Here is a 52,068-nt window from a genome sequence, read left to right as displayed (position 1 = left end):
GCGAAAACGGTACCACTGGCATAGCGGGAAAAGGTGGTCAGCGGCGCGCCATGGCGCAGCGCCAGATATTTGGCGAATACATCCAGCACGCACATCGCGCCGATGCCGGCCAACACCAGCAGGATCGCCGACAGGCGGGAAGGGTGGCTGGCCGACATGCGCCGTCCTTAGCCGCCGCTGTGCGCAGCGTCTACCGGCCCAGTTCGCGGATCAGCCGGGCAGCAAGATAGAGCCGGCGCGGAATGGCATCGATCAGCACATATTCATCCGCACTGCTGTGATAGCCATAGCCCGGCAGGCCCAGCGCTTCCAGCACCGGCACGCCGGCGCGGGCGGCAAAGGCGGCATCCGTGCCACCGCCCGAGCGCGGCAACACGAACAGATCCGGCCCGCCGGCTTCTTGGTAGATGGCGCGCGCTTGGCTGATGAGTTTCAACCCGGCGGCATCGGCGGTAAAGGCCGGCCGGTTGATCCGCACTGTCACCTCCACCTTGGCGCCAGGCAGGGAAGGCGTGGCCACCCGCTGCTTCAGTTCGGCCTCGAAGGCGCGCACCCGCTCGTCACTGGTTTCGCGCAGATCGCCGATCAGCGTCACATCATCGGGGATCATGTTGCGGGCATCGCCTTCCTGTTTCACCTGGGTCCAGTTGAAGCGGCGCTTGCCCTGGCCCTGATCGAGATCCTTGGTGACGGCGATCACATTCGCCGCTTCCACAAGGGCGTTGATGCCCTGTTCGGGTGCATTGCCGGCATGGGCGGCGCGGCCGGTGATGCGCGCCGTCACCGTGTTGGTGCCCGATGTGCCGGCGATCAACCCTTCCATCGGCACGGCACTGGTCGGCTCGAAGCTGAGCACCGCGGTCTGTCCGCGCGCCAGTTCGGTGATGAGATCACCCGATCCCAGCGAGCCGATTTCCTCATCCGTGTTGAAGGCGACGGTGATCTGGCCATAATCAGCCGGCTTCAGCAACTTGAGCGCCGAAAGAATGACGGCAAGGCCGCCCTTGTCGTCAGCAATGCCGGGGCCATAGGCCTTGCCGTTCTCCACCCGCCACGGTGTTTCGGCCAGTTGGCCACGCGTGTAGACCGTGTCCATGTGGGAGAGCAGCAGCAGCTTGCCCTTGCCGGTGCCGGTGAAGCGGCCAACGATGATGTCGCCGCGCGTGCCGGGCTTGCCCTTCATGCGCTCGACACTGGCGCCGCGCGCCTTGAGTTCATCGGCTAGGAGATTGCCGAGCGCCATCAGCCCCTCGGTATCATAACTGCCGCTCTCGATCTTCACGATCCGCTCAAGCGTGGCGAGCGCAGCCGGGGCTTCGGCGGTGGCCGCCTTCAGCAGCGCGGCGTCGGGCTTGGCAACCTTCACGGGCGGCTGCTTCGGCAAGGCGGGAAGCTGAGCCAGGGCGGGCGTTGCGCTGGCCAGCAGCAGGGCGGAAATCAACGACTTCATCATGGGTTCCCCTTTTGACTGTCCATGTTACCGCCAACCGCCGATGCCGTCACCGCCAGATCTTCAGCCCGGTTGACGTTGGCCAGCGGCCCGAGATCGATGGCGCGCGCCCCTGTGCCGGCCACCCAGTGCTGCACCCGGCGCTGGCCGCTACCCAGAAACGCCGCCAGCCCGGCTGCCAGCGCCACCGGCCACATCCCGATCAGTGGTTGCCCCATGTCATGCGCCGGGCCGTCATCCAGTTGCGCCAGCCAGTTGCCGGGCAGGCCGGGGCAATCGACCGGTACGCTGGCGACATGCGTGAAGCCCTGATCAGTCGCGTGATGCAGCGCCGCGTTCAGGCCGCCCAATGGCCCCATATCAGGGCCAGGCCGATCTGGCAGAGCGTGCACGCCGGGCCATTCCCGCCCGGCCACCACAACCGCCTCGCATCCGGAAAGCGCGGCCAGCGCATGATCGATCAGCGGCCGGCCATCGAGCAATGCCAGGGCCTTGTCACTGCCGAAGCGGCGCGACTGGCCGCCGGCGAGGACGACGCCCAGCAGCCTCACTTAGTCTCTTCGAACAATTCCCGGCCGATCAGGTAACGGCGGATTTCCGAGGTGCCGGCGCCGATTTCATAGAGCTTGGCATCGCGCAGCAGGCGCCCAGTGGGATATTCGTTGATATAGCCGTTGCCGCCCAGGCACTGGATCGCCTCCAGCGCCATCCAGGTTGCCTTTTCAGCGCTGTAGAGGATGCAGCCGGCGCTGTCCTTGCGGGTGGTCTCACCGCGGTCACAGGCTTGCGCGACGGCATAAGTATAGGCCTGGGCGGTGGACAGCGCGACATACATGTCGGCCAGCTTGCCCTGCATCAGCTGGAACTGGCCAATGGGCTGGCCGAACTGCTGGCGATCGTGAACATAAGGCACCACCACGTCCATGCAGGCCTGCATGATGCCGAGCGGTCCGCCCGAAAGCACCACACGTTCATAATCCAGGCCGGACATCAGCACGCGGGCGCCATTGCCGACGCCGCCCAGCACATTTTCGGCCGGCACGCTGCAATCCTCGAACACCAGTTCGCAGGTGTCGCTGCCACGCATGCCCAGCTTGTCGAGCTTCTGGGCGGTGGAAAAACCCTTCATGCCCTTTTCGATCAGGAACGCCGTCACCCCGCGCGGTCCGGCAGCGGGATCAGTCTTGCCATAGACCACCAGTGTTTCGGCATGCGGACCGTTGGTGATCCACATCTTGTTACCGTTCAGCACATAATTACCGTTGCCTTGGATATCGGCGCGCAGCTTCATGCCGATCACGTCGCTGCCCGCACCCGGTTCCGACATGGCAAGGCTGCCGACATGCGCCCCGGAAATCAGGTCAGGCAGATATTTTGCTTTCTGTTCGGCTGAGCCCCAGCGGGCAATCTGGTTGATGCACAAATTGGTGTGGGCGCCATAAGAAAGCCCAACACTGGCCGAGGCGCGGGAAAGTTCCTCCACCACCACCACATGCGCCAGATAACCCAGGCCTATTCCGCCATCGGCTTCCGGCACGGTGATGCCGTGCAGGCCAAGTTCACCCATCTTCGGCCACAAATCGCGCGGGAATGTGTTGGTGGCGTCGATCTCGGCGGCGCGCGGCGCGATTTCGGCGGCCGCGAAGGCGCGCACCGTGTCGCGCAACATGTCGATGGTCTCGCCGTGGGCGAAGTTCAGCTGGCTCAGCATCCCAAGGGGTTCCTTATGTCTGTTGTCGCCGTTCTAGTCCGGCTTGGCAGAGGCGGGAAGGGGGCGCTCACAAAACTGTGTTGACGCATCGATACGTTGTTTATACGAAATGATTCGTGATGATGGACAACGAAGCCTCAACGCTGCACAACCGCCTCGCGCTGTTTCGCGCCGAAGCCGGGCTGTCGCGCAAGGATCTGGCCGAACGGGTGGGCGTCAATCCGCAGACCATCGGTTTCCTGGAGCGCGGGCAGTATGGTCCCAGTCTGGAACTGGGCCTGAAGCTCGCCCGCGTGTTCGGCGTGTCGGTGGAGACGTTGTTCAGCCTCGAAGCGTTTGCCCCCTTGGCCCAGCAATTGGCCGCAACCAAGTGAGCTGCATGATGGAGCGTGCAATGAACCCGCCACTGAAACTCTCGCTGCGCACCGCGCGCATGTTGTCGCTGCTGGTGCTGGGCGGCATCGGCATCGGCTATCTGGGCGGCGCTATATTTGCTGAATCCGATGGCAGCGCGCCGATCGGTTTCACGCTGGTGCGCCTTGTTGGCCTGATCAGCGCCGTGATGCTTTTCATCGAAGGCCGCGGGCAGTTGACCCAGGCCAGCGATGCCATGCTGGATGAACGCGAACGGGCGCTGCGCGACAAATCCTATGTCGCCACCCACCAGATCATGGTGCTGGCGCTGTTCGGCTTCTTCCTCTGGTCGATCGTTGCGAAATTCATCGATGGCTGGATGCCGGGGCAGGAGCAGGCGCTTGATCTGCTGTCGGGCTTTGCCATCACCTCGATGGCGCTGCCGGGGATCATCTTGGCCTGGCGCGAAGAGCCGCACGACGACGCGGAGGACGCGGCATGACCCAATTGACACGTTGCGCAGCAGATTTAACAGGCTTCCCGGCCGGAAGGGCCCGGGCCGACAAGGAGCCCCGTCGGCCCGGGCCACAACCGGTTGCAGCCACGGCTTCCCTGCTGCGTCTGCTGTGCTAGCATGATTCGGGCATGGTGGCGGGGAGAGCGTCGATGAGCGAAGCGCTGAGGCGATTTGTGGCCCAATTGGGCCCTGCAGCGCAATTGGCCACCGCATCAGCCCGATCGCCAAGCGCGCAGGCAGGCACCTATCCCGACTGGTCGACGACGCCCGATCGGTGGTGCAATGGCAAGCGCTGGTAACCGCCAGCGCACCTTTGGGTGTCATCACCCTTGCCGCCGATGGGCATTTGCAGATCGATCTTGATGACAGCCCTGGCTGGCATCCGTTCATCGCCATGGCGGGCGAGGCCAGCGGCAGACAGTTCCGGGTCAGCGCACGCTATCGCTGGGATGGCGGCCCGGTTGAAGACAGTGAAATGGCCACGTTCGACAGCACGCTTGGCCGTTATGTCCGGCTTGCCACGGTTTCCGATGGCTCACTGGCCTCCAATGGCTTGCGCTCCCGCTTGGTGGTGGTTGCGCTTGATGGCCAGCCATGGACATTGAACGATGCCTGGGTGGGATGGGTGCAGAGCGGCTGATAGCCCTCAGCCGATTTCCACCAGCATCATGCCATCGGCAACCTGATCACCCACCGCAACATGCACGGTCTGCACGGTGCCGGACACGCGGGCGGTCAGGCGATGCTCCATCTTCATGGCTTCCAGCACCAACAGGCGATCGCCTTCGGCCACGGCCTGGCCCGGCGTCACGTCGACGGCCAGCACGCGGCCGGGCATCGGAGCGATCATATGGGCATGACCGCCGCCGGCATCTTTTGTGCGGGGCGGGCGGGTGCCCAGCGTCCAGCTCTGGCCGGCCATGCGAACGTCCACGCTACCATCCCCTGCAACCACCGTGGCCGGCATCAATTGCCCGCCCAGATCGATCGACAGGCCGTACGCGCCGGTACGGGTGACAGCGACCTCGCCCACGCCGGCCAGCCCGCCGATCCGCCAGCGCGGCCCCCCGGCAGCGCGCAGCGTCAGCGCATGGCGTTCATCGCCCCACCACAAGCGGACATGGGTTTCGGCCGCAACGTTCATGCGGAAATTCAGTGTGCCAAACAGCGTGTTGCGGAGCTCATCCTGCGGCAGTCCCAGCCCCAGCGCGGCGGCGAGTAGTACCGGCGCCGGGCACAGGCCGGGTGGGGCCAATTCTGCGGCATGGCGTGCGATGAAGCCGGTATCGACCTCGCCGGCGCGGAAGGCCTTGGTGTCGGCCAGGCGGGCGAGGAACGCACGGTTGCATTTCAGGCCCGTCACGATGGTGGCATCCAGCGCGCCGACCAACCGATCGATGGCCTGCTCACGTGTCGCACCATGCGCGATCACTTTGGCGATCATCGGATCATAATCCAGCCCGATGCGGCTGCCGGTTTCAACGCCAGTATCGATGCGAACCCCGGGGCCGGCGCCGAATTGGAGGGTTGAAATGGTGCCGGTGGCGGGCAGGAAACCGCTGTCCGGATCTTCGGCATAGAGCCGGGCTTCCATCGCCCAACCGTTGACGCTGAGCTCGTCCTGTTTTCTCGGCAGCGGCTCACCGCGAGCAACGCGGATCTGCCATTCGACCAGATCCTCACCGGTGATGCACTCGGTTACCGGGTGCTCCACCTGCAGGCGGGTGTTCATTTCCATGAAGTAAAAGGCGGGGTCGCCCGACAGATCAACGGTGTCGAGATCGAGGATGAACTCCACCGTGCCGGCGCCCTGGTAGCCGATGGCATGAGCGGCGGTGACGGCGGCAACCCCCAGTGTGTGGCGCAACTGGTCAGAGAGGCCGGGGGCGGGGGCTTCTTCGATCACTTTCTGGTGGCGGCGTTGCAGCGAACAATCGCGCTCGAACAGGTGAACGGCATTGCCGTGACTGTCGGCGAACAATTGCACTTCAACGTGGCGCGGGCGCTGGATCAGTTTCTCCAGCATCACGCCGGCATTGCCGAAGGCAGTTTCGCCCTCGCGCTGGGCGGCCATCAGGGCTTCCTGGAATTCGTCTGCCGAATGCACGGCGCGCATACCCTTGCCGCCACCGCCGGCCACCGCCTTGATCAGCAGCGGGAAACCGACACCTTCGGCGGTCTTCTGCAGCCGCATTAGGCTCTGGTCCGTGCCCTGATAGCCAGGCGTGATCGGCACGCCGGCTTTCTTCATCGCGGCCTTGGCGGTGTCCTTCAGCGCCATCACCCGCATGGCGCTTTCCGGCGGGCCGATGAAGATGATCCCGGCCTTTTTCAGCGCCTTGGCGAAATCGGCATTCTCGGAAAGAAAGCCATAGCCGGGGTGAATGGCATCGGCGCCGGTGCGCTTGGCCGCTGCGATGATGGCATCCATGTCGAGATAGGCGCGGTCCCCCGCCAGCGGCACGGCCTGGCCGGCTTCGCGCACGAACGGCGCGTGCGCGTCGGCGGCCGAATGGACGGCAACCGTGGCAATGCCCATGCGATGCGCAGTGCGGATGATGCGGCGGGCAATTTCCCCGCGATTGGCGATCAGGATTTTCTGCATGTCTCTCACTTCGGCGGGCAGCCCTTCGGGTCGGCCGTCCAGCCGAACGTCGTCAGCAGCCATTTGCCGTCGATCTTGCTCCAGCCGACACTGTCCACGCCGCAATGGATGCGCTTGCCGTCGATATCGAGCGTGTAAGGCGCCCAGACATGGGCATAATCGCGGGTAACCAGCACCTTGCTGCGCACGATGCGTTCATCAAACTTGCGTGGCGGGGCGTTGCGGAAATTGTCGAACAATTGCTGGCGGGTCATCACGCCGAACTTGCTGCCGCCTTCGGGCGGGAAGCGCAGCACCTGGATGGTCAGCGTGGGATGCGTCATCGCTTCGGCACCATTGGCATCGCCCTTGTTGAGCGCATCCATGAAGGCGTTGGTGGCGGCGAGCACTTCGTCCTTGGGCGCTGCCACAGCCGGCGCGGCCAGCAGCAGCGCAGCGGCAAACAGCGGCTTCATTTTTTTCAGGTTCATGGCACCCATGATGGTTTCCCCTTGCTGAGGAAGGCAGATATGCCTTCGCGGCCTTCTTCACTCACCCGTCGCGCGGCGATGCGGCGGGCGCTTTCCTCGCGCAGCTCTTCACTGATTTCGGCACCGGCGAAATCCAGCGCCAGAAGCTTGGCATCTGCCACGGCGCCGGGCGCGGCCTGTCCGACGTGGGCCAGCCAGTGTGCCACCACGGCTTCGGCCGCGTCTTCATCAATGGCGGTTTCGTTCACCAACCCCATGCCCAGTGCTTCGTCAGCGGTGAACGCCTCCGCAGTAAGGAACCAGCGCCGCGCCGCCGCACCGATCTTTGCCAGCACGAAGGGCGAGATGGTGGCCGGCGTCAGGCCCAGCCGCACTTCGGAAAGGCGGAACTGCGCGCCCTCGATCGCCACCGCCATATCCGCACAGGCGACAAGTCCCACACCGCCGCCGGTGACATGGCCGTGGGCAACAACGATCACCGGTTTCGCGCAATCATTGATGGCGGCCAGCATGTTGGAAAGCCCCATGGCGTCGGCCTGGTTCTCCGCTTCGTTCCAGCCGGCCGCAGCGCGCATCCAGTCCAGATCGGCGCCAGCCGAAAAGCTCTTGCCGTTGCCCGCCAACACGATGGCGCGCACGTCGTCAGCCTGGCCGAGGCGGGTGAAGGCCTCTTCGAGCGCCGCGATCAGCTCGGCATTGAAGGCGTTGTGCCGCTCCGGCCGGTTCAGGGTCAGCCGCGCCGTGCCCCAATTGTCGAGGGTTTCGTCCAGCATCGCCATCACATCCGGAACGTGCCGAACCGAGTTTCCGGCACCGGCTGCTGCAAAGATGCCGCCAGGCTCAACGCCACCACGGCGCGCGTGTCTTCCGGCGCGATGATGCCGTCATCCCACAGGCGGGCGCTGGCAAAATAGGGATTGCCCTGCGCTTCATATTGCGCGCGGATTGGCGCCTTGAACGCCTCTTCGTCGGCGGCGTTCTTGAAGCCGCCGCCCTTCACCGCCGCCAGCACGCTCGCCGCCTGTTCGCCGCCCATCACGGAAATGCGGGCGTTCGGCCACATCCACAGGAAGCGCGGGGAGTAAGCCCGGCCGCACATGCCATAATTGCCGGCCCCGAAACTGCCGCCGGTCACCACGGTGATTTTCGGCACGGCGGCGCATGCCACGGCCGTCACCAGCTTGGCGCCATGCTTGGCGATCCCTTCATTCTCGAAGCGGCGGCCGACCATGAAGCCGCTGATATTCTGCAGGAACAACAGCGTAATACGCCGCTGGCAGGCCAGTTCGATGAAGTGCGCGCCTTTCTGCGCGCTCTCTGAAAACAGGATGCCGTTGTTGGCGATGATGGCGACCGGATAGCCTTCGATATGGGCAAAGCCGGTGACCAGTGTCTCGCCGTAACGTGGCTTGAATTCCTGCAGTTCCGAATCATCCACCATCCGGGCAATGATCTCGCGCACGTCCACCGGCACGCGGGTATCGATGGGGGCGAGCGCATTCAGTTCGCTCGCATCAAACAGCGGCGGCCGTGCCGGGCCGCGCGCCACGGCGGGTGCGGCGGGCAGGGTGGCGACGATGCGGCGGGCGATGCTCAGTGCATCCTCGTCATTCTCGGCGAGGTGATCGGCGACGCCCGAAATGCGCGTATGCACATCACCGCCGCCCAGATCCTCGGCGGTCACTTCCTCGCCGGTGGCGGCCTTCACCAGTGGCGGCCCGCCGAGGAAGATCGTGCCCTGGTTTTTCACGATGATCGATTCATCTGCCATCGCCGGCACATAGGCGCCGCCCGCGGTGCAACTGCCCAGCACGGCGGCGATCTGTGGGATGCCATTGGCGCTCATGTTGGCCTGATTAAAGAAGATGCGGCCGAAGTGATCGCGATCGGGGAACACTTCATCCTGCCGGGGCAGGTTGGCACCGCCGCTATCGACCAGGTAAAGGCAGGGCAGGCCATTCTGCGCCGCGATTTCCTGGGCGCGCAGATGCTTCTTCACGGTGATCGGATAGTAACTACCGCCCTTCACGGTGGCGTCGTTCGCCACGATCACGCACAGCCGGCCTTCCACCTGGCCAACGCCTGCGATCAGGCCGGCGGCGGGTACATCTTCGCCATAAACCTCGTGAGCAGCGAACTGGCCGATTTCGAGGAAGGCGCTGTGCGGATCGAGCAGCGCTTCAACGCGCTGGCGTGGCAGCAGCTTGCCCCGCGCCACGTGTTTTTCGCGCGCCGCCGCCGGCCCACCAAGGGCAATGCGCGCGGCCTTTTCGCGGAGTTCAGTGACCAATTCGGCCATGGCAGCAGCCGTGGTGCGGGCTGACGGGGGAAGGGGTTGACCAATGCGGGGCATATTGGCGGGTATGGCCGATGTTGGCCATGCGCTCAATGGTCAAAGCGACTACAGCGAGCCCAACCGTCAGGACCGTGCTGAACCCCAAAGAAACGGCCAAGCTGGTCTGTGTTCAACACCATATGCGGCGGGCCATCGGCGATCACCGCGCCGTTGGCAATCAACAGCAGCCGGTCACAGCGCCGAGCCAGGTCAAGATCGTGCAGCGCCAGCACCACGCCAGCGCCGCGCGCGGTTTCGGACGCCAGCAACGCCATAACGTCCAGCCGGTGTCCAGGATCGAGATTGGCGATCGGTTCATCAAGCAGCAGCCACGTCGGCCGCGCCACAATGGCGCGTGCCAGCAAGACCCGGGCGCGTTCGCCGGTGGAAAGCTGGGCCACCGGGCGATGCGCCAGCGCCGCGGCATCGCAGGCGCTGAGCGCGGCGGAGACCGCGGCCGGATCGGGCGCGGCCGCCGGACCAAGGCCAAGCTGCACCAACGCGGCCGCCGGGATCGGCCAAACGGCATCGCGGCTTGCTGGCAGCCAGGCCAGCCGCTGCGGGTGTGGTAGGAATGGTTGCCCGTCCAGCCGCACCGTTCCAGGCCCGCGCGAAAGCCCAGCCAGCGCCTTGAGCAGCGTTGTCTTGCCGGCGCCATTTGGGCCGATCACGCCTGTTAGCTGGCCGGGGTGTAGCGTCAGGCTGGTCGGCGCCAGCATCGGCGGGCGGGCGAGATCAATGGCCTCCAGCATCAGCGTCGCCCCATGATCAGGCACAGGAAGAAGGGGGCGCCGATCAAGGCAGTGAGCACGCCCAGCCGGAGATCGAGCCCGGCCGGCAGCAACCGCACCGCGATGTCCGCAGCGCTCAAGAGGGCCGCACCGGCCAGCGCAGAAGGCGCGATTGCCGCGCCGGGGCGGTGGCCGACATAGGGGCGAACGAGGTGCGGCACGATCAGGCCGATGAAGCCGATGCTGCCCGCCACCGCCACGCCGGCACCGGTCGCCAGCGCGATGGCGAGCACCACGCGGGCCTGCACGGCGGAGAGGCCAACGCCCAGCGACTGCGCCACCTCTTCCCCCAGCGCCAGCGTGTCCAGCGCCGGGGCCGCGCGCAGCAGCAGCACGATACCAATCAGGATCAGGGGTGCTGCCAGCGCCAGTTGCGGCAGGCTGCGATCATTCAGGCTGCCCATCAACCAGAACATCAGATCATAAAGCGCGAAGGGCGACGGCGCGAGGCTGAGCGCCAAGTTGATGGCAACGCCAAGCAGCATGGAAACGGCGACGCCGGCGAGCACCAGCCGCGTCGCACCGGCGCCCCGCCCTGCCAGCGCCAGCAATAGCAGCAGCGACAATCCGGCCCCGGCCAGGCCACCAATGGCCATGCCGATCACCCCAGCACCGAGGAAATAGCCGGCCAGCACCGCGCCCAGCGCCGCACCGCTGGATGGCCCCAGCACATCAGGCGAAGCCAGCGGATTGCGAAACAGTGCCTGTGCCGCCGCTCCCGATGCACCCAGCCCGGCCCCGATCAGCAGTGCCAGGCCCGTGCGCGGCAACCGCAGCTCGATGAACAGGTTGCGCGCCAGTTCGGGATCGCGTGCCCACAGCGCCGCAAGATCAACCGGCCCCAGCGCCAGCGAGGCCAGTGCCAGCACGGCACAGAGCAGGGCGAGGCCTGTCCTCATGCGGCCAGCGCCTTTCTCAATCGGGCAATTTCTGCCGGCATCGCGGCGCCGCCACACAGGAAGGCGCGGCCATCGGCCTCCACTTGGGTGACGCGCAACTGGCGCAGCGCCGGATGCTGACTCCACGCCTGCGGGCCAGACAATTGCCCGCGCCGATAGACATTGCGGATCAAGATCGAAGGCGGCTGCACCAACAGACGTTCCAGGCTGATCTGCCCACCTTGTTGCTGCGCTATGCCGGCCAGCCGCAGCCAGCCGGCGGCCAACCCGTCCATTGCAGGGGCCAGTCCGCTGCCGCCAATCATCAGGCCGGGTCGCGCCTTTGGTGCTGAGGCCGTGAGCGCTGCCACACGGGCAGCAAATGCGGTACCCGCAGGCGTATTGCCCACCAAGGCGGCGACCTGCTGCACCTGTGCTACCACCGCCACCGGGCTGGTGGGGTAGGGCAGGGCGATCAGCCTGATCCGCAGCCGTGCCGCCAGTGCGACGCCTTGCGGATCATGGCCCATGGTCAGCACCAGATCAGGCCGCTGTTCGATGACCTCGCTCAACTGCCCCGAATTGGTGGCAAGTCCACGCGCCTGCCTGGCCAGCGGGCTTTCTTGTTCGTCGGCGCCAAGCCGGCTGATGTTTGCGATCTGGCCAGGGCGGGCAGTGAGCAGCAGATATTCATCCGTGCACAGGTTGAGGCTGACGACGCGCGCAGGGGTGGCGGCACTCACTGCCCCCGTAGCCATGCTGGCAAAGGCCAGCATCCACCGCGCCGCAAGCGCCCAAGCCATGGCCAAAGGCACATCCCGCTCAGCGGTGTATGCTGGCCTGCGCCAGTATGATGGGGGAAGGGGGGCAGACGCCTGCATCACAGCCGGAACCTGATGCCGCCGTGGGCCGTAAGGCCCGGCCCGCGATAGGCGAACACGTCAACCTGGCTGGCATCCAGCGCGTTTTCCACCCGTGCGGTCAGATCGATACGGGGGCTGATGTGCCACGCGCCGGCCAGCGTGAGCAGTGTGTAGGCCGGCAAGGTGACGGGCACGAAGCGGGCAAAATCCGTGTCACCGCGTGCACCTGTGATGGCGGCGGCAGCAGACAGATCGAACGACCGGCTGCTGTAATTGAACGCGACGCTGCCACTGTGGCGCGGCCGGCGCACTTCGCGGACCAAGGCGCTGCCGGCGACCTGCTGCTGGTTGGCATCAAGATAGGTGTAGCTGGTGTTGAGCGTGAGCCCCCTGGCCAGTTCGGCCCGGCCTGCCACTTCCACCCCGCGGCGGGTGCTGCGGCCGGTGGCATTGGCAACGCCGGCGATGAAGGTGGTGCTGTTGAAGGTGCCGATGATTTCGTTGGTGAGATTGGCATCGAACAGGGTGACATCGAAACTGTGGCCGCCCGCGGCCCAACCGATACCGGCTTCGACGCCGCGGCTGCGTTCCGGCACCAGATTGGGGTTGCCCTGGAAGGAGCCTGGGAAGAAGCCGAACTGATCGAAGAAGGTTGGATCGGCGATGCCGGTACCAAAGGCGGCGTGCAGGCGGACATCGCCGATCGGGGCCACGGCGTCAAATCGCACGGTGGTGGCATCGGCGAAACGGTCGTTCATGTCGTGGCGCAGGGCAGCGCCAGCGGCAAAACCGTTGCTGGTGGACAGCCGATATTCGCCAACAAGGCTGGTCTGGCGACGGCGCTGGCGCTGGTTCGAAGCGGCTTGGGCGTTGGCGTCGCTGCTGATGAAGCGTTCGGTTTCGATGTCGAGCGCACCGGTCAGGCTGTGGGTCAGGTTGCCCGCCTGCACGCGGTCGGTGGATTGCAAGCGGAACAGATCCCGCTCACCATCGCTGCGGTTCTGGAAGGCGTTGGCGCGGCGATTAATGTTGTCGGCGCGCACGCCCATGAAACTGGCGCGGGTGGTCCATTGTCCGTCAAGCAGTGCCAGCGCGGCTTCGGCGCGCAGTGCAGTCTGGCGGCTTTGGGTTTCCAGCGGTTCGTCACGCGGCACCCCGGTGACGAAGTTGAAGCCATCAAAGCGCGACGTCGAATCCTGGTGGCGGCCCACCAGCAGCAGGGTCAATCCCGAGACGGCCTTCCATTCGATGCGACCATGGGCGGTGACATTGTCATAACCGTCCTTGTCGCCGCCGACGCGCGCGATGTCGTACCCATCGGTCGACAGGCCCGACAATTGCCCGCTGATGCTGATGCTGTCATCGGCCCAGCCGCCACCCGCGCCGCCGCGCACGGTGCCAAGGCTGCCGCCTTGCAACTCGCCATAGAGCATGCTGCCGCGCACGGGCGCTCGGGTGGCGAGGCTGATGACACTGCCAATGGCCTGGCTGCCCCACAGGGCCGATTGCGGCCCGCGCAGCACCTCGATGCGCTCAATGCCGTGGCTGAGCAGCGTGTCGATGCGGAACTCGCCCGACGAGGCGGGGTCATTCATCTCGATGCCGTCGATGAAGCTGATGCTGTGATTGGCTTCGGCACCGCGGATGCGGATTTGCGTCTGCGCGCCCAGCGGCCCGGTCTGGGCGACCGCGACGCCGGGGATGAGCGTAAGATAATCCTTCACCAGCGGCAGGCTCAGTGCCTCGATTTGCGGCAGGGTGATCTGGCTGATGCTGATGCCGGTTTCGGCGAGGCGGATCATGTTGCGGCTGGCGGTGACCGTGATCGGCGCCGGCGTTTCGCGCAGGATGATGATCTGATTGTTGGGCGGAGCCGGCGTGGCGGCAATTGCGGCCTGGCTGGCGAGCACGATAAGCGGAAGCATGGACACGGACTTTCGTTCGGCCCGGACGGATGCCGGGCACAGGTTGGCGACACGAAGTCGCCACGAACGAAAGGGCAGGCGCGCTGCTCCATCATCTCACGCACCGCTGGTCCCGGCAGGCGTGGGGCGACCGCCAGCAGCCACAGGTGGCCACGGACGGAACGGCAGGTCTCCTGGCTTGCGGCTCGTGGCGCTGGTGCTTCGCCTTCCCAGAAAACCGGTGGCCCGGTTGCCCAGTGGCATGTGAAGCATCAGCTGGCCGCTTACAGTTGCGGGCACAGCGCCGGATTCACACCGGCTTCCCTATTCTCCCGCCGGCGAAGGCGGGCACCGTTCGGGAGCAGGGTTACGCCTGTTGCAATCGGGCGGTCAAGCCGCTATACTTCGCGTTCAATTTTCCAGGGCCGGTCGGAACCGGTCCGCACCGAAGGAAACGATCATGAAGTCCGGCATCCATCCCGCCTACCACAGCATCACCGTCAAGATGACCGATGGCACCACCTACCAGACCCGCACGACCTGGGGGAAGGAAGGGGATACGATGAACCTGGAAATCGATCCGACCAGCCACCCGGCGTGGACCGGTGGCAGCGGCCGCATGCTCGATGCCGGCGGCCAGGTGGCGCGCTTCAACAAGCGTTTCGCCAGCTTTGGTCTGGGCAAGAAATAAGTCAGCCGATCAAGCTGATGTGAAAAGGGCGGTCCGCAGGGGCCGCCCTTTTTCGTTTCAGCCTGTTACCATCGCCTTGGCGGCGGCATAATCCGCCTTGCCGTTGGGCGCGCGGGGCACCTTTTTGACAATGTGCACCGTCTTGGGCGTCTTGTAGCCGGCTAGGTGCTGGCGCACGTGGGCGCGCAGTTCTTCCACGTCCACCGGGGCATGAGCTTCCACCACGGCGGTCACGCACTGGCCCCATTTTTCATCGGGCAGGCCGAACACCAGCGCATCATCGATGGCGGCGTGGGTTTTCAGCGCTTCTTCCACCTCTTCGGGGAAAACCTTCTCGCCGGCAGTGTTGATGCACTGGCTGCCACGGCCAAGCAGGGTGAAACTGCCATCTTCCTCGATGATGGCGAAATCGCCAGGGATGGAATATGGCTTGCCGTCGATTACCGGAAACGTCGCTGCGCTTTTCACCGGGTCTTTCCAATAGCCGCGCGGGATCAGGCCGCCGCGCGCGATGCGGCCCATGGTGCCGGTCGGCACGGGCTTCATGTCGTCACCGATGATCAGCGTGTTGCCATCGGCCATGAACTTGGTCGGCGCCCCGGCATTGTCCTTGGTCTGGGCGGCGGCACCCAGACCCAGGCCCTCAGAACTACCCAGACTGTCGACGATCATCAGGTTCGGCGCATGGCCGAGCAGGCCAGCCTTGACCTCCGGTGACCACATGGTGCCGGACGAAATCATGATCTCCACCGTGGCGATGCTGCCGATGCCAGCATTCAGCGCCTTCAGGATCGGACGGGCAAAGGCATCACCGACGATGACGACATAATCGCATGCCTCGCTGGCGCAGGTGGTGGTGGCGTGGCCGGCATCAAAGGTTGCACCGGGCAGGGTGACCAAGGTGCCACCCCGGCACAAGGTGCCCAGCGCCACGATAAGCCCGGTGCCGTGCATCAGCGGCGGCAGGATCATCGCCTTGCGGCGGCCAACGCCAGCGGAGAGATCGGCGGCATGGGCGGTCCTGTCGTGCACTTGTGCCGGATCGATGCCGGGGTTCATCAGGCCCCACAGCGCCGCCTGATCCCACATCACGCCCTTGGGCAGACCGGTAGTGCCACCGGTGTAGATGAACAGCATGTCGGTGGACTGATGGTCTTGTGGGGGCAATATGTGCCCGGCGTTGGCTTCGGTTTCGAAATCCAGCGCAAAATCCAGTGTTTCGCCGCCGACCTGGATCCAGACCTTCGTGGGCAGCCGGCCGCGGATGGAATCGACCAGCGGCGCAAATTCGGCGTCATAGACGCATACGGCCGCATCGCTGTTGTCGAGAATGTACCACAGCTCTTCGCCGGTATAGCGGTAGTTGACGTTCACATGGACCAGCCGGGCGCGCAGGCAGGCGATCATGGCTTCGGCATATTCGGCGCTGTTGCGCATCAGCAACGCGCAGCGATCGCCGGCCACGGCCCCGTGGTGCAGCATTGCCGCCGCCAAGCTGGCGCTGCGCGCGCCCACTTCGCCCCAGCTGCGACGTGTGTCGCCATGCACAAGTGCCGGCTGCCCCGGATCCAGCGTGGCCACCACGGCTTCGAGAATGGCACCAAAGCTCAGCTCTTGCGGCATGTCTGTTCTCCCCGCCGGCCAATCTAGGGCAGCGGGGGGATGCGTGCAGCCTCCCTTATGGAAGGGGAGTGAAGCGGCTCAGCTGTCGGGCTGCAGCAACCTGTGCAGGTGGACAACGACATATTTCATCGTCGCATCGTCCACCGTGCGTTGGGCGGCAGAGCGCCAGGCGGTCTCCGCGCTCTTGAAATCGGGAAAGACGCCGACAACGTCGAGATTGGCCGGATCGATGAAATCGACGCCCTGTGGATCGGCCACGCGGCCACCAAATACCAGATGCAATTTGCTCATGCGCGTCGTCTAACCGCAGACACAGCTACGCGCCAGTGGCGGCTTGTGCATACTCGCCCTGCAAGCGCTGCATGGTAACGGCAAACCAGGCCTCGAAATCCGGCCCGGCCCAGGCACGGTGATTGCCGACGCGGTAGCATTCGGCATTGCGCATGTAGAATTCGGCGTTGATGCGGTTGGGCAAGCGGTTATTGCGGGTGGCGATCACCTTGGCTGGGCTGCCGACAATGATGCTGTTCTCCGGCGCCTCGAACCGATCCTTCAGATAGGCATGCTGGCCCACGATGGAGCCACTGCCCACCTGTGCGCCGTTATAGACCGTGGCGTTGATGCCGATCAGGCAATGATCGCCCACCTGGCAGCCGTGCAGCGTCACATGGTGGGTCACGCTGGTGTAGGCGCCCACCACCACCGGGTTGCCCGGATCGGTGTGGATCATCACGAAATCCTGGATGTTGGCACATTCGTGGATTTCGACATGGGCGGTTTCGGCGCGGATTACCGCGTTGCACCAGATGCTGGCGTGCGGCCCGATGGAGACATGGCCATAGATCTGGGCCGATGGGTGCACGAAGGCGGTGGGATGAATGTCGATCCGGCTGGTCATGTCATCCCGCTTGCTATTTCGCGTTCACCGCCAGGCTCTTGGCGTTGGCACTCTTCAGGAATGTCACCAGCGCATCAAAACCGTTCTTGCTGATGTAGCTGGCAAAGTCCACTTCCTGGGTGAGCGACAGGTTCACACCGGCCACCACCAGATTGTTGACCATGAGCCTGCTGCCCTCCGATTTCACCTGCCAGATTGTATCAATCGGCTGGGCGCCGGGGCGGGTGACGCGCGTATAGACCTCCGTGAACGGTCCGCGGCCCAGCGTGCGCTGCACCTGTCCCTTTGCATCGGCATAATCATAAAGCCGATCCGCATAGGCATTCAGCACGAATTCCGGGAAGGCGGCGCGATAGGCGTCCAGCTGGGCCGGCGAAAGCGTCGCCTTCTGGCGGCGGATCAGGCGCATGCCAATATCATCCAGCGCGACATTCTTCGTCAGGATGGCGCGGAACTTCGCCCGCGCGGCGGCCTTGCTCAGTGATTTGTCGTGCAGCACGCCAAAGCCTTCGCCGATCATGCCGTCGATGAACGGGCGCGCGGCCGGATCGCCGGGGTTGGCAGCGGTGGCCGTGCCGACCTGGGCGACGGCAGGAAAGGCGGGCAGGGCAGCGGCAAGCGCGGCCGTGATCAGGATCGGATGTTTCATGGCTGGTAGCTGTGGCCGGAGTCGCCTGAACCCAGCATCAACGGCTCGTCACTCGTCGGGCCAATGCACCCAGGCTGCGCTTTTCGGCCGTGCTGGTCGGGAACAGCAGCGCCAGCGCCGCGCCGGCGGCAATGCCGGCGAGAATCGCGATCACCGGATTGTCCTGCACCAGCGCGCGGGCTTCGTCGCCCACGTCGCCGTCCGTGGCGGCGGCCGTCAGCGCGCTGTCTTCATAATCGCTGTAATCGTCCAGATCATGGCCCAGATCGATCTCGGCCTTGGAAATGCGGTTGCCGGCATAGAGCGCCAGGCCGATGGCGGCGACAGCCGCGCCGGTGGCCACCGGGTGCGCCTTCACCACGTTGCCGGCATCGCGGGCCAGATCAGACCCGCGCGCTTTCACCACGGTCAACGCCTCATCCACCATCCGGCGCGGGGTGAGACGGTCGGCCAGGTTATTGACCTCATCAACCAGCGATGCGCCGGCATCATCGGCCGCGCGGGCCAGGTCCTCGATGGTGGCGGTTTCGGTCATGGGCGGGGCTCCTTGGGCTCTGGCGCCTTGCGGTTGGTCTTGGCGGTGAAGCGATCAATCTGCACCTGCAATGTGGCCATGGAACGTCGCGGCGCAAGATCAATTGCCGCCAGGCGCGACAGGCCGTGCCTAGCCAGCACCCACGCCGCCACGGCGCTCACCAGCGCCACGATCACGCAGGCCGCCACCGGGCCAACCACCTGCGCCAGCGCCAGCACGGCGGCGACCAGCACCAGGGTCAGTGCCGTGAACAACAGGCCCGTCGTCGCCAGCAGCATCAGCAGCGGCGCCCGCAAGGCCCCGGCATTGGCGCGCAGTTCTGCCGCCGTCAGCCGCGACAGATTCTGCATCAGCAGCAGGAAACCGCCAACGAGATGCCGCGCTTGGGCTGCAAGGCCGGTGCCAATGCCCATCAATCGCGCGCCGCCTTCAGCATGCGTCCAGCCAGAAAGCCCACCGCAATGGCAATGCCCACCGCCGCTGCCGGCTGGGCCCGCACCAGCGCGCGGCCATCTTCCACCAGTTCTTCCACCGATTTTTCGGCCAGCGCATCGGCAATGGCATCGATACTGCCCGTCGCTTCACCCACCAGCTTCGAAACAGGCGCGGCACCTTCCGGCAGATTATCCACCAGCAGATCAGCAAGGGATTTCAGCCCGCGCACCTGCCCCACCAGGCTGTCACGTGCATCTTCCACAAAGGAGATCAGCCGATCGCGCGCAAAGTCCAGCAGGCCGTCAAACCCACTGCTGCGTGGCGCAGCGACGCCAATGTTGCTGTCGTCATCATTCCAGTCGCTGGCATCGATCGGCAGTTGATCAGTCATCGGGCCATCCACATCAGGTCATGCTTGCCCGCACGGGCTCACCTCTCTATCTGGCGTGGCGGACGCCGCTGCGCAAGCAGGCAGGTTCACCTATGGCAAAGGGAACGCCCGACCATGACCGCGATTATCGACATTCACGCCCGCGAAATCCTCGACAGCCGCGGCAATCCGACCGTGGAAGTGGACGTGGTGCTGGAAGATGGCAGCACCGGCCGCGCGGCCGTGCCGTCGGGCGCTTCGACGGGCGCCCATGAAGCAGTGGAGCTGCGCGATGGCGACAAGAGCCGTTACCTGGGCAAGGGCGTGCTCAAGGCGGTCGCGGCCGTGAATGGCGAGATTTACGATGCGCTGGCCGGCATGGAAGCCGAAGAACAGGGCGCGGTTGATGCGGCCATGATCGAACTGGACGGCACCGCCAACAAAGGCCGGCTCGGCGCCAACGCCATTTTGGGCGTTTCCCTGGCTGTTGCCAAGGCGGCCGCTGATTCGCGCGGCCTGCCGCTGCACCGCTATGTTGGCGGCGTTTCGGCGCGGCTGCTGCCGGTGCCGATGATGAACATCATCAACGGCGGCGCCCATGCCGATAACCCGATCGACGTGCAGGAATTCATGGTGATGCCGGTGGGTGCCAGCAGCATTGCCGAAGCCGTGCGCTGGGGTGCCGAAATCTTCCACACGTTGAAGAGCGAACTCAAGGCACAGGGCCACAACACGGCGGTGGGCGATGAAGGCGGCTTCGCGCCCAATTTGAACGGCACCCGCGCCGCGCTCGATTTCGTCATGGCCGCCGTTGAAAAGGCCGGCTTCAAGCCCGGCGACAACGTGATGATGGCGCTCGATGCCGCTGCCACCGAATTCTTCAAGGATGGTGCCTATCACCTGCACGGCGAAGGCCTGACGCTGACGCCGGCGCAGATGAGCGATTACTGGGCCAGCCTGTGCGCCGATTATCCGATCCTGTCCATCGAGGACGGGATGAGCGAAGACGATATGGACGGCTGGAAGATCCTTACCGATCAGCTTGGCGGCCGTGTGCAGTTGGTAGGCGACGATCTGTTCGTCACCAACCCGGCGCGGCTGGGGCAGGGCATCAAGGATGGCCTCGCCAATGCGCTGCTGGTCAAGGTCAACCAGATCGGCACGCTCACCGAAACGCTGGCGGCCGTCGATCTGGCCCATCGCAACCGCTATCGCAGCGTGATGTCGCACCGTTCGGGTGAAACCGAAGATGCCACCATCGCCGATCTGGCGGTCGCCTGCGGATGCGGCCAGATCAAGACCGGCAGCCTCGCCCGTTCCGACCGGTTGGCCAAATACAACCAGTTGATCCGCATCGAGGAAGAACTGGGTTCGGACGCCGTTTACGCCGGACGATCGGTGTTGCGCTGAGGTTGCTCCGCCGCCGGGGTCGCCGTATCCAAGGCACCGTGCGTCGCCTCTTGTTGATCCTGTGCCTGTTGTGGGCCGCTCCGCTTTGGGCGGCGCGTATCATCGCGCTGGAAAGCCAGCCGGGCCGGGTGATCATCACCGCCGATGGGCCGTTGCCGGCGGCGCAGGCCTTTGCACTGAGCGATCCGTTCCGGCTGGTGGTCGATTTTGTTGGCGTCGTCCAACCCGGCCTCTCGGCGCCGGGCAGCAACAGCGTTTCTGCTTTGCGCGCCGCCATGTTTGCGCCGGGTACCGCGCGGCTGGTGATCGATCTGAAAGCGCCGGTGATCATTCGGGAGGCGCGGGCACAGGGCAACCAGGTCACGTTGGTGCTGGAACGCGCCCCTCCTGACGTGTTTGCTGCCACAGTGGCGCGTGGCCGTCGGCCCTTGCCCTTGCTGCGCAGTGACGGCCCGCCGCCACCGCCGACGCCGGCCACTGGCGGCTTCAGCCTGCCGACCGATTTTGGCCGACCGCTCCCTGATCCCGCAAAGCCGGCAGAGGCGGCGACAGAGAAACCGTCAGCGCCGACCGAACCACCTGCTTCCACACCCAGTCCAGCCACTGAAGCGTCGGCCACCCGCAGCGGCGTCAAGTCCCGATCCGGCGGCAAGCCGCTGGTGGTCATCGATGCCGGCCATGGAGGCAAGGATGTCGGCGCCATTGCGGTGACGGGCGGTTATGAGAAGGACATCACGCTCGCCATCGCCCGAGAGGCGGCCCGAATCCTGCGGGAGCGCGGCCGGGTGCGGGTGAAGCTGACCCGCGATGAAGACCGGTTCATTCCCTTGGGCGGCCGTGTCCGCATCGCCCGCGACGCCCGCGCCGATCTGTTCATCTCTATCCATGCCGACAGCGCACCCAACGATCAGGCACGCGGCGCTTCGGTTTATACCCTGTCTGCCGTGGCCAGCGATGCCATCGCCGAGCGCCTCGCGGCCCGCGAAAACAAGGCGGATATCATCGGCGGGGTCAATCTGGGCGTGGAGGCGCCGGAAGTGGGGGAGATCATGGTCGATCTCGCCCGGCGCGCCACCAACAATGTCTCCGTGCAGTTCGCCGACACGCTGCAGGATGGGCTTGAGGAACAGGAAGTGGGCTTTCGTGGTGAATTCCACCATTTCGCCGCTTTTGCCGTCTTGAAGGCGCCCGATGTGCCGTCGGTGCTGCTCGAAACCGGCTATGTCACCAACAAGTCCGATGCCGAGCGGCTGTTCTCCAGCGATGGCCGCCGCCGCATGGCCCGCGGCATTGCTCGCGCCATTGAGCGCCACCTGACCGGGAAGTGACTTCCCAGCATCGCCGCCCGCCGCTATCCCTCCAGCTGTGACCCGCAATCGTCTCCTATTGCTGATTGGCTTGCCGCTGCTGCTGGCCGGCTTCTTCTATTGGCAGGCGACCAAAGGCCTGCCCAGCGAAGCCGAACTGGCCAGCTTCACCCCGGCGCTGCCCTCCACCGTGCGCGATGTGAACGGTGTCATTGTCACCAGTTACACCCGCGAACGCCGCATTTTCGTGCCCTATGCCGAATTGCCGCCGCGCCTGGTGCAGGCCTATATCGCCGCTGAAGACAAAACCTTCTTTGAACATGGCGGCATTGATTGGCTGGGCATTGTCTCGGCCGTCTTCACCAACATCGAATCGCTGTTTTCCGATGCGCGCCCGGTGGGTGCCTCCACCATCACCCAGCAGGTGGCCAAGAGCCTGGTCGGCAACGAAGTCAGCTTGTGGCGCAAGATCCGGGAAGCGATCCTGGCTCGCCGGCTGGAAGCCGCGCTGTCGAAGCAGCAAATCCTGGAAATCTACCTCAACCAGATCTTCCTTGGCCGCAACGCCTATGGGGTGGAAGCCGCTGCCCAGGCCTATTTCGGCAAATCGGTGGATGGGCTCGATCTGGCGCAGATGGCGTTCATGGCCATATTGCCCAAGGCGCCTTCCACCTATGATCCCATTCGTCGCCGTGAACGCGCGCTGGGCCGGCGCGATTATGTGCTGCGCCAGATGGCGGCCAATGATTTCATCACCGAAGCTGAACGCGCCGCCGCTGCTGCCAGCCCGCTGGATGCCATTCCCAATCGCGCCCTGCCGCGCCCGCGCGACGATTATTTCATCGAGGATGTGCGCCGCACCCTGATCGCGCAATTTGGCGAGGCACAGGAAAACGGCCCCAACAGTGTCTATGGCGGCGGGCTGTGGATCCGCACTTCGCTCGATCCGGTGATGCAGGCCGCTGCCGAACAGGCAATGCGCGATGGCATGACCCGCTATGAAGCCGGCCGTCCGTGGCGCGGGCCAGTGGCGCGCATCGAGATGGGTGATGGCTGGCCCGGGCGATTGTCGGGCACGCCTGTGGCGCTGGGCTATCGCCAATGGGCCAAAGCGGTGGTGCTGGCGAAGCAGGGCAACGACAGCCTGATCGGCTTCACCGATGGCAGCAGCGGTACGCTGCCGGGCCGCAACGCCGCGCGTCCGTATCGCGGTTCCAACCGTTCGGCCGCGCAGGTGTTGCGCCCCGGCGACGTGATCGCCGTTGCCCGCACGCCTGCCGGTTGGGCGCTGCGGCAGCCGCCAGAGATTTCGGGCGGCTTCGTGGCCGAGGAGGTGGCGACGGGCCGCGTGCGGGCGATGGTGGGCGGCTTTGATGCGCGCACCCAGGCCTTCAACCGCGCCACCCAGGCCAATCGCCAGCCCGGATCGACGTTCAAGCCGATCGTCTATGCCACCGCGATGGACAATGGCTTCACGCCCGCCAGCATCGTGGTCGATGGCAGCTATTGCGTGTTCCAGACCAAGTTGCTGGGCACGAAATGTTTCAGGAACTTCAATAATATGCGCAGTGCTGGCCCGCAGACGCTGCGCTGGGGCCTCGAACAGTCGCGCAACCTGATGACGGTGCGCATTGCCGATGCCACCGGCATGGATCGCATCACCGCCCAGGCCAAGGCGCTGGGCGTCGGTGATTATCAGCCGGTGCTGTCGATCGCGCTGGGGGCGGGTGAAACCACGGTGATGAAGCTCACCAACGCCTATGCCCAGATCTTCAACCAGGGCCGTAAGCTGGAACCCGGCCTGATCGATTATGTGCAGGATAGCAGCGGCAAGGTGATCTGGCGGCGCGACAATCGCGGCTGCCCCGGCTGCAACGCGCCTGATTGGAACGGCGGGCTGATGCCGCGTCCGCAGGGCCGCATCGAGCAGGTGATGGATGCGCGCACCGCTTATCAGATCCTGCACGTGATGGAGGGCGTTATCCAGCGCGGCACCGGCACGGCACTGCTGCCGCTGAACCGGCCGCTCGCCGGAAAGACTGGCACCACCAACGGCCCCAATGATGTGTGGTTCGTCGGCGGCACCCAGGATGTCGTGGCCGGCCTCTATCTTGGCTATGACCAGCCGCGCAGTTTGGGTGGCTATGCCCAGGGCGGCACCACGGCGGCGCCGATCTGGCGGCAATGGGGGCAGGTGGCCCTGAAGGATTGGCCAACCCTGCCTTTTGCCATTCCGCCCGGCGTACGCATGGTCCGGATTGATCGCCGTTCAGGCAAGCGCGTGTTTGGCGTGTGGCCCGATCCCGGGTACCGCCCTGTGGTGATCTGGGAGGCGTTCAAGCCCGACAGCGAACCGCGCCGCATCAACCGCGCCGCCGATCTGTTCGACCGACGTTCCCAAGGCCCGATCCGTTCGGATGCCGAATTCCTGGAATCCGAAGGCGGTATCTACTGACACGCCATCTTGCGCGGCGGCGCCTGTGCCTCTATCCCGCCGCTTCGTTGTTTCACTGGAACATGTGATGAGAGCCGAAGCTGAAAACGCCACCCTCCAGATCAAGCAGGCGCTGGACCTGCTGAGGAGGTCTCTTTGACTGGGATCGCGCCCTTCGCCGTCTCGATGAACTGAACGCGCGGGTTGAAGACCCGAAGCTGTGGGACAATCCCAAGGCCGCCCAGGCGCTGATGACCGAGCGTCGTCGGCTGGACGAATCCATCACCGCCACGCGCACTATCGAGCGTGACCTGGCCGATACGCGCGAGTTGATCGAGCTCGCCGAAATGGAAGGGGACGAGGCGCTGGCCGATGATGGCGTTGCGGCTCTGCAGGCGCTGGCAGCGAAGGCGGAGATGGACAAGGTGGCCGCCTTGCTGTCGGGCGAAGCCGACAACAACGACACCTATATCGAAATCAACAGCGGCGCTGGTGGCACCGAAAGCCAGGATTGGGCCTCGATGCTGCTGCGCATGTATCAGCGCTGGGCTGAAAAACACGGCTACAAGGTTGAGTTGATGGACTTCAACTCGGGTGAAACCGCCGGCATCAAGAACGCCACCCTTCTGGTGAAGGGCGCCCAGGCCTATGGCTGGGCCAAGACCGAGAGCGGCGTCCACCGCTTGGTGCGTATCAGCCCATACGACAGCGCGGCGCGGCGGCACACCAGCTTTGCCAGCGTGTGGGTCTATCCGCAGGTGGACGATGAAATCGACATCGACATCAAGGAATCTGATCTCAAGATCGATACCTATCGCGCCTCCGGTGCTGGCGGCCAGCACGTGAACACCACCGATTCCGCCGTGCGCATCACGCACGTGCCCACCGGCGTGATCGTCGCCTGCCAGAATGAGCGAAGCCAGCACAAGAACCGCGCCACCGCGATGAAGATGCTGAAGGCGCGCCTGTATGAACGTGAACTCGCCATCCGCGAGGCCGAAATTGCCAAGACCGAAGCCGGCAAGTCCGATATCGGCTGGGGCCACCAGATCCGTTCCTACGTGCTCCAGCCCTACCAGCTGGTGAAGGACCTGCGCACCGGCGTCACCTCCACCAGCCCCAGTGACGTGCTGGACGGCGACGTTGATCCGTTCATGGCGGCGGCGCTGTCACAGCGGGTGACCGGTGAAGCGGTGGACGTGGAGGATGTGGACTAAAACTGCGCCTGATAGCGTGCCAATCCGGCATTGAGATCAGCGATCAGATCGTCCGCATCTTCCAACCCGATCGAAAGCCGCACGATCGGGCCGGGCAGGGGTGTTTGCGTTGCGGTGCGGATGCGGTCAAGCTCGATCGGCAGCACCAGCGATTCATAGCCGCCCCAGGAAAAACCGATACCGAAATGCTGGAGGCCGTCGATCAACGCCGCGGTGTGCGGCCGGCTGCCCTGTTTCAGCACGATGGCAAACAACCCGGTTGAGCCACTGAAATCACGACAGAATAGCGCGTGATCAGGGTGCGAGGGCAAGGCCGGATGCCACACGCGGTCCACGGCCGGGTGGGTCTCCAGCCAGCGCGCGATCTTCAAGGCCGATTGCTCGTGCCGATCCAGCCGTAATTCCAGCGTGCGCAGACCGCGCAGCACCAGCGCACAATCATCTGCGGAAACGAAGTGGCCGAGCCGGTACGCCGCCGCCTTCAGGCGGGGCCACAGCGCCGGCGTTGCGGTGGCACTGCCCATCATCGCGTCGCTGTGGCCGGCAACATATTTGGTGAGCGCCTGGATGCTGATGTCCACACCCAGCGCCAGCGGTTGCAGGCGCAGCGGCGTTGCCCAGGTGTTGTCGATCAGCGTGGTGATGCCGCGGGCCCGGGCAACCGCTGTAATCGCCGGCACGTCTTGGATTTCGAACGACAGGGATCCAGGCGATTCCAGTAAGATGGCCTTGGTCTGTTCAGATATCACATCAGCAATTTCGCCACTGCAGTGCGGATCAAAATAGCGGGTGGTGATGCCCAGCGGCCCCAGCAGATGATCGGCAAAGGTCCGGCTCGGTTCATAGGCGCTGTCGGTCACCAGCAGCTCGTCACCGGCCTTCAGGCAGCTCAGCAGACTGGTGGTGATCGCCGCCACGCCCGACGGGAACAGCTTGGTGCCCGCTGCGCCCGGCTCCAGCTGGGTGAGCGCATCTTCCATTGCCCAATGGGTCTGGGTGCCACGCCGGCCGTAATAGAGCCCGGCATCCGGGTCCCTCAGTGCCCGATCGAGATCGGCGAGATTTTCGAACAAGATGGTGGATGCCCGCGCGACCGGCGGATTGACCATGTCTACTGCGTGGTCGCGGCCTGCCTGGGTGAGACGAGTCCCCAGTCCAAGTCCCGAAAGATCAGGCCGCGGCGGACGCCTCGCAGTCATGGGGCTGTCACGCGCCCGTTACCACCGGGTTATGCGGATTGGCGCCCCATTCGCTCCAGCTACCATCGTAAACGGCAACGGTGGGCTTGCCCACCAGCGCCGCGCCAAAGGCCACGACCGGCGCGGTGATGCCGGAACCGCAGGTGGCCACCAGCGGCTTGCTCAGATCGATTTCGGCCGCATCAAACAGCGCCTTGATGTCGGCCGGGGCTTTGAAGGTGCCATCCTCGTTGAACAGTGCGGAATAGGGGATGTTCTTCGATCCCGGGATATGGCCGGGGCGTACGCCGGGCCGCGGATCCGGTTCGGCACCGGTAAAGCGGCCGGCACCACGCGCATCGACCACTTGTTCGGCCTTGCTGCGCAGATTGTCGGTCATCTGGGCCATGTCGCGCACCAGCGCCTTGTCGGCCCACACGGTGAAATGGCGGTGGCGAACGATCGGCTTGCCGCTTTCCACCGGGCGGCCTTCAGCCTGCCACTTGGGAAAGCCGCCGTCCAATATCGCCACCTCATGCGCGCCGAACAGGTTGAGCATCCACCACAGCCGCGCCGATGATTTCAGCGGGCTGTTGTCATACACCACAATTCGGCTGCCATCGCCCAGGCCAAGCGCCTGACAACGCGAGGCGAATTTCTCCGCTGGCGGCAGCATGGTGGGAAGGGGATTTGTGGTGTCCGAGACTTCCTCGATATCGAAGAACACCGCGCCGGGGATGTGCGCGGCTTCGAATTCGGCGCGGGCATTGCGGCCCATGGCGGGGAGGAACAGGCTGGCATCGATGATACTCAGATCTGATTTGCCCATCTCTGCGGCAAGCCAGTCAGTCGACACCAGAAGGTTCATGCGGCACTCCCCACGCGTCATTATCTTGACCGTTATGGGGCGTGACATAATTGCGGAGGCAGCGCATGTCACCCCCATAGTCGGCCATGATACGCGCTTTGTTACAGCATGGAGAGATTAAGTGGTGGACGTGTTGCATTTGGGCCAGAGCAGCGCCTTGCCGGCCAGCCCGGGAGCGGCTGTGTTGGACTATCCGCCCAACCCGCGGCCCGGCGCAATCTATCTTGTGCGCTTCACCTGCCCGGAGTTCACTTCGCTGTGTCCCGTGACCGGCGCACCGGATTTCGCGCACATCGTGATCGATTATGTGCCGGATGAAACTATCGTGGAATCAAAGGCTTTGAAGCTTTTCCTCGGTGCCTTTCGCAACCACGCCGGCTTCCACGAGGATGTGACCGTGGGCATTGGCCAGCGCCTGGTGACCGAGATGAAGCCGAAATGGCTGCGCATCGGGGGCTATTGGTATCCGCGCGGCGGCATCCCGATCGACGTGTTCTGGCAATCCGGCCCGGTGCCGGACGGCCTGTGGCTGCCTGATCAGGGCGTGCCCACCTATCGTGGCCGCGGCTGAAATTTCTGAGGGGAAAGACATGATTCGCACGATCATCACCGCACTGCTTCTGGCAGGCGCTGCTCAGGCCCAGACGGCGGATGAACGGCTGAAGGCCGTTTATACTGCCGAATGGCAATGGCGCCTGGCGCAGACCGGCCAGTTGGAGGATGGTCTGGATACCAGGCCCGGCCCGCGTCTGCCCTGTGTGACCCCGGCCTGCCAGGCGGAACGCCAGCGCCAATGGCAGGGTGTGCTTTATCAAATCGCGGCCATTCCCGATTCCGAACTATCCCCTGCGGAGCGCTTGAACAAGGCGGTGCTGGCCGAATCGCTGCGGGCCGAAGTGGTGGGCATCAAGTGGCGCAGCTATGAGATGCCGATTAACAGCGACGTGAATGTGTGGAACTATCTGCCGGCTCAGGTGCCGTTCCGTTCGGTGCAGGAATATCGCAACTATATCAGCCGGATGCGCGACATTCCGCGCTGGTTTGATGAAAATATGGCCAACATGCGCTCGGGCATGAAGCGGGGCTTTACCCCGCCGGCTGTCACCATGAAGGGCCGTGACGCGACGCTGGCCAATCAGATCAAGCCGGGCAAGGACAGCCCGTTCTACGCGGCGTTCACGCTGATGCCGGCCTCGATTCCGGCGTTCGAGCAGGACCAGCTTCGCGCCGAAGCCCGCGAGGTGATCGAGACGATCGTCAATCCGGCACAGACGCGGATGCTGGCCTTCCTGCGCACCGAATATCTGCCCGGCGCCCGCGCAAGCACTGCCGCGCGCGATCTGCCCGACGGCGTCGCCTGGTATCGCGATCAGGTGAAGGAGTTCACCACCACCGATCTGACGCCGGATGCCATCCACCAGATCGGCCTCAAGGAAGTGGCGCGCATCGATGCTGATCTGCGCGCCGCCATGGTACAGTCTGGCTTCAAATGCGAATACAAGGATTTCCTGGTCTTTCTTCGCACCGATCCGCAATTCTATGCCCGCACGCCCGATGAGCTGCTGGGCTTCTCATCCTATGTGATCAAGCGCATGGATGGGAAGTTGAAGGACATTTTCACCACGCTGCCGCGCCACCGCTTCACGCTCCGGCCCGTGGCGGATGCGATTGCGCCCACCTACACCTCTGGTCGCGGCGGGCTCGATGCCTGTTACATGAACACCTATGATCTGAAATCGCGGCCGCTGTTCATGCTCACCGCGCTTACCCTCCACGAATGCGTGCCCGGCCACAGCCACCAGGGCGCCATGGCGCTGGAGGCACCCGCAGCGCCGCCCTTCCGCCGCCAGACCTACTTCTCCGGCTACGGCGAGGGCTGGGGGCTCTACACCGAGTATCTCGGCCGTGAGCTTGGCATGTATCGCAATCCCTATGAGGAATTCGGCCGCGCCAGCTTTGAAAACTGGCGCGCCAGCCGGCTCGTGGTCGATACCGGACTGCACCTGATGGGCTGGAGCCGCGATCAGGCGATTGCCTATCTGGAAGAGCACACGGCGCTGGCCCGCCACGATATCGAGATCGAGGTGGATCGCTACATCAGCTGGCCTGGGCAGGCCCTGGCTTACAAGCTGGGCGAGATGAGCATCCGCAAACTGCGCGCCGAAGCCGAGACGACGCTAGGTGCCGGTTTTGACCTGCGCCGCTTCCACGACACGCTGCTCGGCCTGGGATCGGTGCCGTTGCCAGTGATGGAAGCCGAAATGCGGGCATGGATGGCGCGGGAGAAGGCCAAGGTGATGGTGGCACGTTGAGAGGCCTCAGGGCATCCCCGTCAGCTTGTGGGTCTGCAGGCTCAGCCGCCAGCGTGGGTGGGCGAGGCAGTAAGCGATGGCGGCCTGGATATTCTCGGCTTGGTTCGGCCCATCCATCGGCTGCAGGAAGAAATGCTGGAAATCGAGGGCCTCGAAACGCTCCGGCATCGCCTTGGGCTGCGGATAGACCAGTTTCAGCTCGTTCCCGGCCGTCAGCGCCAGCGGCGCATCGGCCTTGGGCGAGACGCAGATCCAGTCGATGCCGGGCGGCGGCACCTGCGTGCCGTTGGTTTCGATCGCGATCTCGAAACCGCGCGCGTGCAAGGACTCGACCAGCGGCGCATCGAGTTGCAGCAGCGGCTCACCGCCGGTGCAGACAACGAGGCGGTGTTCGGGCGCCCCTCCCCCACAGGCAGCGACCGCAGCGGCCAGCGCCTCTGCACCGGCAAATTTGCCGCCACCCGGCCCATCGGTGCCAACAAAATCCGTGTCGCAGAAGGTGCAGATGGCCTTGGCGCGGTCCTGCTCGCGGCCCGTCCACAGGTTGCAGCCGGCAAAGCGCAGGAACACCGCCCGCCGCCCGGTCTGCGCACCTTCACCCTGCAGGGTGAGGAACAATTCCTTGACCGCGTAACTCATAGCGCCGGATCGGCGATGCCCGCCTCGGCAAAACCCTTGGCGCGCAGGCGGCAAGAATCGCACAGGCCGCACGGGGTGCCGACCGGCGTCGGGTTGTAGCAAGACCAGGTCAGGTGCAGCGGCGCATTCAACGCTTGCGCCGCCGCGATGATGCCAGCCTTGTCCAGCGTCATCAGCGGTGTGTGGACCTTGAAGCCTTCGCCCTCCACCCCGGCCTTGGTGGCGGTGTTGGCCATGGCTTCGAAGGCGGCGATGAATTCCGGGCGGCAATCGGGATAGCCACTGAAATCCAATGCGTTGACCCCAATGAACAGGTCGCGCGCGCCGGCCGCTTCCGCCCAGCCCAGCGCGACGGACAGGAAGATGGTGTTGCGCGCCGGCACATAGGTGACCGGAATGCCGGGTTCGACGCCGCCCTTGGGAACATCGATATCCGCCGTCAGCGCCGATCCGCCAAAGCCGGTGAGATCAAGCGGCAGCACGATATGGCGTTCGGCGCCCAGGGCTTCAGCCACCCGCGCGGCATGCTCCAGCTCGATGCGGTGGCGCTGGTTGTAATCGATGGTCAGCGCCAGGATGCGCCAGCCTTGCGCACGGGCGATGGCGGCAACCGTGGTGGAATCCAGTCCACCCGACAGCAGCACGACCGCAAGCTTGTTCATGCGGAGATCCCGAATACGCGGCTGCAGAACTGACAATCCACGGAAATCGCGCCGGTTTCATCGCGCATGCTGGCGCGTTCGGCTTCCGGGAAGCGCATAAGCACATCCTTGATATGCGCGGCGGAACAGCGGCAGCCCTTCACCGGCTTGGGGCCGGGTACCACGCGCACCTGTTCTTCGTGGAACAGCCGCCACAGCAGTTGCTCGGCAGACAATTCGGCGTCGGTCAATTCCTCGGCCGACGTGGTGGCGGCCAGCGCGGCGACATGTTCCCAATCCGGATGCTGTTCGCCTGCATCCAGCCGTTCGCCGCCGATTTCGGAACGGGCGAGATGCTGCATCAGCAGGCCCCCGGCCAGCCAGCCGGTTGCCGCGCTGCCGGCCATGCCAATGCGCATCAGCGTGGGCAATTGTTCGGATTGGGTGAACCAGCCTTCCAGTGCGCCGGCCAGGCTGTGGCCTTCCAGCGGCACGATACCCTGCCAGCGTTCTTCCCAACTCACCTGGTCAATGGTGATCGCTAGATAGCCTTTGCCGAACAATTCGGGCAGCGACATGGCTTCTGAAACAGGCATTTGATCGTCATACTTGATGTAACCACGCAGCTCGCCGGCGCGCCAGTCACAGGCCAGCAGATCGACCACGCCGCCCTTGGCCGAAGCCTGCACCGTCACCTGGCCATCGTCCTGCCGCATGGTGGCGCCAACCAGTGCGGTCAGTGTCAGCGCTTCGGCCAGCAGCCGGATCAGGGGTTCGGGATAGGCGTGCGCGGCCAATATGGCGTTCAGCGTCGCATCTAACCGCACCACCATGCCGCGGGCGTTGCGGGCAGGCACCATGAAGCTGAGCGTGCGATCGGCAGTGGGAGCAAGTCCTTCAGCCAGCATCACAATTTGCCCAGGCACCAGAGCAGGATGGATTTTTGCACGTGCAGGCGGTTTTCGGCCTCGTCCCACACCGCCGAAGCCGGGCCGTCCATCACGCTGTCGGTCACTTCGTCGTTGCGGTGGGCCGGAAGGCAGTGGAGGAACAGGGCGCCCGGCGCTGCCTTGGCCATCAGCGCATCGTTCACCTGGAAAGGCTTGCACGCCGCCATTTTTTCCTTGGTATCGGCCTGGCCCATCGACACCCAGGTATCGGTGACGACGACATCGGCCTCTTCCACCGCCGCTTCGGCACTGTGCACCAGATCGATGCAGCCGCCGCGCGCGCAGGCGGTGGCCATCACGCCTGAGTCCGGCTCCAGCCCGTGTGGCACGCCCACTTTCAGATCGAACTTCAGCAGTGAGCTGGCTTCGATCAGGGAATTGGTCATGTTGTTGCCATCGCCGACATAGGCCCAGGTCGAACCTGTCACCGGGCGGCCAGCACGCTCTTCAAAGGTCATGATGTCGGCCAGTACCTGGCAGGGGTGCGACAGATCGGTGAGGCCGTTGATCACCGGGATCGTGGCATGTTCGGCGAGTTGTTCCAGCTTTTCATGGTTGTTGGTGCGCAGCATGAGCGCATCGACCATCCGGCTCAGCACGCGGGCGGTATCGGCAACGGTCTCGCCGCGGCCCAGCTGCATCTCGCCAGCGCTCGACACGATCGTGGTTGCGCCCAGTTGGCGGGCCCCCATGTCGAAGGAAAAGCGGGTGCGCGTGCTGGGCTTTTCGAAGATCATGCCCAGCACATGGCCGGCCAGCGGCGCATCGGCATCCACCTGGCCCTTGGGCCAGGTGGAACGCGAGGCCTTGCGGGCATGGGCATCATCCAGGATGGCCCGCAGGCCGGCAGGGGTTGCAGTGGCGAGATCAAGGAAATGCGGCATTTTTCAAATATCCTCCCCGCCCCGGCAAAGGGGAAGGGTGTTGCAACAGCAGGGGCACAAGGCCCTACGGCCAATGGGTCAGGCAGCGGCAGCCGGCTGATAGGAACGCGCAGCGGCCGACAGGCGCTCCACGCATTCGCGGATATGCTTTTCCTCGATAGTGAGCGGCGGCAGCAGGCGCACCACATTGTCCCCGGCGGCGACCATCAACAGGCCGTGGCTGCGGGCGTGGCTGACGAACGCGCGGCTGTCGCTCTTAAGCTTCAGGCCCAGCATCAGCCCTTTGCCGCGGACACTGTCGAACAGATCATCGTGATTGGGGATCAGCTGTTCGAGCGCCTGGGTGAAGCGCGCGCCCATATCCGTCACCTGCGCCAGGAAGGCCGGCTCGGCAACGATGTCCAGCACGGCTTCGCAGGCCGCCATGGCGAGCGGATTGCCGCCATAGGTGCTGCCGTGGGTGCCGATCACCATACCGGCGCCGGCCTTTTCGGTTGCGAGGCAGGCACCGACCGGGAAGCCGCCGCCGATGCCCTTGGCGATCGCCATGATATCGGGCGTGATGCCATACAGCTCATGGGCGAACAATTTGCCGGTGCGGGCAACGCCGCACTGCACTTCGTCCAGAATCAGCAGGAGCCCATGCTTGTCGGCCAAGGCGCGCAGGCCCGTCAGGAACTCCATGCTCGCCGGGCGGATGCCGCCTTCGCCCTGGATCGGCTCCACCATGAAGGCGCCAACACTGTCGTCGATGGCCGCTTCGGCAGCGGCGAGATCATCAAACGGCACCACCTTGAACCAGTCCGGCAGCGGCTCGAAACCCTTGCGCAGCTTTTCCTGATCGGTGGCGGAAATCGCCGCCATGGTGCGGCCATGAAAAGCGTTGGAGAAGGTGATCACCCGGTGCTTTTGCGGATTGCCGGCAGCATAATGATAGGACAGCGCGGTTTTGAGAGCGCATTCAAACGCTTCGGCGCCGCTGTTGGTGAAGAACACCGTATCAGCAAAGGTCAGCTCCACCAGGCGCTGGGCCAGATGCTCCTGCGCCGGCGCCTTGTAGAGGTTGGACGTGTGCATCAGCGTGGCGGCCTGTTTCTGGATGGCCTGCACCAGGTGCGGGTGGCCATGGCCCAGGCAATTGACCGCGATGCCGCTGGCCATGTCCAGCCATTCGCGCCCTTCGGCGTCATACAGATAACAGCCTTCACCTCGCACAGGCGCAACCTCGCACCGGCCATAAACGGGCATGAGCGGGGTGATCGTCATCGTGGTTCGTCCTCGGGCGGCCTCGGGATGCGGAAACCGGCAACGCACAAAGGCGGCCCAAACAAGCCGCCTTTACATTCGCGCTATAGCGACTTGGGCCAGCGCCCTCAACCCCCGACGATTAGGCCGATCCGGATGCTGCGGCCCGGTTGTGGCAGACCCAGTTGCGGCAGGATCACCGCGTTGTTGAGGTTGTCGATGGCCGCGGTCGCACTCACTTGTGCCTTGCCCAGCCGCAGTACCGGCACACGGGCGCGCAGGTTGATTTCGGTGGCGGGCGCCAGCCGGGCCAGCGCGCCATCGGCGGCCAGATCGCGGGCCGGGCCGATGCGGCGCAGTTCGGCGCGCAGATCGAAGGCTTCGCCCAGGCCTGATTTGGGCGCCCAGTCCAGCGCCAGCATTGCTTCCTGCGCCGGGCGTTGCAGCAGGGGCTGGCCGGCGCTGCTGGCATCAAGCGCGGTACCGGTGAGTTCCAGCGTGAGGCCATCGGCCAGCGGCACCTGCATCGCTGCATCAATACCAATGCTGGTGGCCGGCGCCTGGTTGAAGCGCTGACGCAGATTCACCCCATTCGTGCGCACGATGCGCTGGCCGATGCTGCCCTCCACGCGTTGCCAGAACGGATTGAGGGTGAGCGTGAACCGGCCGGCGCGCCAGCCCAGTTCGGCATCCGCGAGCCAGGCCTGTTCAGGCAGCAGCGCCGGATTGGGGAGGAAGCGGCCCAAGGCTTCGCCAAACAATTCGCGTGCGCTGGGGAAACGGTTGCGCCGGCCACCAGAGATGGTGAGCGACACACGGTCGGCCGGTTTCATCGCCAGCGCGGCTGAGAAGGTGGCGGCCTGCCGGGCGGGTTGCGCCGGTTTGTGGCCCGTGCGCGGGTTGGCCGAACGGTCGAGTCCCAGCCCCAGCGTCAGCCGGGTGTTGCCCAGCGGCATATCCGCTTCCACCCCGCCTGAGGCCAGCGACTGGCGGTAGAGCAGGGCGGCGGGCCTGGTGCCGGGCGGAAACGCCACATCGGTCTGATGGTGATCACTCAGGTGGCCCGACAGGCTCCAGCGCAGCGTGGCAGGGCCGAGCTTGTAGCTTAGCGTGAAGCGGCCGCCCACCGTGTCGTCTTCGTCGATCTCGCGGCCGCCCAAGGCGGCGTAGCTGGCGTCGCGATACGACTCGATTTCCTGCCCGAACCATTGCCACCAACCGACGGCACGGGCAGTGGCTGCACCGATCGGCAGTTCCAACGCGATCTGCGCTTGGGTCAGGTTCCAGTCCGCATAGCGCCAGAATCGAGCGCTGCCCGGATTGCGATCCGATTCAGGCGCGATGCCGCGGCGCGCGTCGATATTCAGTACACTTGCCCGCCATTCCAGCGCGCCGGCCGTGCCACCCAGTCCGGCAAACAGGCTGGTGGCGGCCAGATCGGTGTTGAGACGCCGGTCACTGGCGGGCTGGTTGAAGGGCAGGGCGCCCAAGCGCGCCACGGGCAGCGCCGCTTGCGCCTGATGGGCGGCAGCCAGCGTGAGCGACAGCCCGCCCAGCGGCACCACGCCGGCTGCCGAAAGATTCTTCAGCGCATGGGGGCCAGCCTGTGCCACCGCAACGCCGCCTTCCTGCCGTGTGGTCAGGTCCACCACGCCGGCCACAGCATTGGCGCCATACTCGATGGCGCCGGCGCCCTTGCGCACAGAAAGCCCGCCGAGCAGCCCGGCCGGGATCAGCCCGATATCCACCCGGCCATCCCATGGCACGGCCAGCGGTGCGCCATCCAGAAACACCAGCGTCTGGCGTTCATCGCTGCCGCGCACCCGCGCCACCGTTTCGCCGCGCGAGTTGGTGCGCACCGAAACGCCGGGCAAGCCGCGCAGCGCGTCGGCGACACTGCGCGGCTGCCGGTCGAGCAAAGCTTCGTCGGTCAGGCCCACCACGGGCGTTGTCACCCGCCCCCGCCCGGCCGGTGCTGTAACGGTGATCAGGGCTTCTTCAGGCAGACGTGGATCAGTCGTCTGCGCTGCTGCCGGTGTTGCCAGCAGCAGCGCAGCAAGAGCAGGCCTCACCGCTTCTTGCGCGGGAAGGCCAGGTTGCGGAAGTCACCGAAGTAACGCCCGCCCACCAGGCCGCGCCCCAGCGCGGTCATCTGGCCGCCGGTCGGCACCATATCCACCTTCACGGCAGCCAGGCTGATCGGCGCAATGCCGGCCTGCTCAAGCTGGCTGTTCAGTGCCGCCGCCTTGGTTGCCTTCAGGGCCGCAAAGGCGTCTTCCACTTCCTTCAGTTCCTTCTCCAGCGCATCAACCCGCGCCACCGCATAGGCCGGCGGACGGCCTTCGGTGCTGATGATCTGGCCATAGGCCATGTCCATGTTCTCGCGCAGCCGCTCCTCACCGGTGATGGCACCGCCTTCCGTGGTGGCGACGACCAGCTTGCGCAGGTCAGCAGCCTTCAGCGCCAGTTCCTGCGCGGCCTTCTTCGCTGCCGGCGTTGCCTTGGCATCATTGGCGGCGGCGTTGGCATCGCGGGCGAGCCCGACCAGGCCAAAGGTCAGGCCTGTCATGCGCTGGAACAATGCTTTCACCCGTTCGGCGCTGGCAAATTGTGCCTTGCGGTCGTCGGCCGTGAAGCTGGCCCGTGGATCGATGGCAAGCGTGAGCGGCACTTCCGTCACCTCGCCGGCCTTGGTCAGCCGCACCTTGTACTGGCCGGGCAGCACGCGCTGGCCCACAACGGAGTTGCCAGCAAGGCTGGCCGCTGGTGGCACAAACGGCGGCTTAGTGCGCATCGACCAGACCACGCGGTTGAGACCCTTGCGCTTGGATGTGGGCAGTTCCTCGACCAGCTGGCCATCGGGGCCGATGATTTCCATCTTCATGCGGCCGATAACGTGGCGGGCCTTCTGGTAGTAGGTGATCACCGCGCCATCAGCAGGATTGTCCCCCACGAAATTGGCATCGCCTTCCGACCAGCCACCATTGCCCTGGATGCGTTGTTCCACCGGCGCCGAGGCCACCAGCGTGACGTTGGAGGCCACCACCGTGGGCGTCAGGTTGCGCAGTGGCGACACGTCGTCGATCACCCAGATGCCGCGGCCATGTGTGGCCAGCACCAGATCATCGCCCTTCTTCGATTGCACGATGTCGCGCACGGCGACGGCTGGGAAGTTGCCGGGGCGGAACTCTTCCCAGTTCGCACCGCCATTGCGGCTGATGAACATGCCGAACTCAGTGCCGGCATAGAGGATCTTCGCGTCGACCCGGTCTTCCTTGATGACGTGGGCGTAGCCGCGGATGCCGGCCGTCGTCGGGCCAGCGATGCGGGCGAAGCTCTTGCCGCCATCCCGGGTAATGAAGATGTGCGGGGCCATGTCGCCGAACACGTGCCGGTCCACCGCCACGTAGGCGGTATTGGCGTCATGCTGGCTGGCTTCCACCCAGCTCACCCAATTGTCCGCGCCCAGCTTCAGCGCCTTGTTGACATTGGTCCAGGTGCCGCCGCCGTTGGTGGTCACCTGCACATTGCCATCGTCGGTGCCAACCCAGATGGTGCCGGCGGCCTTCGGGCTTTCGCTGATCGAATAGATGGTGGTGTGCATTTCTGCCGACGAGTTGTCGACCGTGATACCACCGGATTTTTCCTGCTGCTGCTTGGCCGGATTATTGGTGCTCAGGTCGGGCGAAATGCGCTCCCACGTGTTGCCATGGTCGCGGGTGCGGTGGAGATACTGGCTGCCGAGATACAGCACGCTCTTGTCCTGCGGGCTCAGCGCCATCGGCGTATTCCAGTTGAAGCGCAGCTTTTCCTTGTAGCCGGCCTTGGGCTGGATCGCCTTCTGTTCCAGCGTCTTGCGGTTGATCCAGGCGATGTTGCCGCCCTGATATTCGGCATAGACATGATCGGGGCTGGCCGGATCGGGCAGCACCCAGAACCCATCGCCGCCATAAAGATTTTCCCAGCGGTGATTGGTGATGCCGCCCGGATATTCGCTGTCACCCACCCAGCTGCTGTTGTCCTGCAGGCCGCCATAGACCTGATACGGGTCCTTGTCGTCGATGGCGACGTGGTAGAACTGGCTGATCGGCAGGTTGCGCGAATGCCACCATTTGCTGCCGCCATCATAGCTGATCCACATGCCACCGTCGTCGGCGCCAATCAGATGCTTGGGATTCTTCGGGTTCACCCACACATCGTGCCAATCGGCATGGCTGCCGCCGGCAGTGTCGGAGAAGCTCTTGCCGGCATTGTCCGACACGATCACGCGCAGGTTCATCTTGAACACGCGATCGGCGTTGGTGGGATCAACCACCAGCTTCTGGAAATAGAAGGGCCGCCAGACCATGTTGCGGCTGCTGTCGCGCGCTTCCCAGCTCTTGCCGCCGTCTTCCGACACATAAAGCGCGGTCTTGGCATGTTCGATCACGGCATAGACGCGGTTTGGCATGGACGGGGCGTGCACCACCTCGATGCGGCCCCACGGGCCCTTGGGCAGGCCCTTGCTCGTGCTCGCATCCAGCATGTTCCATGTCTTGCCGCCATCCTCGCTGATCGCCATGGCGCTGCCCGACGGTGCATCCGGTCCTTCGCCGCCGGAACGGAACGTCCAGCCCTTGCGGCGGAAATCCCACAGGCCGGCGATAAGGCGTTCCGGGTTGGAAGGATCAAGGCTGATGCCCGAACAGCCGGTGGAAAGGTTGGGGCCCTTCAGGATCTGCGTCCAGGTCTTGCCGCCGTCGCTGGTCTTGTAGAGGCCGCGGTCCGGGCTGTCGCTCCATAACGCGCCGGGCGCGCAGGCATAGACGATATTGCCGTTGGTGGGGTGCACCACGATCTTGGTGATGCGCTCCACGCTGGGCAGGCCCATCAGCGTCCAGTTGTCGCCGCCGTCGGTGGACTTGTAGATGCCGTTACCCACCGAAACGCTGTTGCGCGTCCAGCTTTCGCCGGTGCCCACCCACACAGTCTGCTTGTTGGTGGGATCCAGTGCGACGGCACCGATCGATTGCACCGGCTGCTTGTCGAACTTGGGCGTGAAGCTGGTGCCGCCGTCGTCGGATTTCCACAAGCCGCCAGAAGCCGCGCCCACGAAGATGGTGACCTTGCCATCATCTTCCACGCGCGCCGCCAGCGCCGCGATGCGGCCCGACATGGCGGCCGAACCGATGTTGCGAATGCCGAGGCCGGAAATACCGGCACTGGCGGGAACGGCGCTGTCAGCAGCAGCGGCGGGTGCGGCGATTGTGAGGGCCGTTGCGGCCAGCAATATGGTGCGGATCATGGGGTGGTGCTCCCTCACTTGCCCGGTTGGGCGAACAGGCTGGCCGGTGCAGCCACATTGGCGCTGGCCTTGGCGATGATGACACGCTGGCGCTGGCTGGAGCCCTGCGGGCCGCTCTCGATCGACATCGGGAACATCACGCCGCCCACGGCTTCATAATCGCCTAGCTCGCTCTCGCTCACCTGCACGCCGCCGCGCAGCTTGCGGGTTTCGGTGATCTTCACTTCCAGCATGGAATCAGGATCGATCAGGTAGACGAACTCATCGCCATCCTTCTGCGCCACCTTCAGCTTGTAACAATTGGTGCCATCGAAATCCTCGCGGCCCAGATAGGTCACGGCGCTGCCATCGCTGCTGGCGGAAAGCAGCACGCCGGCAATCGGCGCGGCATCGGCAAAGCTGCGGGCTTCATCGTCGCTCATCGGTTCGGCGTCCTTGCGGCCTTCGAACGGATTGATGCGCCAGCCGCCGCCCTTGCCATCATAGGCCTGCACCAGCGCCAGCCCCTGCAACGCGGCATCCACCCGCACGGCGCCGCCGGAACGCACTTCGTTATAGGTCAGCTCGAAACCGCCGGGGAACACCAGCTTGCCGTCCAGGCTCACGGATTTCAGCGCGGCGAGCGCCGCACTGCCACCGCGGGCTGCGAGGTTCTTCGCCACCAGATCGGCGGCGGTGGGTTCGGCAGCGGGCTGGGCTTGGGCCGCCAGATAGGCAGTGCCGGCCAGCAACAACGCGGCCAACGCACGGGATGCGATTCGCATGAGCTTCCCCTTGGGATAGGATGACGATGCAGCATCGCTGCCGCAGCGCTAGTGTGTTGTCAAACCAATACTCTTGTGCGTTGCGGCAATTGCGGGCAATTCCAGCGTCATGGCTCATGATGACGTTCTGCGCTGGCTTGCTGCCCATGCTCCCGATGTGCCGGTGATCGTGCCGGGCGCGTCCACCGCTACGGTGGCCGAAGCCGCCGCAGCACTGGGCGTCGAGCCGGGGCGCATCGCGAAGACGCTGGCGATGCGGGTGAACGGCGAAGTGCTGCTGCTGGTCACGCGCGGCGATGCCAGGCTGGACAACAAGAAGGCGCGAGACTCACTCGGCGGCAAACCGCGGATGATGGATGCGGAAGAAACATTGGCGGTGACCGGCCATCCGGTGGGCGGCGTCTGCCCGTTCGGCCTGGCGACGAATGTGCCGGTGTGGGTTGATGTTTCCCTGCAAGGCTTTCCGACGGTGTTTCCGGCGGCCGGTTGCCGCGAGTCGTCCGTGGAGATCGCGCCTCAGCGCATGGCGGCCCTGGTGGCGCGGGGCTGGGTCGATGCCTGCGTGCTGCCGCCGCCCGTGTAAGGCCGCACCAGCGCTGCCACATCCACCCGCGCCTTCAGCCGGGCCGCCAGCAGATACATGCCGGCGATCTTGCGCTGGATGAACAAGATGTCGGGCGGCGGCGCGATGAAATTCTCGCGCTGGCCGATCAGGGACTGGGATTGGTCCTTCAGATTGCCCGCCAGCCCACCTGTGCCGAAATCGAACGGGCCATCCAGCCTGAGCGGCGCAAACCCGTCGCGGGCCATGGCCACGATGGTTTCGCTCATCGCCGCCGGCGCATTGGGCGGCAGGATGCCGATGCCCGCCATCGCGTCCAACAGCGCAGCATCATCGCCGACCAGCCCGGAGGCCAGCAGCGCGCGATATCCGTCGCTGATGTGATCCGGCACCACCCGCGCCGCGCCGAAGTCGAGCAGCACCAACCGGCCCGAGTTCAGATCATAGCGATAATTGGCGAAGTTGGGATCGGTCTGCATCACCCGCCAGTCGAACAGTTCGGCCATCAGGATGCGCAGCATCAGCGTCATCAGCCGGTCGCGTTCGGCCTGGGGCAGGGCGGCGGCCTTGTCGATGGCGACGCCTTTCACATGGCTCATCGCCAATATGGTCGGCCGCGACAGATCGGCGGCGAGCTGTGGCACCACCACATCCGGCCAATCGGCGGCAAGCGCGCCATAGCGAGCCAGCATCTGGCCTTCGCGGGCGTAGTCTGCCTCTTCGTGCAGCTGGCGCTTGGCTTCGTCCAGCAGCGGTTCCACCGCAAAACCCGCCGGCAGCAGGCCCGACAGCTTCACTAGCGTCGCCACATTGTCGACATCGGCATCAATGCTGGCCGCGACGCCAGGATACTGCACTTTGATCGCCAGATCGCGCCCATCCAGCGCCACCGCGCGGTGGACCTGGCCGATCGAGGCCGCCGCAATCGGCGCCATGTCGAACCGCTGGAACTGCGTCCGCCAGTCCGGCCCCCAGCCGGCCACCAGCACCTGTTCCAGCTGCTTTTCCGGCATCGGATCGGCTTCGGAGCGCAGGCGGGCGAGAATGTCGGACAATTCGCGCGGCAGCACCTCGCCGCCGTCCATCGAAATCAGCTGCCCCAGCTTCATCGCCGCGCCGCGCAGCCGCGCGAGTTCGTCGGCCAGGCGCTTGGCATTGGCGGGATTGAGCAGCAGGCTGGGCAGATCGGGCCGCTGACCCTTCAGCATCTCGCGCGCGCCGCCACCCAGCATATTGCCGGCGATGCCGCCAGCCAGCCGGCCAAAGCCCGCCAGACGCGACAGGCGGGAGGAAGGAACAGTGCGCGGGCAGGTGGGGAGCATGGCGCGTCAATGCCTTACAGCGTCCATCAGCGCCACTGCGGGCGATTGCCACCCCCCGAAACGCAAAACGGCAGGCTGAAAGCCTGCCGCCAATCCTCGCTGCTGAATGGTGACCCCTACGGGACTCGAACCCGTGTTTTCGCCGTGAAAGGGCGACGTCCTAGACCGCTAGACGAAGGGGCCAGCAGCGAGAGGCCGCCTGTTATTGGCCTCGGGCCTTGGCGTCAACCGCTTAAATGAAAAAAGCGTCTCAATCGGCAAATGCGGCGTCGTCCAGTTCCAGTTCCACCGCGTTGCCGCCTGTCCAATCGTCACGCTTCACCCTGCCAGCGATATGCACCGGGCGGCCGCGCGCGCCTTGCAGGGCCGCGCCATATTCACTGTCGCCCTGGCGCCAGGCCATCGCCTTGATGCGGCCGCCATCGGCGCCGGCAAGCTGCAAGCGCAGGTGATTTTCGCCCACGATGCGGCTGTCGACAATCTGGAACGGCCCGGCAGCGATGCGCGGGGCGGGCCAGCCTTGGCCATAAGGCCCACCGGTTTCGAGCACATCCACCAGGCCGGCGTTGAGCCCGCGCGGTGCGACGGCGGCGTCGATGGAGAGCGCGCGGTCAGCCGTGGCCGCCGTCACCGCATCGGCCAGCCGCTCGTTGAGGAACGCATCCAGCGCGGCAATGCCATCGGCGGCCACGGTCAGGCCGGCCGCCATCGCATGGCCGCCACCGGCCATCAGCAGGCCATGGTCCTTCGCGGCCAGAACGGCGGCGCCCAGATCGACGCCGGTGATGCTGCGGCCCGAACCCTTGGCGATGCCATCCTCGCCAATCGCGATCACGATCGCCGGGCGGTTCATCTTTTCTTTCAGGCGGCTGGCGACGATTCCGATCACGCCGGGGTGCCAGCCGGCACCAGACACCAATGTGCAGCCTGGCGAAGGCATTGCACCCGCTAGCGCCGCCTCTGTCACCGCCTGTTCGATGGCGCGGCGATCCTGGTTCAACCGGTCAAGCTCGGCAGCGATCTGTGCCGCTTCGCCGGCATCGTGGGTGGTGAGCAGTCGCACGCCCAGATCTGCCTGGCCAACGCGCCCGCCGGCATTCACCCGCGGCCCCAGCGCAAAGCCGAGGTCGCGCGACATCGGCGCCCGGCTGAGACGCGCTGCATCGCACAGCGCCGCAATGCCGATATTGGCCCGGCGGCCCATCACCTTCAGTCCTTGCGTGACAAACGCGCGATTCAGCCCCCTGAGCGACGCCACATCGGCCACGGTGCCCAGTGCGACCAGATCGATCAGTTCCATCAGATTGGGCTCGTCGCGGTTGGCAAACAGCCCGCGCGCCCTGAGCAGGCGATTGAGCGCCACGCACAGCAAAAACGCTACGCCCACCGCTGCCAGATGGCCATGCGCGGCCGCCTCGGGCACCTCGTCGAGCCGGTTGGGGTTCACCAGCGCCAGCGCCGGGGGCAGGGCGGTGCCGGCCTTGTGGTGATCGACCACGATCACATCCAGGCCAGCCGCGTTTGCCGCTTCCAGCGCCTCGAAACCTTGCGTGCCGCAATCCACAGTGATCACCAGATCAGCGCCCGCCTGTTTCAGCGTCACCAGCGCCTTTGCCGAGGGGCCATAGCCCTCCAGCAGCCGGTCCGGGATATAGTGGCCGACCTTGCCGCCGATGCCGCGCAGATAACGGATCATGACGGCGGTCGATGTCGCCCCGTCCACGTCATAATCGCCATAGACGATGACATGTTCGCCCGCCTTCACCGCATCGGCGATGCGTTCGGCTGCGCGTTCCATATCGGCAAAGATCGCCGGATCGGGCAACCAGTCGCGCAAGGTCGGGGTGGCGAGCCGGGTGAAGTCCTCCGCATCAGCACCGCGGGCGCGGAATAACTGGTGCAGCAACTCGTCGCCAGCGCGGCCGGTCAGCCCTTCACCGGGGGCAATCCCGCCGCGCCACGCCCAGCGCTGGCCGGTGAGGGACTGGGAGATGCCGAAAACAGCTTTGGTGTCCATGCACGCATCCATGCGGCGCAGCATGGGTTCAGGCAAGGGGCGGCCTTACGGGTGGCGATCGGCGCGATGTTCGCCGCTCACCCGGCGCACGGTGCCGGTGGATGCCCGCATCACGACGCTTTCGGTGGTGATGATGCCATCCTTGCGGCGCTTGACGCCCTTCAGTATCGAACCGTCGGTCACGCCGGTGGCCGCAAAGATGCAATCGCCCTTCGCCATGTCGGTCAGGCCATAGATGCGATCCAGATCAGTGATGCCCCAGCGGCGGGCGCGGCCACGCTCATCGTCGTTGCGGAACAACAGGCGGCCCTGCATCTGTCCGCCCACGCAGCGCAGCGCGGCTGCAGCCAGCACGCCTTCCGGTGCGCCGCCCGAACCCATGTACAGATCGATGCCGCTATCGGGGTTGGTGGTGGCAATCACGCCAGCCACGTCGCCATCGGGTATCAGCATGATGCCGCAGCCAATGCCGCGCAGTTCGGCAATCAGCGCTTCATGGCGCGGCCGGTCGAGCACGCAGATGATGATGTCGCTGGGCGGCACGCCCTTGGCGGCAGCCACGGCCTTCACATTTTCGGTTGGGCTTTTGGCCAGATCGATAACGCCGTCGGGATAGCCGGGGCCAACGGCGATCTTGTCCATGTACACGTCCGGCGCGTTGAGCAGCCCGCCTTCTTCGGCAATCGCCAGCACGGCCAGCGCGTTGGGGCCGGCCTTGGCGGTGATGGTGGTGCCTTCAAGTGGATCCAGCGCGATATCGATGCGCGGGCCGGTGCCGATGGCCTTGCCCACCTTTTCGCCGATGAACAGCATCGGCGCTTCGTCGCGCTCGCCTTCACCGATCACCACGGTGCCATCGAAATCCAGCATGTTGAGCGCGCCGCGCATCGCTTCCACGGCGGCAGCATCCGCGGCCTTCTCGTCGCCGCGCCCGATCATCTTGGATGCGCCAATGGCGGCATATTCGGTGACGCGCACCATTTCGAGAACGAGCACGCGATCAAGCGCCGTCGAAGGCTCTACTGGGCTTGAAGCCGTCATTTGTTTTTTTCCCACAGTCGAATCAAACGTGCTTCGCTTTACGCCCCGACGGGGCAGGGCGGAAGGCGTCAAAAATCGAGCCCGACGCGGAAGCGTCAGAAATCAAGGATGTGCATCATCACCGGCTGACCGCTCACCGCTGGCGAGGCCGCCATGCGAGCCAGACTGTCCAGCACATCGGCTTCGCGGGCTTCGTGCGTGACCATCACCACCATGGCATCGCCGTCGCTGGAGGTGCCGCGTTGCACCAGGCTTTCGATGGAAACACCGCTGTCGCGCAGGGCCGCTGTCAGCTCCGCCAGCACGCCGGCGCGATCCGCCACGGACAGGCGCAGATAATAACGCCCGCGCCGGTCTGCTGCGGGCGCGCGGGGCAGGGCGGCCAGATCAGCCACCGGCATCACGAACGGCGGGCGCACATCGCCGCAGGCGATATCGACCAGATCAGCCACCACGGCGCTGGCGGTTGGCCCTTCGCCGGCGCCGCGGCCCTGGAAGAACAGTCGGCCCACGAAATCGCCTTCCACCACCACGGCGTTCAGGCTGCCCATGGTGGTGGCAATCGGGTGATCGATCGGCACCAGCGCCGGGTGGACGCGCTGGAACAATTCGCCATTCTCGGCTTCGGCAAGGCCGACCAGCTTGATGCGGAAGCCCAGTGCCGCGGCCTGCGCGATATCGGCGGCGGCGACATTGCGGATGCCATGGCAGGCCACGCCGGCAAAATCGATGCGCGCGCCAAAGGCCAGCGCGGCGAGGATCGAAAGTTTGTGCGCGGTATCGACGCCGTCGATATCAAAGCTGGGATCGGCCTCGGCAAAACCCAGCGCCTGCGCATCGGCCAGCACGTCGGCAAAGCCCAGCCCTTCGGCTTCCATGCGCGACAGGATATAATTGCAGGTGCCGTTCATCAGGCCATAAACGCGGGTGATGCGGTTGGCGGCCGCGCCTTCGGCCAGGCCCTTGATCACCGGGATGCCGCCGGCCACCGCGGCCTCATACTTCAAGGGCAGGCCGGCTTTCTCGGCCGCTTCGGCCAGTTCCAGGCCGTGATGGGCCAGCATCGCCTTGTTGGCCGTCACCAGCGGCTTGCCTGCGCCCAGCGTGCGCCGCGCCAGCGTCAGCGCCGGTCCATCGCTGCCGCCGATCAGTTCCACCACCACATCGACATCGTCGCGGGTGGCCAGTTCGGCGGCATCATCCACCCAGGCGATGCCGTCCAGCGACACGCCGCGATCCCGGCTGCGATCGCGCGCTGAAACGGCAGTGACCACGATCGGCCGCCCAGCGCGCTTCGCCACCAGTTCAGCGTTGGCGGTGAGGATCTTCACCACCCCAGCGCCCACATTGCCCAGGCCTGCAATCCCGATCCGCAACGGCGTCACCATGGTTCAGGCTCCCGCGTTGGCGGAAGGCGTGTTGACGCCCATCGATTGCAGATATTTGCGAATGTTGCGGGCGGCCTGGCGCAGGCGCTGTTCATTTTCAACCAGTGCGATGCGCACGAAACCTTCGCCATCCTCGCCATATCCCACGCCCGGCGCCACGGCGACGCCGGCTTCGGTGAGCAATTGCTTGGAGAATTCCAGGCTGCCCAGATGCGCCAGCGCCGGCGGCAGTGGTGCCCAAGCAAACATGGATGCGCGCGGTGGCGGGATGTCCCACCCGGCGCGGCCAAAGGCTTCCACCATCACGTCGCGGCGGCGATGATACAGTTCGCGGTTCTGCTGCACGATATCCTGCGGGCCATTCAGCGCCGCCACGGCCGCCGCCTGGATCGGCGTGAAGGCGCCATAATCCAGGTAGGACTTCACTCGGGTCAGCGCCGAAATCAGCGTCTTGTTGCCCACCGCAAAGCCGATGCGCCAGCCGGCCATGCTGTAGGTCTTGCTCATCGACGTGAATTCGATCGCCACATCCTTGGCACCCGGCACCTGCAGGATGGACGGGGTGGGCACGCCATCGAAATAAATTTCCGAATAGGCCAGATCGGAAAGCACCCAGATATTATTCTTTTTCGCAAACGCCACGACGCGCTCATAAAAGGCCAGATCGGCGACCTCGGCAGTCGGGTTGCTGGGGTAACCCATCACCAGCACGCTCGGCCGCGGCACGGTAAACCGCACCGCCCGCTCCAGCGCCTCGAAATATTTCTCATCCGGCGTTGTCGGCACGCTGCGGATGGTCGCGCCGGCAATGATGAAGCCGAAGGTGTGGATGGGGTAAGACGGGTTGGGCGCCAGCACCACGTCACCGGGCGCGGTGATCGCCTGCGCCAGATTGGCCAAGCCCTCCTTGGAGCCCAGCGTGACAACTACCTCGGTTTCGGGATCAAGATCCACGCCGAACCGGCGGTCGTAATAGGCGCTCTGCGCGCGGCGCAGCCCGGCGATGCCCTTGGACGCGCTATATCCATGCGCATCCGGCTTGGCGGCCACTTCGGCCAGCTTGGCGATCACGTGCGGCGGCGGCGGCAGATCGGGATTGCCCATGCCCAGATCGATGATGTCGTCACCCCGGGCCCGCGCTGCGGCCCGCATGGCGTTCACTTCCGCGATCACATAGGGCGGCAAACGTTTGATGCGGTAAAAATCGTCCTGCATGGCTGCGTCCTTAGGCAACAGGTGGACAAAAGAAAAGCGGCGGAGGAACCATTTTGTTCCGCCGCCGCCGGTTGGAGAGTTCGAATGTTGCGAAACTCTCAGCTCGGCGGCGCTCCTGCGGCCACAGTTGCAGCTGCGGCGGCTGCAGATGCAGCGCCGGCAATTGCCGCAATGATGGTGGCACGATTGATCACAGGTGGAACGCCCTTACAGCCGGCACACGCCGTGCCAGCAAATTCGGCGTTAGCTGAAATGGCCGGCTTGGCAAAGCCCCGTCACAAGGGGCAAGGTGCGATATCAGGAGATCACCCCAATGACTGCCACGCCCGTACCGTCCGAATCCCCTACCGATCTTGGCGCCCGCCAGGTGCAAGCGCAGGAAAACTTTCAGAAATTCACCGATCTGATGGGGAAGGGCCAGCAGATGATGATGGAATTCTGGACGAAGGAACATGCCGCCACGCCGATGGTCACCGATCCGATGGGCTTCATGTCCGGCTGGCAAAAGGCGATCACCGCCCTGATGTCCGATCCGGCCCGCCTGATGGAGCAGCAGCAGAAGTACATGGCCGATGCCATGATGCTGTGGAAAAACTTCATCAGCCCCGATGCCGAAAAGCCGACGATCAAAGACAAACGCTTTGCGAACGAAGCCTGGTCGCAAAACCCCGCCTTCGATTTCCTGCGCCAATCCTATCTGCTCACCGCCAGCCACTTCATGGAAGCCGCCCACCAGCTTGACGGGCTGGAACCCGCCGAAAAGGCCAAGGCGCAATTCCTGATCAAACAGTTCGTGGACGCGATGAGCCCGTCCAACTTCGCGCTCACCAACCCCGAAGTGCTGAAAACCACGGCCGAAACCGGCGGCGCCAATCTGCTCAGGGGTCTCGAACATCTGCTTGGCGATCTACAAACCGGCCGCATGAAGATGACCGACGAAAACGCCTTCGAAGTCGGCCGCAACGTCGCCGTCACGCCGGGCAAGGTCGTCTTCCAGAACCGCCTGCTGCAGCTCATCCAGTACACGCCCACAACCGAAACCGTGTACGAAGTGCCGCTGGTGATCTACCCGCCGTGGATCAACAAATTCTACATCCTCGATCTCACCGCCGAAAAAAGCTTCATCCGCTGGGCCGTCGAACAGGGCATCACCGTGTTCGTCGCCAGCTGGAAAAATGCCGATGAAAGCATCGCCGATGCCACCATCGATACCTATGTCGAAGAAGGCATATTGCAAGGTGTCCGCGTGGCGCGCGAAATCTGCAACACCGAAGGCGCCCATGTCATCGGCTATTGCGTCGCCGGCACCACACTTGCCGCCACCATGGCCGTGCTCGAATCCCGCAACCAGGCCAGCCAGATCACCTCTGCCACCTTCTTCACCGCCCAGGTGGATTTTGCCGACGCCGGCCAACTGAAATTCTTCGTCGATGATCCCAGCGTCGAAACGCTGAACAAGCTGACGGAAGACAAACACGTGCTCGATGGCCGCTTCATGGCCACCACCTTCAATCTGCTGCGATCGAACGACCTGATCTGGAACTATGTCGTCAACAACTACATGCTGGGGAAAGACTATTTCCCCTTCGATCTGCTCTATTGGAATTCAGATGCCACCAACGTGCCGGCCAGATGGCACCAGCAGTATATCAAGGATCTGTATCGCGAAAACCTGATGGTCCAACCCGGCGCGCTCACCGTGTGCGGCGTGCCCATCGATCTGAAAACCGTGAAAACCCCCACCTTCATCCAGGCCGGCAAGGAAGATCATATCGCGCCGGCAAAATCGGCCTTCAAACTCACCAAGGCCTTCAGCGGCGAAACCCGCTTCGTGCTGGCCGGCAGTGGGCACATCGCCGGCGTCGTCAACCCCCCCTCTGCCATGAAATACCAGCACTGGATCGGTGACCCAACCGTCGCCACCCTCGACGATTTCATCGCCAGCGGCACGGAAACCAAAGGCAGCTGGTGGCCCCACTGGCTCACCTGGCTCACCCCGCGTTCGGGCAAACAGGTGAAACCACGCGTGCCGGGGGAGGGGCCCTATACGGCGATCGAGGACGCGCCGGGGGCGTATGTGAAAGAGCGGATTTAGTTAGATTTATAGTAGTTCTTTGTAGTGTGAGAACCCGTAGGGGTCTCCAACAAACTCTTTGTGAGTTTCACGAAATATGTCGCTCGATGAAAGTGCTTCTTCAACTCTTCCTGTCTGCAATAAGATGCAATATAGTGCAGCAGATCTCGCTTGACAATTTACAGAACGCTCTGGATTGAACTCGATATCTGTAAAGGCATCATATAGCGCTACTTCGTTTCTTAATCGAGCATCTTTGTGCAGCGCATTGATGTACACCCAATCATAGAACGCCGTTCGAGGGAGCAAAGGTCATTCCTCGCCAAAAAACGAAAAACCTGTCAGTTTCCCGGAGCTGGTCAATCGTGAGTCACGCTTTGCATTCTTGGGTTGTTCAAAAAATAAATCCCTAAAAGGACCTCCGTCTTCGAATCTCTTGCTGCCTTGAAATGCCGATTACACAGTAAGAATCCGACCCATTTTTGTAGTGAATAACAAATTAAACAAACAACTACAGACTGAAATGATTTAGATGAAACTTCAAGTGGATTTTTGGAAAAATCATTTCTCTTGATTGCGGCATGAAAATCTTGGATCGTTTTTTGTTTATGAGATATTGACATGCCAGAGTGCCACGAAAACTCTGCAAAGAGTTCCGCAACATGTGGCCGAGATTGGGCCCTCGGAACAAAATAGGGGCGATGGGCCATATTTAAAAAGTGAGATAACCGTCTGGAACCCGATCAGGAACGAGTATTTCAAACAGCTCGGCCTTCTTGCGTCGCGCTAGCACCTCCGGGTCTTTAGGGTCAGGATTCATAGCCAGAACAGGACGGTTGCGGCGAGAGCGACGGCTGACAGGAAGACGGTCGGGCACCTGTCGTAGCGTGTCGCAACACGCCTCCAGTCTTTGAGGCGACCGAACATGATCTCGATCCTGTTGCGGCTTTTGTATCGTCGTTTGTCGTATTTGACGGCCTTTGTGCGAGATTTTCTGCCCGGGATGCAGGGCGTAATCCCTTTCTCTTCAAGAGCATCGCGGAACCAGTCGGCGTCATAACCCCGGTCGCCCAGTAGCCACTGTGCTTTGGGCAGGCCGTCCAGTAACGCTGCTGCTCCTGTGTAATCGCTGACCTGCCCCGCCGTCATGAAGAAGCTGATCGGGCGGCCCCTCGCATCCGTCACAGCGTGCAGCTTGGTGTTCATGCCGCCTTTCGTGCGCCCGATCAGCCGCCCAGAACCCCCTTTTTTACCCGCAGGCTCGATGCCGTGCGGTGCGCTTTGAGATAGGTCGCATCGATCATGATCGTCTTGCGGTCAGCCCCCTTGGACGCCAGGCCATCCATCATCCGAGTGAACACGCCCTTGTCGCTCCATCGCTTCCAGCGGTTATAGAGCGTCTTTGCCGGACCATATTCTCGCGGCGCATCCCGCCACCGCAAGCCGTTGCGATTGACGAAGATAATGCCGCTCAGCACGCGGCTATCATCGACCCGCGGCCGGCCATGGCTCTTGGGAAAGATCGGCTGAAGCCGAGCCATTTGCTCGTCCGTCAGCCAAAAAAGATCGCTCACCATTCAGGCTCCTTGCGGAGCTTGAATCAGATCGCGCAAATTAGATCAATGGGTCCTGACCCTAGGTAGCGCTTAACCGGCATAGAGATCGAGCTGACCCAGCGAAGGTGCGGCCGGATCTAGTAGTCAAAACCTGACGCTTGGCTCCCGTGTTGATTGGCCCACGAACGACGAGAACTGGGACATTGCAGCCGTTCCTGCCGACGGCGCTGAATGTCGGCTTACTCCACTAACCGACGATCGAGCGTACACTCCGGAAGAATTTGTAGTGCCGAAGAAACTGCATCAATCGCCAAGCGCTGCTCCGATCGCATAAAATTTCCACATCAACAGCTACTAACCCCTTTTTTAGCGAGATATTTCCAGTCTTGGCCTATAAATTAGCCACTCGGGCGTGACGGCAAACCACGACGGGCAGGTATCGTGTCACGGATGTAACGAGGTAAGGCAAGATGATCATTGCCGCGATGGCAGGCCGGCTTTTTGCGGTTTCGTTGTGCCGGTTATTGATAGGCACTTTGGTCCTGCCACTTGCGGCCCTTGTTTCGGCAGACGCGCGGGCAAACGATGCAGGCAAGACAGTTCCGGTTCCAGCGCGGCTAGAAGTCCGGTTCGCCCCAAACTTCGACCCGGCTGGCACTGCCGGCATGGCAGTCGAGATGC

The 52,068-nt window shown here is 64.3% G+C and carries 47 protein-coding genes, 1 tRNA gene and 1 riboswitch; of the genes, 13 read left to right on the top strand and 35 right to left on the bottom strand.

What is annotated here, in order from left to right; genetic code table 11:
* Nucleotides 1-190: 190 nt before the first annotated feature.
* Genes Q7O19_RS04325 through Q7O19_RS04315 form a run of 3 tightly spaced genes read right to left on the bottom strand, consistent with a single transcriptional unit; the run spans nucleotide 191 to nucleotide 3,161 of the window.
* Nucleotides 191-1,450, bottom strand: a complete 1,260-nt coding sequence (locus tag Q7O19_RS04325; protein WP_303808885.1) for a glutamate carboxypeptidase — start codon at nucleotides 1,448-1,450, stop codon at nucleotides 191-193.
* Nucleotides 1,450-2,001: a molybdenum cofactor guanylyltransferase gene (locus tag Q7O19_RS04320; protein WP_303808884.1), complete on the bottom strand. Its 552-nt coding sequence runs from the start codon at nucleotides 1,999-2,001 to the stop codon at nucleotides 1,450-1,452. Before Q7O19_RS04320 ends, Q7O19_RS04325 begins: the two co-directional genes overlap by 1 nt.
* A complete protein-coding gene (locus tag Q7O19_RS04315) occupies nucleotides 1,998-3,161 on the bottom strand; it encodes an isovaleryl-CoA dehydrogenase (protein WP_303808882.1) in 1,164 nt (387 codons plus the stop codon). The genes Q7O19_RS04320 and Q7O19_RS04315 overlap by 4 nt, the downstream gene beginning before the upstream one ends.
* Before the next feature lie 119 nt (nucleotides 3,162-3,280).
* Here Q7O19_RS04315 and Q7O19_RS04310 point away from each other — a divergent pair, with 119 nt between their 5' ends.
* The 3 genes from Q7O19_RS04310 (at nucleotide 3,281) to Q7O19_RS04300 (ending at nucleotide 4,672) form a co-directional block, all read left to right on the top strand.
* Nucleotides 3,281-3,535, top strand: coding sequence for a helix-turn-helix transcriptional regulator (locus Q7O19_RS04310; protein ID WP_303808891.1), 255 nt, complete (start codon nucleotides 3,281-3,283; stop codon nucleotides 3,533-3,535).
* Nucleotides 3,536-3,540: 5 nt separating this feature from the next.
* Entirely contained in the window at nucleotides 3,541-4,017 is a 477-nt protein-coding gene (locus tag Q7O19_RS04305) for a hypothetical protein (protein ID WP_303808880.1), read from the top strand.
* Between the two features lie 289 nt (nucleotides 4,018-4,306).
* Nucleotides 4,307-4,672, top strand: a complete 366-nt coding sequence (locus tag Q7O19_RS04300; protein WP_303808879.1) for a hypothetical protein — start codon at nucleotides 4,307-4,309, stop codon at nucleotides 4,670-4,672.
* Nucleotides 4,673-4,678: 6 nt separating this feature from the next.
* Here Q7O19_RS04300 and Q7O19_RS04295 read toward each other — a convergent pair whose 3' ends face one another.
* The 8 genes from Q7O19_RS04295 to Q7O19_RS04260 form a co-directional block, all read right to left on the bottom strand.
* Nucleotides 4,679-6,700, bottom strand: coding sequence for a biotin carboxylase N-terminal domain-containing protein (locus Q7O19_RS04295; protein ID WP_369692411.1), 2,022 nt, complete (start codon nucleotides 6,698-6,700; stop codon nucleotides 4,679-4,681).
* Nucleotides 6,643-7,116 (bottom strand): DUF4440 domain-containing protein, encoded by a 474-nt coding sequence (locus Q7O19_RS04290; protein WP_303808878.1) that lies wholly within the window; start codon nucleotides 7,114-7,116, stop codon nucleotides 6,643-6,645. The genes Q7O19_RS04295 and Q7O19_RS04290 overlap by 58 nt, the downstream gene beginning before the upstream one ends.
* A complete protein-coding gene (locus Q7O19_RS04285) occupies nucleotides 7,104-7,886 on the bottom strand; it encodes an enoyl-CoA hydratase-related protein (RefSeq protein ID WP_303808876.1) in 783 nt (260 codons plus the stop codon). Before Q7O19_RS04285 ends, Q7O19_RS04290 begins: the two co-directional genes overlap by 13 nt.
* Nucleotides 7,886-9,406 carry a carboxyl transferase domain-containing protein gene (locus tag Q7O19_RS04280; protein WP_303808875.1) on the bottom strand — a complete coding sequence of 507 codons (1,521 nt, stop codon included), beginning with the start codon at nucleotides 9,404-9,406 and terminating at the stop codon, nucleotides 7,886-7,888. Before Q7O19_RS04280 ends, Q7O19_RS04285 begins: the two co-directional genes overlap by 1 nt.
* Before the next feature lie 86 nt (nucleotides 9,407-9,492).
* Nucleotides 9,493-10,194: an ABC transporter ATP-binding protein gene (locus Q7O19_RS04275; RefSeq protein ID WP_303808873.1), complete on the bottom strand. Its 702-nt coding sequence runs from the start codon at nucleotides 10,192-10,194 to the stop codon at nucleotides 9,493-9,495.
* The gene (locus tag Q7O19_RS04270) at nucleotides 10,194-11,132 is read right to left on the bottom strand and encodes an iron ABC transporter permease (protein WP_303808871.1); all 939 of its coding nucleotides are present in this window, start codon (nucleotides 11,130-11,132) and stop codon (nucleotides 10,194-10,196) included. Before Q7O19_RS04270 ends, Q7O19_RS04275 begins: the two co-directional genes overlap by 1 nt.
* Nucleotides 11,129-11,914 (bottom strand): hypothetical protein, encoded by a 786-nt coding sequence (locus tag Q7O19_RS04265; protein ID WP_303808870.1) that lies wholly within the window; start codon nucleotides 11,912-11,914, stop codon nucleotides 11,129-11,131. Before Q7O19_RS04265 ends, Q7O19_RS04270 begins: the two co-directional genes overlap by 4 nt.
* Nucleotides 11,915-11,991: 77 nt before the next feature.
* Nucleotides 11,992-13,899, bottom strand: a complete 1,908-nt coding sequence (locus tag Q7O19_RS04260) for a TonB-dependent siderophore receptor (protein WP_303808869.1) — start codon at nucleotides 13,897-13,899, stop codon at nucleotides 11,992-11,994.
* Nucleotides 13,900-14,044: 145 nt separating this feature from the next.
* A riboswitch (cobalamin riboswitch) is annotated at nucleotides 14,045-14,249 on the bottom strand.
* Nucleotides 14,250-14,338: 89 nt separating this feature from the next.
* On the opposite strand from Q7O19_RS04260, the gene rpmE reads away from it, so the two are divergent.
* Nucleotides 14,339-14,569 carry a 50S ribosomal protein L31 gene (gene rpmE, locus Q7O19_RS04255; protein WP_029131139.1) on the top strand — a complete coding sequence of 77 codons (231 nt, stop codon included), beginning with the start codon at nucleotides 14,339-14,341 and terminating at the stop codon, nucleotides 14,567-14,569.
* A 57-nt stretch (nucleotides 14,570-14,626) separates the two neighbouring features.
* On the opposite strand, the gene Q7O19_RS04250 is transcribed toward rpmE, so the two are convergent.
* The 7 genes from Q7O19_RS04250 to Q7O19_RS04220 form a co-directional block, all read right to left on the bottom strand.
* The gene (locus Q7O19_RS04250; RefSeq protein ID WP_303808868.1) at nucleotides 14,627-16,192 is read right to left on the bottom strand and encodes an AMP-binding protein; all 1,566 of its coding nucleotides are present in this window, start codon (nucleotides 16,190-16,192) and stop codon (nucleotides 14,627-14,629) included.
* A gap of 78 nt (nucleotides 16,193-16,270) precedes the next feature.
* A complete protein-coding gene (locus Q7O19_RS04245; protein ID WP_022678987.1) occupies nucleotides 16,271-16,483 on the bottom strand; it encodes a DUF4170 domain-containing protein in 213 nt (70 codons plus the stop codon).
* Nucleotides 16,484-16,508: 25 nt separating this feature from the next.
* On the bottom strand, nucleotides 16,509-17,090 hold the full coding sequence (locus tag Q7O19_RS04240) for a gamma carbonic anhydrase family protein (protein WP_303808866.1): 582 nt from the start codon (nucleotides 17,088-17,090) through the stop codon (nucleotides 16,509-16,511).
* Nucleotides 17,091-17,103: 13 nt separating this feature from the next.
* The gene (locus Q7O19_RS04235; RefSeq protein WP_303808864.1) at nucleotides 17,104-17,739 is read right to left on the bottom strand and encodes a phospholipid-binding protein MlaC; all 636 of its coding nucleotides are present in this window, start codon (nucleotides 17,737-17,739) and stop codon (nucleotides 17,104-17,106) included.
* A gap of 37 nt (nucleotides 17,740-17,776) precedes the next feature.
* Nucleotides 17,777-18,274, bottom strand: a complete 498-nt coding sequence (locus Q7O19_RS04230; RefSeq protein ID WP_303808863.1) for a hypothetical protein — start codon at nucleotides 18,272-18,274, stop codon at nucleotides 17,777-17,779.
* Nucleotides 18,271-18,687, bottom strand: a complete 417-nt coding sequence (locus tag Q7O19_RS04225) for a phage holin family protein (RefSeq protein ID WP_303808861.1) — start codon at nucleotides 18,685-18,687, stop codon at nucleotides 18,271-18,273. Before Q7O19_RS04225 ends, Q7O19_RS04230 begins: the two co-directional genes overlap by 4 nt.
* Nucleotides 18,687-19,100 carry a hypothetical protein gene (locus Q7O19_RS04220; RefSeq protein WP_303808859.1) on the bottom strand — a complete coding sequence of 138 codons (414 nt, stop codon included), beginning with the start codon at nucleotides 19,098-19,100 and terminating at the stop codon, nucleotides 18,687-18,689. Before Q7O19_RS04220 ends, Q7O19_RS04225 begins: the two co-directional genes overlap by 1 nt.
* 114 nt (nucleotides 19,101-19,214) lie before the next feature.
* On the opposite strand from Q7O19_RS04220, the gene eno reads away from it, so the two are divergent.
* The 4 genes from eno to prfB all read left to right on the top strand — a co-directional run bounded on the left by eno (nucleotide 19,215) and on the right by prfB (nucleotide 25,447).
* Entirely contained in the window at nucleotides 19,215-20,489 is a 1,275-nt protein-coding gene (gene eno, locus Q7O19_RS04215) for a phosphopyruvate hydratase (protein WP_303808857.1), read from the top strand.
* 38 nt (nucleotides 20,490-20,527) lie between these two features.
* Nucleotides 20,528-21,817: an N-acetylmuramoyl-L-alanine amidase gene (locus Q7O19_RS04210; protein ID WP_303808855.1), complete on the top strand. Its 1,290-nt coding sequence runs from the start codon at nucleotides 20,528-20,530 to the stop codon at nucleotides 21,815-21,817.
* A gap of 37 nt (nucleotides 21,818-21,854) precedes the next feature.
* Nucleotides 21,855-24,251, top strand: a complete 2,397-nt coding sequence (locus Q7O19_RS04205; RefSeq protein WP_303808853.1) for a penicillin-binding protein 1A — start codon at nucleotides 21,855-21,857, stop codon at nucleotides 24,249-24,251.
* 67 nt (nucleotides 24,252-24,318) lie between these two features.
* Nucleotides 24,319-25,447, top strand: a protein-coding gene (prfB, locus tag Q7O19_RS04200) for a peptide chain release factor 2 (protein ID WP_156874392.1) whose coding sequence is annotated in 2 segments (ribosomal slippage) — nucleotides 24,319-24,387 and nucleotides 24,389-25,447 — 1,128 coding nt in all. Because the reading frame shifts where the segments join, the coding sequence is not laid out codon by codon here.
* Here the strand turns inward: prfB and metC are convergent.
* Together metC and sseA are read right to left on the bottom strand one after the other, a co-directional pair.
* The gene (metC, locus tag Q7O19_RS04195; RefSeq protein ID WP_303808852.1) at nucleotides 25,444-26,646 is read right to left on the bottom strand and encodes a cystathionine beta-lyase; all 1,203 of its coding nucleotides are present in this window, start codon (nucleotides 26,644-26,646) and stop codon (nucleotides 25,444-25,446) included. The genes prfB and metC overlap by 4 nt on opposite strands.
* Before the next feature lie 7 nt (nucleotides 26,647-26,653).
* Nucleotides 26,654-27,493: a 3-mercaptopyruvate sulfurtransferase gene (gene sseA / locus Q7O19_RS04190; protein ID WP_303808850.1), complete on the bottom strand. Its 840-nt coding sequence runs from the start codon at nucleotides 27,491-27,493 to the stop codon at nucleotides 26,654-26,656.
* A 124-nt stretch (nucleotides 27,494-27,617) separates the two neighbouring features.
* On the opposite strand from sseA, the gene queF reads away from it, so the two are divergent.
* Nucleotides 27,618-28,064, top strand: a complete 447-nt coding sequence (queF, locus tag Q7O19_RS04185) for a preQ(1) synthase (RefSeq protein WP_303808888.1) — start codon at nucleotides 27,618-27,620, stop codon at nucleotides 28,062-28,064.
* A gap of 19 nt (nucleotides 28,065-28,083) precedes the next feature.
* Nucleotides 28,084-29,805, top strand: coding sequence for a DUF885 family protein (locus Q7O19_RS04180; RefSeq protein ID WP_303808848.1), 1,722 nt, complete (start codon nucleotides 28,084-28,086; stop codon nucleotides 29,803-29,805).
* Nucleotides 29,806-29,811: 6 nt separating this feature from the next.
* Here the strand turns inward: Q7O19_RS04180 and queE are convergent, their stop codons facing one another.
* The 8 genes from queE to Q7O19_RS04140 all read right to left on the bottom strand — a co-directional run bounded on the left by queE (nucleotide 29,812) and on the right by Q7O19_RS04140 (nucleotide 40,212).
* Nucleotides 29,812-30,444, bottom strand: coding sequence for a 7-carboxy-7-deazaguanine synthase (gene queE / locus Q7O19_RS04175; protein WP_303808846.1), 633 nt, complete (start codon nucleotides 30,442-30,444; stop codon nucleotides 29,812-29,814).
* On the bottom strand, nucleotides 30,441-31,106 hold the full coding sequence (queC, locus tag Q7O19_RS04170; protein WP_303808845.1) for a 7-cyano-7-deazaguanine synthase QueC: 666 nt from the start codon (nucleotides 31,104-31,106) through the stop codon (nucleotides 30,441-30,443). The genes queE and queC overlap by 4 nt, the downstream gene beginning before the upstream one ends.
* A complete protein-coding gene (locus Q7O19_RS04165; protein ID WP_303808844.1) occupies nucleotides 31,103-31,993 on the bottom strand; it encodes an Hsp33 family molecular chaperone HslO in 891 nt (296 codons plus the stop codon). The genes queC and Q7O19_RS04165 overlap by 4 nt, the downstream gene beginning before the upstream one ends.
* Nucleotides 31,993-32,919: an ornithine carbamoyltransferase gene (argF, locus tag Q7O19_RS04160; RefSeq protein ID WP_303808843.1), complete on the bottom strand. Its 927-nt coding sequence runs from the start codon at nucleotides 32,917-32,919 to the stop codon at nucleotides 31,993-31,995. The genes Q7O19_RS04165 and argF overlap by 1 nt, the downstream gene beginning before the upstream one ends.
* Before the next feature lie 78 nt (nucleotides 32,920-32,997).
* Nucleotides 32,998-34,185, bottom strand: coding sequence for an aspartate aminotransferase family protein (locus Q7O19_RS04155; protein WP_303808841.1), 1,188 nt, complete (start codon nucleotides 34,183-34,185; stop codon nucleotides 32,998-33,000).
* Nucleotides 34,186-34,292: 107 nt separating this feature from the next.
* The gene (locus tag Q7O19_RS04150) at nucleotides 34,293-36,236 is read right to left on the bottom strand and encodes a TonB-dependent siderophore receptor (protein WP_303808840.1); all 1,944 of its coding nucleotides are present in this window, start codon (nucleotides 36,234-36,236) and stop codon (nucleotides 34,293-34,295) included.
* Nucleotides 36,233-39,448 carry a sialidase gene (locus tag Q7O19_RS04145; protein ID WP_303808838.1) on the bottom strand — a complete coding sequence of 1,072 codons (3,216 nt, stop codon included), beginning with the start codon at nucleotides 39,446-39,448 and terminating at the stop codon, nucleotides 36,233-36,235. Before Q7O19_RS04145 ends, Q7O19_RS04150 begins: the two co-directional genes overlap by 4 nt.
* 14 nt (nucleotides 39,449-39,462) lie before the next feature.
* Nucleotides 39,463-40,212 carry a hypothetical protein gene (locus tag Q7O19_RS04140; protein ID WP_303808837.1) on the bottom strand — a complete coding sequence of 250 codons (750 nt, stop codon included), beginning with the start codon at nucleotides 40,210-40,212 and terminating at the stop codon, nucleotides 39,463-39,465.
* A 109-nt stretch (nucleotides 40,213-40,321) separates the two neighbouring features.
* On the opposite strand from Q7O19_RS04140, the gene Q7O19_RS04135 reads away from it, so the two are divergent.
* Nucleotides 40,322-40,795 carry a YbaK/EbsC family protein gene (locus tag Q7O19_RS04135; RefSeq protein ID WP_303808835.1) on the top strand — a complete coding sequence of 158 codons (474 nt, stop codon included), beginning with the start codon at nucleotides 40,322-40,324 and terminating at the stop codon, nucleotides 40,793-40,795.
* Here Q7O19_RS04135 and Q7O19_RS04130 read toward each other — a convergent pair.
* The 6 genes from Q7O19_RS04130 to Q7O19_RS04105 form a co-directional block, all read right to left on the bottom strand.
* Nucleotides 40,729-42,096: an AarF/ABC1/UbiB kinase family protein gene (locus Q7O19_RS04130; protein WP_303808833.1), complete on the bottom strand. Its 1,368-nt coding sequence runs from the start codon at nucleotides 42,094-42,096 to the stop codon at nucleotides 40,729-40,731. The genes Q7O19_RS04135 and Q7O19_RS04130 overlap by 67 nt on opposite strands.
* 107 nt (nucleotides 42,097-42,203) lie before the next feature.
* Nucleotides 42,204-42,279, bottom strand: a tRNA-Glu gene (locus Q7O19_RS04125).
* A 67-nt stretch (nucleotides 42,280-42,346) separates the two neighbouring features.
* A complete protein-coding gene (recJ, locus tag Q7O19_RS04120; RefSeq protein ID WP_303808831.1) occupies nucleotides 42,347-44,113 on the bottom strand; it encodes a single-stranded-DNA-specific exonuclease RecJ in 1,767 nt (588 codons plus the stop codon).
* A 45-nt stretch (nucleotides 44,114-44,158) separates the two neighbouring features.
* Nucleotides 44,159-45,154 carry a class II fructose-bisphosphatase gene (glpX, locus tag Q7O19_RS04115; RefSeq protein ID WP_303808829.1) on the bottom strand — a complete coding sequence of 332 codons (996 nt, stop codon included), beginning with the start codon at nucleotides 45,152-45,154 and terminating at the stop codon, nucleotides 44,159-44,161.
* 95 nt (nucleotides 45,155-45,249) lie between these two features.
* Entirely contained in the window at nucleotides 45,250-46,542 is a 1,293-nt protein-coding gene (locus Q7O19_RS04110) for a homoserine dehydrogenase (RefSeq protein WP_303808827.1), read from the bottom strand.
* Nucleotides 46,543-46,545: 3 nt separating this feature from the next.
* Nucleotides 46,546-47,757 (bottom strand): LL-diaminopimelate aminotransferase, encoded by a 1,212-nt coding sequence (locus Q7O19_RS04105; RefSeq protein WP_303808826.1) that lies wholly within the window; start codon nucleotides 47,755-47,757, stop codon nucleotides 46,546-46,548.
* 313 nt (nucleotides 47,758-48,070) lie between these two features.
* Here Q7O19_RS04105 and Q7O19_RS04100 point away from each other — a divergent pair, with 313 nt between their 5' ends.
* Complete coding sequence (locus tag Q7O19_RS04100; RefSeq protein ID WP_303808824.1) at nucleotides 48,071-49,852, top strand: alpha/beta hydrolase; 1,782 nt, start codon at nucleotides 48,071-48,073, stop codon at nucleotides 49,850-49,852.
* A gap of 795 nt (nucleotides 49,853-50,647) precedes the next feature.
* Here the strand turns inward: Q7O19_RS04100 and Q7O19_RS04095 are convergent.
* A protein-coding gene (locus tag Q7O19_RS04095) for an IS5 family transposase (protein ID WP_303808887.1) occupies nucleotides 50,648-51,405 on the bottom strand; the annotation gives its coding sequence in 2 pieces (ribosomal slippage) (nucleotides 50,648-51,084 and nucleotides 51,084-51,405; 759 coding nt in all).
* Between the two features lie 452 nt (nucleotides 51,406-51,857).
* Here Q7O19_RS04095 and Q7O19_RS04090 point away from each other — a divergent pair.
* A partial coding sequence (locus Q7O19_RS04090; protein ID WP_303808822.1) for a hypothetical protein occupies nucleotides 51,858-52,068 on the top strand: 211 nt, incomplete at its 3' end.

The organism is Sandarakinorhabdus limnophila DSM 17366 (assembly GCF_945882885.1).
GTDB lineage: Bacteria > Pseudomonadota > Alphaproteobacteria > Sphingomonadales > Sphingomonadaceae > Sandarakinorhabdus > Sandarakinorhabdus limnophila_A.
Note: the sequence above shows the minus strand (reverse complement) of the source record. Positions and strands in the feature narration are given on the sequence as shown.

Bases quoted from the DNA above. Each gene is read 5' to 3' on its own strand.
- Q7O19_RS04325 (WP_303808885.1), bottom strand. From the start codon at position 1,450: ATGAAGTCGTTGATTTCCGCCCTGCTGCTGGCCAGCGCAACGCCCGCC.
- Q7O19_RS04315 (WP_303808882.1), bottom strand. From the start codon at position 3,161: ATGCTGAGCCAGCTGAACTTCGCCCACGGCGAGACCATCGACATGTTG.
- Q7O19_RS04310 (WP_303808891.1), top strand. From the start codon at position 3,281: ATGATGGACAACGAAGCCTCAACGCTGCACAACCGCCTCGCGCTGTTT.
- Q7O19_RS04305 (WP_303808880.1), top strand. From the start codon at position 3,541: ATGATGGAGCGTGCAATGAACCCGCCACTGAAACTCTCGCTGCGCACC.
- Q7O19_RS04295 (WP_369692411.1), bottom strand. From the start codon at position 6,700: ATGGCTGCTGACGACGTTCGGCTGGACGGCCGACCCGAAGGGCTGCCC.
- Q7O19_RS04290 (WP_303808878.1), bottom strand. From the start codon at position 7,116: ATGGGTGCCATGAACCTGAAAAAAATGAAGCCGCTGTTTGCCGCTGCG.
- Q7O19_RS04285 (WP_303808876.1), bottom strand. From the start codon at position 7,886: ATGGCGATGCTGGACGAAACCCTCGACAATTGGGGCACGGCGCGGCTG.
- Q7O19_RS04280 (WP_303808875.1), bottom strand. From the start codon at position 9,406: ATGGCCGAATTGGTCACTGAACTCCGCGAAAAGGCCGCGCGCATTGCC.
- Q7O19_RS04275 (WP_303808873.1), bottom strand. From the start codon at position 10,194: ATGCTGGAGGCCATTGATCTCGCCCGCCCGCCGATGCTGGCGCCGACC.
- Q7O19_RS04270 (WP_303808871.1), bottom strand. From the start codon at position 11,132: ATGAGGACAGGCCTCGCCCTGCTCTGTGCCGTGCTGGCACTGGCCTCG.
- Q7O19_RS04265 (WP_303808870.1), bottom strand. From the start codon at position 11,914: ATGGCTTGGGCGCTTGCGGCGCGGTGGATGCTGGCCTTTGCCAGCATG.
- Q7O19_RS04260 (WP_303808869.1), bottom strand. From the start codon at position 13,899: ATGCTTCCGCTTATCGTGCTCGCCAGCCAGGCCGCAATTGCCGCCACG.
- rpmE (WP_029131139.1), top strand. From the start codon at position 14,339: ATGAAGTCCGGCATCCATCCCGCCTACCACAGCATCACCGTCAAGATG.
- Q7O19_RS04250 (WP_303808868.1), bottom strand. From the start codon at position 16,192: ATGCCGCAAGAGCTGAGCTTTGGTGCCATTCTCGAAGCCGTGGTGGCC.
- Q7O19_RS04245 (WP_022678987.1), bottom strand. From the start codon at position 16,483: ATGAGCAAATTGCATCTGGTATTTGGTGGCCGCGTGGCCGATCCACAG.
- Q7O19_RS04240 (WP_303808866.1), bottom strand. From the start codon at position 17,090: ATGACCAGCCGGATCGACATTCATCCCACCGCCTTCGTGCACCCATCG.
- Q7O19_RS04235 (WP_303808864.1), bottom strand. From the start codon at position 17,739: ATGAAACATCCGATCCTGATCACGGCCGCGCTTGCCGCTGCCCTGCCC.
- Q7O19_RS04230 (WP_303808863.1), bottom strand. From the start codon at position 18,274: ATGACCGAAACCGCCACCATCGAGGACCTGGCCCGCGCGGCCGATGAT.
- Q7O19_RS04225 (WP_303808861.1), bottom strand. From the start codon at position 18,687: ATGGGCATTGGCACCGGCCTTGCAGCCCAAGCGCGGCATCTCGTTGGC.
- Q7O19_RS04220 (WP_303808859.1), bottom strand. From the start codon at position 19,100: ATGACTGATCAACTGCCGATCGATGCCAGCGACTGGAATGATGACGAC.
- eno (WP_303808857.1), top strand. From the start codon at position 19,215: ATGACCGCGATTATCGACATTCACGCCCGCGAAATCCTCGACAGCCGC.
- metC (WP_303808852.1), bottom strand. From the start codon at position 26,646: ATGACTGCGAGGCGTCCGCCGCGGCCTGATCTTTCGGGACTTGGACTG.
- sseA (WP_303808850.1), bottom strand. From the start codon at position 27,493: ATGAACCTTCTGGTGTCGACTGACTGGCTTGCCGCAGAGATGGGCAAA.
- Q7O19_RS04180 (WP_303808848.1), top strand. From the start codon at position 28,084: ATGATTCGCACGATCATCACCGCACTGCTTCTGGCAGGCGCTGCTCAG.
- queE (WP_303808846.1), bottom strand. From the start codon at position 30,444: ATGAGTTACGCGGTCAAGGAATTGTTCCTCACCCTGCAGGGTGAAGGT.
- queC (WP_303808845.1), bottom strand. From the start codon at position 31,106: ATGAACAAGCTTGCGGTCGTGCTGCTGTCGGGTGGACTGGATTCCACC.
- Q7O19_RS04165 (WP_303808844.1), bottom strand. From the start codon at position 31,993: ATGCTGGCTGAAGGACTTGCTCCCACTGCCGATCGCACGCTCAGCTTC.
- argF (WP_303808843.1), bottom strand. From the start codon at position 32,919: ATGCCGCATTTCCTTGATCTCGCCACTGCAACCCCTGCCGGCCTGCGG.
- Q7O19_RS04155 (WP_303808841.1), bottom strand. From the start codon at position 34,185: ATGACGATCACCCCGCTCATGCCCGTTTATGGCCGGTGCGAGGTTGCG.
- Q7O19_RS04145 (WP_303808838.1), bottom strand. From the start codon at position 39,448: ATGATCCGCACCATATTGCTGGCCGCAACGGCCCTCACAATCGCCGCA.
- Q7O19_RS04140 (WP_303808837.1), bottom strand. From the start codon at position 40,212: ATGCGAATCGCATCCCGTGCGTTGGCCGCGTTGTTGCTGGCCGGCACT.
- Q7O19_RS04135 (WP_303808835.1), top strand. From the start codon at position 40,322: ATGGCTCATGATGACGTTCTGCGCTGGCTTGCTGCCCATGCTCCCGAT.
- Q7O19_RS04130 (WP_303808833.1), bottom strand. From the start codon at position 42,096: ATGCTCCCCACCTGCCCGCGCACTGTTCCTTCCTCCCGCCTGTCGCGT.
- recJ (WP_303808831.1), bottom strand. From the start codon at position 44,113: ATGGACACCAAAGCTGTTTTCGGCATCTCCCAGTCCCTCACCGGCCAG.
- glpX (WP_303808829.1), bottom strand. From the start codon at position 45,154: ATGACGGCTTCAAGCCCAGTAGAGCCTTCGACGGCGCTTGATCGCGTG.
- Q7O19_RS04110 (WP_303808827.1), bottom strand. From the start codon at position 46,542: ATGGTGACGCCGTTGCGGATCGGGATTGCAGGCCTGGGCAATGTGGGC.
- Q7O19_RS04105 (WP_303808826.1), bottom strand. From the start codon at position 47,757: ATGCAGGACGATTTTTACCGCATCAAACGTTTGCCGCCCTATGTGATC.
- Q7O19_RS04100 (WP_303808824.1), top strand. From the start codon at position 48,071: ATGACTGCCACGCCCGTACCGTCCGAATCCCCTACCGATCTTGGCGCC.